The 57671-nt window shown below is 65.8% G+C and carries 43 protein-coding genes and 1 tRNA gene (1 of these 44 running past the window's edge); 20 read left to right on the forward strand and 24 right to left on the reverse strand.

Annotation, left to right across the window (positions count from 1 at the left end; translation table 11 throughout):
- Both DK847_RS14695 and DK847_RS14700 read right to left on the reverse strand, forming a co-directional pair.
- A partial coding sequence (locus DK847_RS14695) for a toxin TcdB middle/N-terminal domain-containing protein (protein WP_146256145.1) occupies nt 1–4911 on the reverse strand: 4911 nt, incomplete at its 3' end.
- 131 nt (nt 4912–5042) lie between these two features.
- Nucleotides 5043–6962, reverse strand: a complete 1920-nt coding sequence (locus tag DK847_RS14700) for a potassium transporter Kup (protein WP_111199288.1) — start codon at nt 6960–6962, stop codon at nt 5043–5045.
- Nucleotides 6963–7106: 144 nt separating this feature from the next.
- On the opposite strand from DK847_RS14700, the gene DK847_RS14705 reads away from it, so the two are divergent.
- On the forward strand, nt 7107–7583 hold the full coding sequence (locus tag DK847_RS14705; RefSeq protein WP_111199502.1) for a GFA family protein: 477 nt from the start codon (nt 7107–7109) through the stop codon (nt 7581–7583).
- Between the two features lie 130 nt (nt 7584–7713).
- Here DK847_RS14705 and alaS read toward each other — a convergent pair whose 3' ends face one another.
- The 3 genes from alaS to DK847_RS14720 all read right to left on the reverse strand — a co-directional run bounded on the left by alaS (nt 7714) and on the right by DK847_RS14720 (nt 13274).
- Entirely contained in the window at nt 7714–10371 is a 2658-nt protein-coding gene (alaS, locus tag DK847_RS14710; protein WP_111199289.1) for an alanine--tRNA ligase, read from the reverse strand.
- Nucleotides 10372–10625: 254 nt separating this feature from the next.
- A complete protein-coding gene (recA, locus tag DK847_RS14715; protein WP_111199290.1) occupies nt 10626–11696 on the reverse strand; it encodes a recombinase RecA in 1071 nt (356 codons plus the stop codon).
- A gap of 234 nt (nt 11697–11930) precedes the next feature.
- Complete coding sequence (locus DK847_RS14720; RefSeq protein ID WP_111199291.1) at nt 11931–13274, reverse strand: amidase; 1344 nt, start codon at nt 13272–13274, stop codon at nt 11931–11933.
- 78 nt (nt 13275–13352) lie between these two features.
- On the opposite strand from DK847_RS14720, the gene DK847_RS14725 reads away from it, so the two are divergent.
- Nucleotides 13353–14192, forward strand: a complete 840-nt coding sequence (locus tag DK847_RS14725; protein ID WP_111199292.1) for a GNAT family N-acetyltransferase — start codon at nt 13353–13355, stop codon at nt 14190–14192.
- 130 nt (nt 14193–14322) lie between these two features.
- Here the strand turns inward: DK847_RS14725 and DK847_RS14730 are convergent, their stop codons facing one another.
- Nucleotides 14323–16851 carry a response regulator gene (locus DK847_RS14730; protein ID WP_111199293.1) on the reverse strand — a complete coding sequence of 843 codons (2529 nt, stop codon included), beginning with the start codon at nt 16849–16851 and terminating at the stop codon, nt 14323–14325.
- Between the two features lie 189 nt (nt 16852–17040).
- Here DK847_RS14730 and DK847_RS14735 point away from each other — a divergent pair, with 189 nt between their 5' ends.
- The gene (locus DK847_RS14735) at nt 17041–17457 is read left to right on the forward strand and encodes a flagellar biosynthetic protein FliO (RefSeq protein WP_111199294.1); all 417 of its coding nucleotides are present in this window, start codon (nt 17041–17043) and stop codon (nt 17455–17457) included.
- Nucleotides 17458–17515: 58 nt separating this feature from the next.
- Here DK847_RS14735 and DK847_RS14740 read toward each other — a convergent pair whose 3' ends face one another.
- The gene (locus DK847_RS14740; RefSeq protein ID WP_111199295.1) at nt 17516–17920 is read right to left on the reverse strand and encodes a DUF2852 domain-containing protein; all 405 of its coding nucleotides are present in this window, start codon (nt 17918–17920) and stop codon (nt 17516–17518) included.
- 231 nt (nt 17921–18151) lie between these two features.
- On the opposite strand from DK847_RS14740, the gene DK847_RS14745 reads away from it, so the two are divergent.
- The 4 genes from DK847_RS14745 (at nt 18152) to modC (ending at nt 21746) form a co-directional block, all read left to right on the forward strand.
- Entirely contained in the window at nt 18152–19360 is a 1209-nt protein-coding gene (locus tag DK847_RS14745; protein WP_111199296.1) for a pyrophosphate--fructose-6-phosphate 1-phosphotransferase, read from the forward strand.
- The gene (locus tag DK847_RS14750) at nt 19357–19773 is read left to right on the forward strand and encodes a c-type cytochrome (RefSeq protein ID WP_111199297.1); all 417 of its coding nucleotides are present in this window, start codon (nt 19357–19359) and stop codon (nt 19771–19773) included. The genes DK847_RS14745 and DK847_RS14750 overlap by 4 nt, the downstream gene beginning before the upstream one ends.
- A 189-nt stretch (nt 19774–19962) precedes the next feature.
- Entirely contained in the window at nt 19963–20658 is a 696-nt protein-coding gene (gene modB / locus DK847_RS14755) for a molybdate ABC transporter permease subunit (protein WP_111199298.1), read from the forward strand.
- A complete protein-coding gene (modC, locus tag DK847_RS14760; protein WP_111199299.1) occupies nt 20655–21746 on the forward strand; it encodes a molybdenum ABC transporter ATP-binding protein in 1092 nt (363 codons plus the stop codon). The genes modB and modC overlap by 4 nt, the downstream gene beginning before the upstream one ends.
- A 27-nt stretch (nt 21747–21773) precedes the next feature.
- Here modC and DK847_RS14765 read toward each other — a convergent pair whose 3' ends face one another.
- The gene (locus DK847_RS14765; protein ID WP_111199300.1) at nt 21774–22115 is read right to left on the reverse strand and encodes a winged helix-turn-helix domain-containing protein; all 342 of its coding nucleotides are present in this window, start codon (nt 22113–22115) and stop codon (nt 21774–21776) included.
- A 73-nt stretch (nt 22116–22188) separates the two neighbouring features.
- Here DK847_RS14765 and DK847_RS14770 point away from each other — a divergent pair, with 73 nt between their 5' ends.
- The gene (locus DK847_RS14770; protein WP_111199301.1) at nt 22189–23124 is read left to right on the forward strand and encodes a 1-phosphofructokinase family hexose kinase; all 936 of its coding nucleotides are present in this window, start codon (nt 22189–22191) and stop codon (nt 23122–23124) included.
- 150 nt (nt 23125–23274) lie between these two features.
- Here DK847_RS14770 and DK847_RS14775 read toward each other — a convergent pair whose 3' ends face one another.
- From DK847_RS14775 to DK847_RS14790, 4 genes are all read right to left on the reverse strand, one after another.
- Nucleotides 23275–23793, reverse strand: coding sequence for a hypothetical protein (locus tag DK847_RS14775; RefSeq protein ID WP_111199302.1), 519 nt, complete (start codon nt 23791–23793; stop codon nt 23275–23277).
- A 162-nt stretch (nt 23794–23955) separates the two neighbouring features.
- Entirely contained in the window at nt 23956–24891 is a 936-nt protein-coding gene (locus DK847_RS14780; protein ID WP_111199303.1) for a glutathione S-transferase family protein, read from the reverse strand.
- Between the two features lie 64 nt (nt 24892–24955).
- Complete coding sequence (locus tag DK847_RS14785; RefSeq protein WP_111199304.1) at nt 24956–25378, reverse strand: DoxX family protein; 423 nt, start codon at nt 25376–25378, stop codon at nt 24956–24958.
- A 142-nt stretch (nt 25379–25520) separates the two neighbouring features.
- A complete protein-coding gene (locus DK847_RS14790; RefSeq protein WP_111199305.1) occupies nt 25521–26429 on the reverse strand; it encodes a LysR family transcriptional regulator in 909 nt (302 codons plus the stop codon).
- A gap of 215 nt (nt 26430–26644) precedes the next feature.
- Between DK847_RS14790 and DK847_RS14795 the strand changes: the two genes are divergently transcribed.
- On the forward strand, nt 26645–27130 hold the full coding sequence (locus DK847_RS14795) for an HdeA/HdeB family chaperone (protein ID WP_161957296.1): 486 nt from the start codon (nt 26645–26647) through the stop codon (nt 27128–27130).
- A gap of 4 nt (nt 27131–27134) precedes the next feature.
- Here the strand turns inward: DK847_RS14795 and DK847_RS14800 are convergent, their stop codons facing one another.
- Nucleotides 27135–27749, reverse strand: coding sequence for a transglutaminase-like cysteine peptidase (locus tag DK847_RS14800; RefSeq protein WP_161957297.1), 615 nt, complete (start codon nt 27747–27749; stop codon nt 27135–27137).
- 170 nt (nt 27750–27919) lie between these two features.
- Nucleotides 27920–28288 carry a hypothetical protein gene (locus DK847_RS14805; protein ID WP_146256146.1) on the reverse strand — a complete coding sequence of 123 codons (369 nt, stop codon included), beginning with the start codon at nt 28286–28288 and terminating at the stop codon, nt 27920–27922.
- Between the two features lie 160 nt (nt 28289–28448).
- On the opposite strand from DK847_RS14805, the gene DK847_RS20800 reads away from it, so the two are divergent.
- From DK847_RS20800 to DK847_RS14820, 3 genes are all read left to right on the forward strand, one after another.
- A complete protein-coding gene (locus tag DK847_RS20800) occupies nt 28449–28796 on the forward strand; it encodes a hypothetical protein (protein WP_111199309.1) in 348 nt (115 codons plus the stop codon).
- A gap of 259 nt (nt 28797–29055) precedes the next feature.
- Entirely contained in the window at nt 29056–31119 is a 2064-nt protein-coding gene (locus DK847_RS14815; RefSeq protein ID WP_161957298.1) for a S8 family serine peptidase, read from the forward strand.
- 500 nt (nt 31120–31619) lie between these two features.
- Nucleotides 31620–32939: a lipase family protein gene (locus DK847_RS14820; protein ID WP_245414627.1), complete on the forward strand. Its 1320-nt coding sequence runs from the start codon at nt 31620–31622 to the stop codon at nt 32937–32939.
- A gap of 79 nt (nt 32940–33018) precedes the next feature.
- Here the strand turns inward: DK847_RS14820 and DK847_RS14825 are convergent, their stop codons facing one another.
- The gene (locus DK847_RS14825; RefSeq protein ID WP_111199312.1) at nt 33019–34488 is read right to left on the reverse strand and encodes a pyridoxal phosphate-dependent decarboxylase family protein; all 1470 of its coding nucleotides are present in this window, start codon (nt 34486–34488) and stop codon (nt 33019–33021) included.
- Between the two features lie 264 nt (nt 34489–34752).
- Between DK847_RS14825 and DK847_RS14830 the strand changes: the two genes are divergently transcribed.
- Complete coding sequence (locus tag DK847_RS14830) at nt 34753–34941, forward strand: hypothetical protein (protein WP_146256147.1); 189 nt, start codon at nt 34753–34755, stop codon at nt 34939–34941.
- 18 nt (nt 34942–34959) lie between these two features.
- Nucleotides 34960–35277, forward strand: a complete 318-nt coding sequence (locus DK847_RS20425) for a hypothetical protein (protein WP_146256148.1) — start codon at nt 34960–34962, stop codon at nt 35275–35277.
- A 306-nt stretch (nt 35278–35583) separates the two neighbouring features.
- On the opposite strand, the gene DK847_RS14835 is transcribed toward DK847_RS20425, so the two are convergent.
- A complete protein-coding gene (locus DK847_RS14835; protein WP_111199314.1) occupies nt 35584–36870 on the reverse strand; it encodes an SCP2 sterol-binding domain-containing protein in 1287 nt (428 codons plus the stop codon).
- A 77-nt stretch (nt 36871–36947) separates the two neighbouring features.
- Between DK847_RS14835 and DK847_RS14840 the strand changes: the two genes are divergently transcribed.
- Nucleotides 36948–37520, forward strand: a complete 573-nt coding sequence (locus DK847_RS14840) for a TetR/AcrR family transcriptional regulator (RefSeq protein WP_111199315.1) — start codon at nt 36948–36950, stop codon at nt 37518–37520.
- A gap of 300 nt (nt 37521–37820) precedes the next feature.
- On the opposite strand, the gene DK847_RS14845 is transcribed toward DK847_RS14840, so the two are convergent.
- From DK847_RS14845 to leuA, 3 genes are all read right to left on the reverse strand, one after another.
- Nucleotides 37821–39542, reverse strand: a complete 1722-nt coding sequence (locus DK847_RS14845; protein WP_111199316.1) for an amidohydrolase — start codon at nt 39540–39542, stop codon at nt 37821–37823.
- A 141-nt stretch (nt 39543–39683) separates the two neighbouring features.
- Nucleotides 39684–39759, reverse strand: a tRNA-Lys gene (locus DK847_RS14850).
- 73 nt (nt 39760–39832) lie between these two features.
- Complete coding sequence (leuA, locus tag DK847_RS14855; protein ID WP_111199317.1) at nt 39833–41503, reverse strand: 2-isopropylmalate synthase; 1671 nt, start codon at nt 41501–41503, stop codon at nt 39833–39835.
- Nucleotides 41504–41841: 338 nt separating this feature from the next.
- On the opposite strand from leuA, the gene DK847_RS14860 reads away from it, so the two are divergent.
- Genes DK847_RS14860 through DK847_RS14875 form a run of 4 tightly spaced genes read left to right on the forward strand, consistent with a single transcriptional unit; the run spans nt 41842 to nt 46151 of the window.
- A complete protein-coding gene (locus tag DK847_RS14860; RefSeq protein ID WP_111199318.1) occupies nt 41842–42852 on the forward strand; it encodes an ABC transporter substrate-binding protein in 1011 nt (336 codons plus the stop codon).
- 4 nt (nt 42853–42856) lie between these two features.
- Nucleotides 42857–44293: a sugar ABC transporter ATP-binding protein gene (locus DK847_RS14865; protein WP_111199319.1), complete on the forward strand. Its 1437-nt coding sequence runs from the start codon at nt 42857–42859 to the stop codon at nt 44291–44293.
- Nucleotides 44290–45216: an ABC transporter permease gene (locus tag DK847_RS14870; protein WP_111199320.1), complete on the forward strand. Its 927-nt coding sequence runs from the start codon at nt 44290–44292 to the stop codon at nt 45214–45216. The genes DK847_RS14865 and DK847_RS14870 overlap by 4 nt, the downstream gene beginning before the upstream one ends.
- Nucleotides 45213–46151, forward strand: a complete 939-nt coding sequence (locus tag DK847_RS14875) for an ABC transporter permease (RefSeq protein WP_111199321.1) — start codon at nt 45213–45215, stop codon at nt 46149–46151. Before DK847_RS14870 ends, DK847_RS14875 begins: the two co-directional genes overlap by 4 nt.
- On the opposite strand, the gene DK847_RS14880 is transcribed toward DK847_RS14875, so the two are convergent.
- The 3 genes from DK847_RS14880 to DK847_RS14890 form a co-directional block, all read right to left on the reverse strand.
- On the reverse strand, nt 46148–47221 hold the full coding sequence (locus DK847_RS14880) for a phospholipase D-like domain-containing protein (RefSeq protein ID WP_111199322.1): 1074 nt from the start codon (nt 47219–47221) through the stop codon (nt 46148–46150). The two genes, DK847_RS14875 and DK847_RS14880, sit on opposite strands and share 4 nt — an antisense overlap.
- 98 nt (nt 47222–47319) lie before the next feature.
- Complete coding sequence (locus tag DK847_RS14885; RefSeq protein ID WP_111199323.1) at nt 47320–50829, reverse strand: TonB-dependent receptor; 3510 nt, start codon at nt 50827–50829, stop codon at nt 47320–47322.
- Nucleotides 50826–56366, reverse strand: a complete 5541-nt coding sequence (locus DK847_RS14890; protein ID WP_161957299.1) for a DUF7507 domain-containing protein — start codon at nt 56364–56366, stop codon at nt 50826–50828. The genes DK847_RS14885 and DK847_RS14890 overlap by 4 nt, the downstream gene beginning before the upstream one ends.
- Before the next feature lie 294 nt (nt 56367–56660).
- Here DK847_RS14890 and DK847_RS14895 point away from each other — a divergent pair, with 294 nt between their 5' ends.
- Entirely contained in the window at nt 56661–56903 is a 243-nt protein-coding gene (locus tag DK847_RS14895; protein WP_111199325.1) for a hypothetical protein, read from the forward strand.
- A gap of 4 nt (nt 56904–56907) precedes the next feature.
- Here the strand turns inward: DK847_RS14895 and DK847_RS14900 are convergent, their stop codons facing one another.
- Together DK847_RS14900 and DK847_RS14905 are read right to left on the reverse strand one after the other, a co-directional pair.
- On the reverse strand, nt 56908–57330 hold the full coding sequence (locus tag DK847_RS14900) for a hypothetical protein (protein WP_111199326.1): 423 nt from the start codon (nt 57328–57330) through the stop codon (nt 56908–56910).
- A gap of 49 nt (nt 57331–57379) precedes the next feature.
- On the reverse strand, nt 57380–57671 hold the final stretch of the coding sequence (locus tag DK847_RS14905) for a PhzF family phenazine biosynthesis protein (RefSeq protein ID WP_111199503.1). It continues 617 nt past the right edge of the window; 292 of the gene's 909 nt are visible here — the last part of the coding sequence; its start codon lies beyond the right edge, outside the window — the gene reads right to left on this strand; it ends in the stop codon at nt 57380–57382.

Raw genomic sequence — 57671 nt, forward strand, 5'->3', positions numbered from 1 at the left:
ATCATAGCTGACGGGCGCGCCGCAGATCGAGACCGGCGCATGCGGCCGCGCACTGCCCGACGGCGGATAGACCAGCCCTGCCCCGCCGCACAGGCCGGAGTTGGCCGTCAGGTTGCCGGCATCGTCATAGGCATAGCTCCGATCCTCCGCCGCGCCGTCCTGATTGTCCGCCGAGACGAGCCGGCCCAACTCGTCATAGGAAAAGGCCCAGGCGCGGGACGGATCGGGCGAGGAGATTGCGGTGACCTGGCCCACGGCATTGCGGGCATAGTTGAGGTCCAGCAGCGTCTCGCCATTCTTCTGCGTCAGCACCCTGGTGAGGAAGCCGCGCGCATCGTTGTAGCTGAAGCTGGTGGCGACGCCGCCGCCATAGGCAATGGCCGTGGTCTGGCCGCGGGCATTGTAGAGGATCGAGGAGATGAACTGCCCCGGCTCGCTGGCAGACGGCGCATTGGCATTGCCGATGCTGAAGAGCCGGCCGGCCGGATCATAGAGATAGGTGCCGGTCCATGAGCCATCCGCCAGGCGCTTGCGCTTCAGCGTGCCGTCCGGCCAGTACTCGAAGCCCTGGGAAAAGTCCCGGCCTTCGACGCCGAGATCGCTGCGCTGGGCGAGACGGCCCGCGGCATCATAGTCGAAGGCCTGGGCGAAGCGCTTGCCGCCCGCCTCCCGGACGGCACTGGTGATCTGCCCGAGGTTGAAGAAGCCGGCACGCGCCTCGTCATAGGCATTGGTCGTCCGCTCCTCGCCGGAGGTGCCGCGCACCAGCTTTGTCGTGACGCGGGACAGCGCATCGTAGCTCAGTTCCGTGCGCTGGCCCTTGGCATCCGTCTGGGCGATGAGGCGGGAAGCACTGTCATAGTCATAGCTCCAGCTGCCGAGGTCCGGGTCATTCACGCGGGTACGGCGGCCCAGCCCGTCAAAGGCATAGGACCAGGTATTGCCAGCAGGATCGACCACCCAGGTGATGCGGCCGAGACCATCCCGGTAGTACCCCCTTGGCAAGGCCACCTCACCCTTGAAGGGGATGTGCTTCATCTGCTTGCCGTTGGCATAGAAGGTGTCGATCGTCCTGCGTCCGGCCTCGTCGGTGATCACCATTCCATGGTGTTCGGTGGAGTTTGGCCAACCCAGCCCATGCCAGATGGAGGACGACGTGCCGTCGGGATTGGTGGTGCGAACCAGCCGGTCCAGCTTGTCATAGGTGAAGGTCTTCCAGGCCTGAGGCTCGTCGTAGTAGAAAGGCTCCGTCTGGCTGGCGAGGTTACCTCGCTGATTGTAAGTCTTGAAGATCGAGACGTGCTTCGTGGCACCCGGACCCATCGATGCGTCGAAGTAGTCGCGCCCGAAGCCGTCGAAGTAGACCGAACTCCAGCGACCGGAGGTTTGACCGCCAGGTGCTGACCGCGACATCCAGCTGAACTGGGCGTTCGGCTGGCCGAGTGCGCCGAAGCCGCGCCATTCCTCGTACCCGCCCGGCTGGCTCCGGTAGCTCTCGCGGCACAGGGCATCATAGGCGAAGCTGGTCACCTGCCCGTTGAGGTCCGTTTGGGATGCGGGAAGGCCACAGGTGAGATTCCAGGCGGTCAGCGTGCGGAACCGCTGGTCTGCCGCATAGTTGGGAAGACGCGTTTCAACGGTATAAAGTCGCAGGGCTCCATCATAAAGCGTGGTGGTGGTATTGCCCACGCCATCCGTTTCCGTCACCCGGTTGCCCACATCGTCATAGCTCCAGCGGGCGGTGGTGATCCAACTGCCCCCCGACACCCAGTCATCCTGCTGCGTCTTCTCGCAACGCGCGGGTGGTTGTGCGAAGGCCGCGCCGTCATAGGACTGGCGCGTTCCCTTGAGCAGCCGTCCAGAACTGGATGTGCCCTCGAACACATAGGTTTCCGCCGGACAGGAGACGAGATAGTCCCCCGTATTTGGCGCGAAGGCCGTGGTGGTCAGGGTCTCGTCGCCGGGCGCATCGAGAACGCCATGGTCGATCACCTGCGTGGTGTTGCCGAAGAGGTCATGGGCGAACTCCTGCCGCACCACCTTCTCCCGCCCGTCACCGAAGAGCCGGCTCTCGGTGCTGGTGGCAAGGCAGGTGAAGGGCAACTGGCCATCCTCGGCAAAGCTGGCGTTGGTCTGCGCCAGCACGGCGCCGCCCGGACCATCCAGCGTCTGCTCCTGCAGCACCTGGCCGAGGCAGGCGGGAACCTGCGAAAAGGTCCGCACCTGCTGCGGACAGGCTGCCTCGCCAGGGAGGCACGGCAGGCTGGCGATGACCTTCTGGAACCCGAGGAACTGCCGCTCGCTCCGCGACCATGCCCCGCCTTCATAGGCAAATGAGAGCGTCGACACCACGCCCCGCCCGTCGTCCAGCGTCAGCGACTTCACCACCTGCATGTTGAACGGCATCCGGCTGCCGGGGGTCCCCGCCGAGGGCCCATAAGTTACGCTGGTCCGGCCACCGAGAGGCTCCTGGAACGAGGTCATCAAGTCCGCCTGTCCGGAGCGGGAAAGCCAGACATAGTTGTCGGTCAGGCGCGGATCGCCGATCATCGGGGGCAAATTGGCGCGGGCGATGTCGTCCGCACCGTCGCCATTATAATCGGTGATGTAGGTTACCATGCGCGACCCTGGAATCACGCTTGGCTGACTCTCGAACCCCTGGCCGGTGGAGCGCGCGATGCCGGTTCCGGGGCCCGTGCCCTTGTTCCGGCTTCCCGCGAGGTCGACCCGTCCGTCACCGTTGAAATCACCCATCTTGAACTGGGTGAACCCGAACAGGTCGACCTTTTCCGGTGTGTATTGCGAAGACGATGCAAGGGATCCGGTACCGAACCGGTCGCCACTCCCGACTCCGGTGATTTCGCGCGATCCATCGGGACCGTTTTCCCACTCTTCATCATCTGCAGAGCGGAACCCCGATGCGCCGGTTATACTCTGCACGGCTGCTCCACCGACGCTCGTTCCGTTGGAGAACAGGACAACGATGGAACCTGATGCGCTGTAGATCATGTCGCTCAGTCCATCGCCGTTGACGTCGCCGAGTGTCTGCCGGGTGGCGTCCTTTGGCAGGTTGAAGGGCGTCTGTGCGGCCAGCCCCGCGCCGGTCGACAGATAGATCCGGTAACTCGTCGTCTTTTCCTTGTGGATCAGCGCATCGGACCTGCCGTCGCCATTGAAGTCCGCAATTAGACTGCGATACTTCTTTCTGAAGTCCTTGATGCCCCGAAGCCCCCAGTCGACAACGTGCTTCCCATCCCTATCTCCATTCCTATCCGACAGGGCAATCCGTCCGTCATCAAGCAGGTAGTCGTCCTTGCCGTCGCCGTCGAAGTCTCCGGCTTGGCCTGCCGCGGTTTTGAGGTCCAACTCCCACTTGGACAGAAAACCGAAGCCGCGTTCGCTGTCGGAATTCAACCGCTTTACCCCGATGCCATCAAACGACCATGAGCGGGGACAGGTGTCGCTGTTACAGGACTCAACGGCTGTGCTGACGACCCGGGCAAAGTCCATTGCCGAGTCACCGTTGAAATCTCCCAAAGCAACGATATTGTTGGAATCCGGCAGCTTTCCAGCTATTTTGGAGTACTTCCACCGCGGCATGGGATAAGTGAGTGCTGCCGGAGATCCGTTCGCATAGTGCTCCCTGGGGCCAATGCATTCATAGGCCGGCAACGGTCTTCCCCTCCCGTCCTTTGGATTTGAGGGCGACGGCAGCTCGGCGTAAAAGCAGGTCTTTGGCATGTAATAATCGCCTGCCCAACCATCGCCATTGAAGTCACCGGCCAGATCCATCGCTTGAGGAAAGGTATTTGGAAAACCAAATCGGTCGATGACGTTTTCGAGTTCTATTGCTGCAACACCCGGCCCCGTCCAATCCTCGCGCTTGTCAAAGATCGGATGGCCGGCGGAGTCCCCGTTGTCGGAATAGGTCATGACATAGGATGGCATCCTCGTGCCGGTGTCAGGCACAACGATGCCGTTCACGATCGCCGCGTCCGAGCCGAACTTCTGAACTTCGACCAGCCGTGAGAGACCAGTCGATACGGAGGTCTGGTAGGCAAGCCGGTAAACCACAGCACTGGTCCCCGCGCTCTTCACCTGGATTGCGGTGATGCGCTTCGTCATGGCGCGCATACCCCGGCCGTCGCCATAGCTGATCAGATCCGGCCGCGCTTCCGTGTGGAAGATGACTTCGCTGGCGGGTGTGCTGGTGCCTGCCGTGAACGCGCGGATGCTGGCGATGGTGCAGTGGCCGGTGGCGCAGGACCAGCCATAGTCGACGTGGTTGCCGCGCCGGTCGGTGACCGAGGCCAGGTGCCAGCGGAAGGTGGCATCGAAGCCTGCGCCCTCGAGCGAGGTGTAGAGGGATTTCACCCCGTCCCGGCCTGTCACCTCCCAGAGGTTCGCGGCCGGGTTGCTGCGGATGCGCAGGAAACTCTCGAAGCGGCTGGTGAAGGCGCCACCGGCGGCGGTGGCGCAGGAGGGTGTCGAGGAGGGATTGGTGACCTCCGCACAGGAGACGAGTTCCGTGCCGTCGAGCATGAAGCTGTCGGCGGGAAAGCCCTGGGCGCCATAGGCCGGCACGCCACGCCCGCTTGGGGGCTTGTCCTGCCCCGGTGTCTTCCAGGTTCCCGAGATGCGCTGAATGGCAGAGACGCCCTGCAGCGACCAGCCGACACCCAGTTCTCCGCCGGCGGAGGGCAGCGTCCTGATGCTGGCGGATGAGTCATAGACCAGCCGGAGTTCGGGCGCGATGCCGCGGAAGGCCGGCACCTCGATCGGGATGGACCGGCTGAAGCTGCCGTTGCGCCCCTGCACGGGAAGCTTCGGGTCCTTCGATTCGTCCGTGTCCACCGCATGCGCGGCGCCTGACAGGGACACCAGGATTGCGACGGCCAACCATATCCGCATGTCGGCTTCCCCCAGGATTTGACCCAGGGGAAGATATCGCCACGTGGTTCATTGGCAATGCCAAAATCACATTTCTTACAAATTTTTTTGATGTAATCCTTTTCTCGATTATATGAGCGCGTCCTGCCCCGCTACACCGTCACCTGGCTTCCCACCTCGATGACCCTTCCCGGCGGCAGGCGGAAATAGCGGCTCGCGTCATTGGCGTTCCTTGCCATCATGATGAAGAGCTTGTCCTGCCACACCGGCATGCCCTGGTATTTCGAGGCGCGCACGCTGCGGCGGGAGAGGAAGAAGGAGGTATCCATCATCGAGAAGCTCATCTCGTCCTTCGGGATGGCGAGAAGCGTGGCCGGCACATTGGGGTTCTCCATGAAGCCGAAGCTCGCCTCGATGCGCCAGAAGCGCTCGGAGAGCTGCGCGATCTTCAGCCGCTGTGCGGCCTCCACCACCGGCACGGTAGCGCTCTTCACGGTGAAGATCACGTTGCGCTCATGCAGCACCTTGTAGTGCTTCAGGCTGTGCAGGAGCGCGGTGGGCGCGCTCTCGGAATCGCTGGTGAGGAAGACCGCCGTGCCCGGCACGCTGGGTGGCGGCCGCCGGGAGAGCGAGGCGACGAGCTCCTTCAGCGGCACTTCCGACAGCCTGGTCTTCTCGGCCAGCAGCCGCGAGCCCTCGCGCCACGTCCACATGAGAAGGAAGATCGCGGCACCCAGCACCAGCGGCATCCAGCCGCCTTCCAGGATCTTCAGCGAATTGGCGCCGAAGAACACGAGGTCGAGCGCCAGCAGCGGCAGCATGATGGGGAGCACCAGCCACAGGGGCCAGCGCCAGTCCTTCCACATCACGGCAATCGCCATCATCGCCGTGACCACCATGGTGCCGGTCACCGCGATGCCATAGGCATGGGCCAGCGCGCCCGATGACTTGAAGGTCAGCACCAGGATGACGACGCCGGCGAGCAGCAGCCAGTTGACCTGCGGCAGGTAGGTCTGCCCGGCATGCGACTCCGAGGTGAAGCGGATTTCCATGCGCGGCAGCAGGCCCAGCTGGATCGCCTGCTGGGTGAGCGAATAGGCGCCGGTGATGACCGCCTGCGATGCGATGATGGTGGCCGCCGTGGCCAGCGCCACCATGGGCACGAGGCCCCAGTCCGGCACCATGCGGAAGAAGGGATTGTCGATCGCCGAGGGATCCGCCAGCAGCAGTGCCCCCTGCCCCAGGTAGTTCAGCACCAGCGCGGGCAGCACGACGACGAGCCAGGCGGACTGGATCGGCCGCTTGCCGAAATGCCCGAGATCGGCATAGAGCGCCTCGGCGCCGGTGACGGCGAGGAACACCGCCCCCAGCACGGCAAGCCCGATCAGGCCATGATTGGCGAGGAAGTGCACCGCCTTGAGCGGGCTGAAGGCGATGAGCACCGAGGGCGTATCGAAAATGTGCCAGAGCCCGACGGCGGCGAGTGCCGCGAACCACACCAGCGTGATCGGTCCGAAGAAGGCCGCCACCCGCCCCGTGCCCTGCGACTGCACCATGAACAGGCCGAGGATGATGGCGAGCGTGAGCGGCAGGATATAGGGCTCGAATTGGGGCGTCACCACCTTGAGGCCCTCGACGGCTGAGAGCACCGAAATGGCGGGGGTGATGATCGCATCGCCATAGAACAGCGCCGCGCCCACCATGCCGAGCACCGCAATCCAGGTGACGGAGCGGCCGAAGGCCCTTTGGGCGAGCGCCATGAGGGAGAGCGTGCCGCCTTCGCCCTTGTTGTCGGCGTTGAGCAGGATCAGCACGTACTTGACGGTGACGACGAGGATCAGCGACCAGATGATGAGCGACAGGACGCCATGGACCAGCGCGTCCGATATGTGCCCGTCCTGGCGCATGCCGGCCAGCACGGCCTCGCGCAGCGCATAGAGCGGGCTCGTTCCGATGTCGCCATAGACGACGCCGATGGAGCCCAGCGCGAGAATGAGAAAAGGCGGGCGGCGCCCGTGTCCCTCAATTGCGGCTTCGTCGGAAGCCTCCCCCTGGTCCTGCACTGTGGTCATGGTTGCTCTCCTTTTGATGCTGCAATGCAGCAGGAGCGGCGATATGCGCCTGCGCGCCGAAGTTTACCTGCGGCATTCCCTCAGGCCAGACTTGCATTTTCGGAAGCGTAAGACTTACTTCCCCAAGCCGTGAAGGAGATGCATATGACCGAAGTTCACACCGGGGGCTGCCAGTGCGGCGCCCTTCGCTACCGCATCGAGGGACCGCTGGGGACTGCGGGCTTCTGCCACTGCCGCATGTGCCAGAAGGCCTTCGGCTCCTTCGGTGCGCCGCTGGTCAGCGTCGATCCGCAGCGGTTCCGCTGGACGCGGGGGGAGCCCGCCACATTCCGCTCTTCCCCCGTGGTCGCCCGCGGCTTCTGCCGCGACTGCGGCACGCCGCTGTTCATGCTGGAGGACGACTATGGCCCGATCGAACTCTCGATCGGCTCGCTGGATGATCCCGATGCAGCAGCGCCCGACCATGTGGTGGGGGTGGAGAGCAAGCTCCGCTGGGCGGATGCCCTGCCCGACCTGCCCTCGAAGCGCACCGAGGACGACCGCACGCCGGAGGACCTCACCAAACTCCGCTCGCTGCAGCACCCGGACCATGACACGGCAGAGTGGCCGGCGAAGGGGTAGCGCTTCGGCCGCGCACTCCGCTCGTCCATCATGGCCGGGCTCGTCCCGGCCATCCTTTTCGATGGTTGAAAAAAGATCGCCGGGACAAGCCCGGCGATGATGCGTCGAGAGTGGTGCGGCCTGCGTCCCGTCAGCCCAGCGCGGCCTTCACCGCCGCCAGCGCCTCATCCGCCTTCGCACCGTCGGGACCACCAGCCTGGGCCATGTCGGGGCGGCCGCCGCCACCCTTGCCGCCCAGTGCGGCTGCACCGGCGCGGACGAGGTCGATCGCGCTGAAGCGCGAGACGAGGTCATTGGTGACACCGACGACGAGGCCGGCGCGGCCTTCGTCATTGAGCCCCACCAGCGCCACGACGCCGGAGCCGAGCTTGGCCTTGCCGTCGTCGACCATGCCCTTCATGTCGTTGGGCGAGATGCCCTTCACGACGCGGGCCATCAGCTTGATGCCGTTGACCTCCGAGATGCCCTCGTCACCGCCGGCCTTGCCGCCGCCCATGGCGAGCTGCTTCTTGGCTTCGGCCAGCTCGCGCTCGAGCTTGCGGCGCTCGTCGAGGAGTGACTCGATGCGCGTCACGATTTCGCCCGCCGGCGCCTTCAGCGCGGCGGCCGCGGCCTGCACGCGGCGGTCCTGCTCCTCGAGATAGGCGCGCGCGGCGGGGCCGGCCAGCGCCTCGATGCGGCGCACGCCGGCGGCCGAGGCGCTCTCGCCCACCACCTTGATGAGGCCGATGTCGCCGGTGCGGCCGACATGCGTGCCGCCGCAGAGTTCGAGCGAATAGATGGGCCGGCCTGCGCCATGCTCGTTGCGGCCCATGGAGACGACGCGGACTTCATCGCCGTATTTCTCGCCGAACAGCGCCATGGCACCCTCGGCGATCGCGGCATCCACCGTCATCAGGCGGGTCGTCACCTTGTCGTTCTGCAGCACGATGGCGTTGGCGATCTGCTCGACCTGGGCGATCTCGTCCGGGCTCATCGCCTTGTTGTGCGAGATGTCGAAGCGGAGCCGATTGGGTTCGACCAGCGAGCCCTTCTGGGCGACGTGGGAACCGAGCGTCAGGCGCAGCGCCTCGTGCAGCAGGTGGGTGGCGGAATGGTGGATGCGGTTGCCCGAGCGGCGCGTGTGGTCGACGGTGAGTTCCACCGCATTGCCGGGCTTCATCTGCCCGCGCACCAGCTCGCCGATGTGCACGAAGACATCGCCCACGCGCTTCTGCGTGTCCGTCACCAGGAAGGAGGCGCCTTCGGCCGTGCGGATCACGCCCTTGTCGCCGGTCTGGCCGCCGGACTCGCCGTAGAAGGGCGTCTGGTTGACGACGATCGCCGCCTTCTGGCCCTCGGCGAGGCCCTGGACTTCCTTGCCATCGACGACGATGGCGCGCACGACGCCCTCCGCCATCTCGGTGTCGTAGCCGAGGAACTCGGTGGCGCCGAAGCGCTCCTTCAGCTCGAACCAGATGGTCTCGGTCTTGGCGTCCCCCGAGCCCTTCCAGGCGCGGCGGGCCTCCTCGCGCTGGGCCTCCATCGAGGCTTCGAAAGCGCTGGTGTCGACGGTGATGCCGCGCGACTTCAGCGCATCCTGCGTGAGGTCGAGCGGGAAGCCATAGGTGTCATAGAGCTTGAAGGCCGTCTCGCCGGAGAAGGTGTCGCCCTGCTTGAGGCCGGCGGAACCGTCGTCGAGCAGGCGCAACCCGCGTTCCAGCGTCTTCTTGAAGCGGTTCTCCTCGAGATAGAGCGTCTCGGTGATGAGCGCCTCGGCGCGGACGAGTTCGTTGTAGGCAGCGCCCATCTCGCGCACCAGGGCGGGCACGAGGCGGTGCATCAGCGGCTCCTTGGCTCCGAGCAGTTCGGCATGGCGCATGGCGCGGCGCATGATGCGGCGGAGCACGTAGCCGCGGCCCTCGTTCGACGGCAGCACGCCATCGGCGATGAGGAAGGAGGAGGCGCGCAGATGATCGGCGATGACGCGGTTCGAGGCCTTGGCGTCGCCCTCCGCCGGAACGCCGGTCTTCTCGACGATCGACTGGATCAGGGCGCGGAACAGGTCGGTCTCGTAATTGTCATGTGTGCCCTGCAGCACCGCGGCGATGCGCTCGAGGCCCATGCCGGTGTCGATCGAGGGCTTGGGCAGGCTGATGCGCTCGTCCTTCGAGACCTGCTCGTACTGCATGAAGACGAGGTTCCAGATCTCGATGAAGCGGTCGCCGTCGGCCTCGGCCGAGCCGGGAGGGCCGCCCCAGATCTTGTCGCCATGGTCGTAGAAGATTTCGGAGCACGGACCGCAGGGACCGGTGTCGCCCATCGACCAGAAATTGTCAGACGTCGAGATGCGGATGATGCGGCTGTCGGGAATTCCCGCGATCTTCCTCCACAGCGCATGGGCCTCGTCATCCTCCGAGAAGACGGTGACGGTGAGCTTGTCCTTCGGCAGGCCGAACTCCTTGGTGACCAGCGTCCAGGCCCACTCGATCGCATCCGGCTTGAAATAGTCGCCGAAGGAGAAATTGCCCAGCATCTCGAAGAAGGTGTGGTGGCGGGCGGTGTAGCCCACATTGTCGAGGTCGTTGTGCTTGCCGCCGGCGCGCACGCATTTCTGCGCCGTGGTGGCGCGGCTGTAGGGCCGCTTCTCCATGCCGGTGAAGACGTTCTTGAACTGCACCATGCCCGAGTTGGCGAACATCAGGGTGGGGTCGTTGCGCGGCACCAGCGGCGAGGAAGCGACGACCTCGTGGCCCTGGCGCTTGTAGAAGTCGAGGAAGGTCGAACGGATCTGTGCAAGCCCTGTCATGTGACGCCCGGCAAATGAGTGTTGGAGTTTGGGGCGGTCTTAATGGCGCGGGGCCGCCCTGTCCAGAATAACCAAGCCAGAACGGGACCTTTGCTGGGGCCAGCCAGCCGGGCCTCGCCCCATGCAGAACGGCGCCCTCCGCGGGGTGACGGAGGGCGCCGGCTCAGGCGGTGTGGGGCAAACACCGTGGGCAGCCGGACGCCCCTTGGGCAAGGCGTCCGGGTTCTGTGGATGGGATGGGGCGGGCGGGACGATCAGTCGTCCGCGGCGTCGTCCTTTTCGGTGCCATTGCTGAGCGCAGCGGCGACGATGCCGGCATTGCCGCGGATCGTGGCCTCGATGGCGTTCGCCATGTCCGGGTTCTGGCGCAGGAAGGTCTTGGCGTTCTCACGCCCCTGCCCGATGCGCTCGCCATTGTAGGAGAACCAGGAGCCGGACTTTTCCACCACGCCGGCGGTGACGCCGAGGTCGATCAGCTCGCCGACCTTGGAAATGCCCTCGCCATACATGATGTCGAACTCGACCTGCTTGAAGGGCGGCGCCACCTTGTTCTTGACCACCTTCACGCGGGTCTGGTTGCCCACCACCTCATCACGGTCCTTGATGGCGCCGATGCGACGGATGTCGAGGCGCACCGAGGCATAGAACTTCAGCGCGTTGCCGCCCGTCGTCGTCTCGGGCGAGCCGAACATGACGCCGATCTTCATGCGGATCTGGTTGATGAAGATGACCATGCAGTTGGTCTTGGAGATCGAGCCCGTGAGCTTCCGCAGCGCCTGGCTCATCAGGCGGGCCTGGAGGCCCGGCAGCTGGTCGCCCATCTCGCCCTCGAGTTCGGCGCGCGGGGTGAGTGCCGCGACCGAGTCGATCACCAGCACCTCGACCGCACCGGAGCGCACCAGCGTGTCGGCGATTTCCAGCGCCTGCTCGCCGGTGTCCGGCTGGGAAATGAGAAGGTCATCGACCTTGACGCCGAGCTTGCGCGCATAGACCGGGTCCAGCGCATGTTCGGCGTCGACGAAGGCGCAGATGCCGCCGCGCTTCTGGGCCTCCGCGATGGTCTGCAGCGCCAGCGTGGTCTTGCCGGAGGATTCTGGCCCGTAGATCTCGATGATGCGGCCCTTGGGCAACCCGCCGATGCCGAGCGCGATGTCGAGGCCGAGCGAGCCCGTGGAGATCGCCTCGATCTCCAGCGCCGAATTGGCGCCGAGCTTCATGATGGAGCCCTTGCCGAAGGCGCGCTCGATCTGGCTCAGCGCGGCGTCCAGTGCCTTGTTCTTGTCCATGGAATTCTCAACGACCCGCAGATTCGATGCCTGTGCCATTCGGTTTACTCCTTGCTTTTCAGTGGGTCCACCGGAGGCCCGTTCCAGCGCCGCCGCGTTACCGTTGTTCGAACTATGTTCTATTTCCGTTCATGACGCAAGGGGAAAATGGAGTGGGCTTAAGCTATTGATATATAGGTTAATGAGCCGCACGAAAACGGAACATACCGGAACAACATGACGTGTACGGACAAATACTCTTTTTGGCGATGTTTTCGCGCAATGCGGGTCTCTTCAACCTGCCTTCAGTACCCGCTCCAGGGCTCCGGCGACCCCGAAAAGATCCCGGTCGTGGCCCCAGGGCGCCATCGCCATCAGGCCGCAGGGCGCCTCGCCCGGGGCCTGCATCGGCAGCGAGATGGCGCAGCCGTTGAGGAAGTTGCCGACATAGGTGTTGCGCAGGCTCATGGCGTTGAAGCGGATGTAGTCCTTGTCCTCGGCAAGCTCGGCGATGGCGGGGGCCACGTTGAGCGTGGTCGGCAGCACCACCGCATCGAAACCGGCAAAGCGCCCGGCGAAGAGCGCGATCATCTCGCGGCGGCGCGCCACGTAGCCGAGGTAGTCGGCGGCCGAAATCGCCTCCGCCGCCTCGATGCGGAAGCGCACGCGCGGGTCATATTCGCCGCCGCGCGCCGCCATGCGGGCGCGGTGGTTGTAGAGCGCCTCCGCCGCGACGATGCCACCCTTGGCATTGATCGTCGGGATCTCGCGCAGTTCCGGGAAGCTCATGTCGGAGAGCACGGCACCCGCCGCTTCGAGCCGCTTGAGCGTGCGGGCGAAGTCGCGCTCCACCTGGGGGCCGAGGCCGTCGAGCACGAAATCCCTCAGCACCGCGAGGCGCAGTCCGCGAATATCCCGCGCCGGCACCACGCCATCCCAGTCGCCCGCCATGATCGCGTCCGCCGTGGCGCAGCAGGCGACCGAATTCGCCAGCGGCCCGATGGTATCGAAGCTGGAGGACAGCGGGTTGCAGCCGGTCAAGGGCACGCGGCCATGGCTCGACTTGTAGCCGACGATGCCGCAATAGGAGGCGGGAACGCGGCAGGAGCCACCGGTATCCGTGCCGATGCCGAGCGCCACCATGCCATCGGCCACCGAGACGGCGGCCCCCGAGGACGAGCCGCCGGGAATGCGGCCCGTGGCGCGGTCGAAGGGCGCGCGCGGCGTGCCGTAATGCGGGTTGAGGCCCACACCCGAATAGGCGAACTCGGTCATGTTGGTGCGGCCGATGACGATCATGCCCTTGTCCTTCAGCCGCGCGATGGCAACGGCATCGGCACGGGCCGGTGGATCGTTCTTCAGCACCCTGGATCCGGCGGTCGTCACCTCGCCCGCGAGGTCGAAGATGTCCTTCGACGAGAAGGGAATGCCGGCGAGGGCCGAGACCTCGCGGCCGCGCCTGCGCTGGCTGTCGACGAAATCGGCCGCGGCCCGCGCGCCCTCGGCATCGACCGCGGTGAAGGTGCGAGCCCCCTCGCCCGCCGGATCGGCGATGAGGCCGAGCGAACGCTCCACGAGTTCGCGGGACGTGACGGCGCGGTCGGCAAGCTGGCGGGAGAGTTCGGCGAGTGTCGGCATGATGACATCCTGAAGGCTTGCAGCATGGCTTAAGATGATTCAAAGACCCGTGCATCCGAAAACACATCAGGGGCGGCCATGGCTTACGACATTGGATTTCTCGACCGGGAGGGCATCCGCACCGCCTGCGACTGGGCCCGGCAGGAAGGCTGGAACCCGGGGCTGAAGGACCAGGAGGCCTTCGCCGCGCAGGACCCGGAGGGCTTCCTCGGCCTGCAGGTCGACGGCGAACTCGCCGCCACCATCTCGCTGGTCAGCTATGGGCCCAGCTTCGGCTTCCTCGGTTTCTACATCTGCCGGCCGGACCTGCGCGGCAGGGGCCTCGGCCTCGCATTGTGGAACGAGGCACTCCGGCTCAAGCCTGCGCGCAGCATCGGCCTCGACGGCGTCAAGGCGCAGCAGGCGAACTACGCCAGGTCGGGCTTCGTGCTGGCGCATGAGAACATCCGCCATGGCGGTCTGAAGCCATCGGGCTATTCGCAGGGCAACCCCGCACTCACCGCGCTCGCCGCCGCCGATGCCGAGGCCATCGACCACTTCGAGCAGAAGCACCGCCTGTTCCCCGCCCCGCGCACGCGCTTCCTGGCGGAATGGCTGCGCCACGACGCGATGGCGCTGAGGCGCGACGGCGAGATCGTCGGCTACGGCGTGATCCGCCAGTGCCACGAGGGCTGGAAGGTGGGGCCGCTCTTCGCTGACAACCTGGGTGACGCCGAGACCATCCTGCGCGGGCTGCTGACGAGAATGCCGGAGGGCACCTTCTATCTCGACACGCCGGCGACGAACCGGGCGGCAGTGGACCTCGCGGTCTCGCTCGGGCTGAAGCCGATGTTCGAGACGGCACGCATGTATCGCGGGCCCGCGCCCGCGATCGACACGGCGAAGGTGTTCGGGATCACGAGCTTCGAACTGGGGTGACAACCCCGCATTCGCCCTCCATGATTTTCATCATGGTGCCCGCGAAAAGGATGGCCGGGACTCCCCGGCCATGATGACGTGAGTGGGAATGCGGAACGGGCGAGAATGATGGACGCTCAGGTGAGGCAGCTCACCCCTCCATCGCCTCCTTCACCTTCTCGACCAGCTGCTTCAGCGAGAAGGGCTTGGGCATGAAGCTGTAGCCGGAGTGCCCCTCGAGATCCTGCTCGAACTGCTCGCCGGGGTAACCCGAGACGAAGACGAACTTGGTCTCGTTGCCGCGCTTCCTCAGTTCACGGAGCAGTGTGGGCCCGTCCATTTCCGGCATGACGACGTCGGAGATGATGAGGTCGAAGCCCCTGTCGTCCATGTCGATCTTCTCGATGGCGCTCTCGCCCGAGTCGGCCTCGACCACGGTGTAGCCACGCGATGTGAGTGCGCGCAGCGCGAAGGCGCGCACCGCGTCCTCGTCCTCGACCAGCAGGATGCGCTCCTTGCCGGTATAGTCGCGCTTGGGCGCCTCCGCGGGCTTCTCCTCGACGGCCGCTTCCTCCGCCTTCTTCGGATAGTAGCGCGGCAGGTAGATGCGGAACGTGGTGCCCTTGCCCACCTCGCTGTCGCAGAAGATGAAGCCACCCGTCTGCTTGACGATGCCATAGACGGTGGAGAGGCCGAGCCCGGTGCCCTTGCCCACGTCCTTGGTGGAGAAGAAGGGCTCCCAGATCTTGTCGCGGATCTCGGGCGGAATGCCACTCCCTGTGTCCTGCACCTCGCAGGCGACATATTCGCCGGGCGGCATGAGGGACGGCATGATGGAGCGCGACTCCTCCACCCCCACATTATAGGTGCGCACGGTGAGCGCACCGCCATTGGGCATCGCGTCGCGCGCATTGACGGCGAGGTTGATGATCACCTGCTCGAACTGGTGGATGTCCACCATGACGAGGCCCAGCTCGCGGTCATGGTTGATCTTGAGCGACACCTTCTCGCCCAGCACGCGGCCGAGCAGGTTGCCGAGGTCGGAGAGCGCCTCGGTGAGCACATGCACCTTGGGCTGCAGCGTCTGCTTGCGCGAGAAGGCGAGGAGCTGGCGCACCAGGTTCGCCGCGCGGTTGGCGTTCTGCTTGATGTTCATGACGTCCGCGAAGGCGGGGTCGGTCGGCCGCATCTTGGCCAGCAGAAGGTCGGCGAAGCCGATGATCGGGGTCAGCACGTTGTTGAAGTCATGCGCGATCCCCGAGGCGAGCTGGCCCACCGCCATCAGCTTCTGGCTCTGCGCCAGCTGCACTTCGAGCGACTTGTTCTCGGTCTTGTCCACCGCGAAGACCACCGCCGTGTCGTCCTCCGGTGCCAGCCTGGTGAAGGTGAAGAGCACGTTCCTCGGGCTGGTGCCTTCGACATTGGCCTCGATCTGGTGCAGGCTTCCCTCGTTGCGCAGCGCCGTCGACAGCGCCTGCAGCAGCGAGGCACGCTCCGATGCAACGACGGCGGCGGAAAGTTCCGAGCCGCGCCGCGCCTTGGGCGAGAGCTCGATGAAGGCGCCGTTCGCCATGCGCACGATGCCGTCCTTGTCGATCTCGGCAATGCCGATGGGCGCATTGTTGATGAAGCGGGAAAGACGCGGCGCCGAGATCTCGCCACCCGCCGCCGAGGTGCCCGCCAGGTGGCGCGGCACCACGATGGTGCGCGACGGCGAGGGCTGGCCCTCGGCATCGAACTCGACATGGTGGATCAGCTGCACCGGGATCAGCTTGCCGGTGCTGTTGTTGCGGAGATCGATGCCGAAGCTTTCGGTCACCGCCGTGCCGGGCTTGGGCGCCACGCCGGACACGAGGCGCGCCGCCTGCTCGCCCAGCAGGTCCGGCAGCTTCATGCCGGCGTTCTGGGCTTCCGTGAGGTCGATCCCCAGCCACTGCGCAAGGGTGGCGTTGATGTAGTCGACCTGCCCGTCGCTCAAGGTCGAGAAGAATCCGGCGGGCGCATTGTCGAGATAGGTGATGATGAACTGCAGGCGCGCAAAGGCCTGTTCCTGCCGGGCCCGGTCCTCGCTGATGTCCTCGAGCTGCCACAGGCGAAGCGGGGTCTTGCCGCCTGCGACGGGCGTGGCCGTGAGCTTCACCCATACCGGCCGGTCAGGCCTTGCACAGGGTGCCGCGGCGCCCTGCGCCACGCGCAGTTCCCGCGAGTCGCTGCGGCCCTCGTTCACGGCCTGCGCCAGCTGGTAGACGGGTGCCGAGAACTCGGCATAGGGCGCGAACAGCACGTCCATGCCCACGAGGCGTCCCGCCCTGGCCGTCAGCGCCTCATAGGCGGCATTGGCATAGACGGCGCGGCCCGCGGCGTCGGTCACCACCAGGGGGTGACCGATCGCGGCGGTCAGCGCGTCGAGGAAGGCGCGGTCGTTGCGCTCGCCGCCGAGGCGGATGAAGCCGGCCACCAGCGACAGCAGCGCCAGCAGGCCAAGGCCGGCAAGCGCCGCGCCTGCCCACAGCAGCCAGCGCGGATGCCCCTCCGGCAGGTGGGCCAGCCCGGCCACCATGCTGGCCGCCACGGCCATTGCCAGCAGCAGCGCCAGCACGGCGCGAGGTCCCCCGCCACCGCCAGCCCCTGCCGCCGGTGCCGCGATGCCGCCTGTCACCGGTGCCTTCCTGTCCGTCATCCAACCCCACCCCGAATCATGACCAGTATAGGCCAATCGGGATGATGCGGAATCGTTCACGCCCCCCGGGGAGCCGATCTCCGCTTTACAAATGGCGGGCCTGCCGCCACAGTCCCGGCCGGGGTTGACCGGTTGCCGAAGCAGGCGCCGGGAAGTTTGGTCACGGCTCGTTTGCGGAAGGACGTGGGGATGGAATTCCTGAACCAGAACATCCAGGTCATCGTCACGGCGGCAATCGTTCTGGCGGTGCTGTTCATCCTGCTCGCCGTGTGGCGCGCCTTCAGCCCGCGCGTGTCGGGCGGGCGCCGCGGCCAGCGCCTCGGCATCAGCGAATACTACGAGGTGGACAAGGAGCGCCGGCTGGTGATCGTGCGGCGCGACAATGTCGAGCACCTGCTGCTGATCGGCGGCCCGCAGGACCTGGTGATCGAGGCCGCCATCGGCACGCCGGCCGCTTCGCCCTATGCCCGCGAGGCACTGCAGCCCGGCATGGCCCGCCCCGCCCCGCGCGCCCCGGTGTTCAAGACCGAGCCGATGGTGGGCAAGGCCGCCGATCCGGGTGCCGCCCCGCCGCCGATCCGCACCCGCGAGGAACCGGAGCTCTGAAACGCCAGAAGCCCGGCCAATGGCCGGGCTTCCGCATGACGGGTCGATGCGACGGGGCTTACTCGTTCACCGCGGGCGGCGAAGACCGGCGCTCGGCCATGAAGCGGTCGAACTCGTCCTGGTCCTTGGCGCGGCGCAGGCGCTCCACGAAGTCGCGGAAGGCCTTCTGCTCGTCCTCCAGCCTGCGGCGCTCCTCGTCGAGGCGCTTCAGCTGTTCACGCTTGTAGGCATCGAAGGCGGCATTGCCGGAGCCGGCAAAGCCATAGGACTGGCTCTTCCAGCTGGAATTCCAGCCCGACAGGTCAGGCGCCTTGAAACCTGCCCAGGGTGCGGCGGTGTCCGCCGAACCCTTCCACATCTCGCCGTTCTTCCATTTCAGGAACAGGGCGATCAGCCCCAACGGCCAGAACACGACGAAGCCGGCGACCATCGCGCCGATCTCCCAGGCCGACCAACGGCCCATTGAGCCCCAACCGCAGCCACGCCTCTGCGTGCTGCCGCTCTGCTCGAAACCAGCCGAAGCCGAATGTGTCATCTCCGATCCTCTCTCCAAAGTTGACGAAAAATCAGATGGGAACCCTCTCGTCCGGCTTCAATGAAAATCGGACGGCGGCTCAGCCGTTTTGCCGGGTTTCGCCGCGGGCCCGCCGGTGCTAACCCTATAAGTCCTGATTTCCCGAGGAGTTACGTGACGATGTCCCACACCCACCACAAGATCGCGATGCTCACCGCGGGCGGCCTCGCCCCCTGCCTTTCCTCCGCGGTGGGCGGCCTGATCGAACGCTATTCCGAGGTTGCGCCCGACGCGCCGATGATCGGCTATCTCGCCGGCTACAAGGGGCTGCTGCAGGGCAAGTCCATTCCCGTGACGCCCGAGGTGCGCCGCCGCGCCCATGTGCTGCACAGCCACGGCGGCTCGCCGCTCGGCAACAGCCGCGTCAAGCTCACCAATGTCGCCGACTGCGTCAAGCGCGGCCTGGTGAAGGAAGGCGAAGACCCGCTCAAGGTCGCCGCCAACCAGCTGGTGAAGGACGGCATCACCATCCTCCACACCATCGGGGGTGACGACACCAACACCACCGCCGCCGACCTCGCGGCCTATCTGCATGGCAATGGCTATGAGCTGACCGTCGTCGGCCTGCCCAAGACCATCGACAACGACGTGGTGCCGATCCGCCAGACGCTGGGCGCCTGGACGGCGGCCGAGCACGGCGCGATGTTCTTCGAGAACGTGGTCAACGAGCAGTCGACCTCGTCGCGCCAGCTGGTGATCCATGAAGTCATGGGCCGCCACTGCGGCTGGCTCACCGCCGCCACCGCCAAAGCCTGGCGCGACCGGCTCGACCACCTCGAGTTCCTCCCCGAGTTCAACCTCGACCGCAAGCACAAGGACATCGACGCCGTCTACATCCCCGAGATGCACATCGACATGGAGAAGGAGGCGGAGCGCCTGCGCCAGCTGATGGACCAGTATGACTCGGTGTCGATCTTCGTCAGCGAGGGCGCCTGCGTGCCGGAGATCGTGGCCGAGATGGAGGCACGGGGCGAGCATGTGGAGCGCGACGCCTTCGGCCATGTGCGCCTCGACAATGTCAAGGTGGGCGACTGGTTCGGCAAGCAGTTCGCCAGGAAGATCGGCGCCGACAAGACGCTGGTGCAGAAGTCAGGCTATTTCGGCCGCTCGGCGGCCGCCAACCAGGCCGACCTCGACCTGATCCGCGCCATGGTGCATGTCGCGGTGGACAGCGCCCTCGATGGCATTTCCGGCGTCATCGGCCATGACGAGGAACGCGACGACGAGCTGCGCGCCATCGAATTCCCGCGCATCAAGGGCGGCAAGCATTTCGACGTTCACACGCCGTGGTTCACCGAAATGCTGAAGGACATCGGGCAGGCCCGATGATGGCGCTGCTGCGTTCGCTCCCGGCCCTGCTGCTGCTGGCGTCTCCCGCCCTTTCTGCCGCTGCGCCGGAACAGGGCAGGAAGGACTTCGTGCAGCTCTGCGCGCCCTGCCACGGGCCGGGCGGCAAGGGCGACGGCCCGCAAGCCGCCCATCTCGCCAGGAAGCCCTCCGACCTGACCGAGGTGACACGCAAATACGGCCAGTTCCCGGAGCAGAAGGTCTTCGAGACCATTGCCGGGCTGGACATGCCGGACGGCCACGGCAGCCGCGAGATGCCGATCTGGGGAGACGTCTTCGTCACCGAGGAGGTTGGCAAGAGCACGAAGGTCGAGGACGCGATGAAGGCCTCGGACGACGCCTCGCGGCGGATTGCCGGGCTGGTGACATACGTCCGGTCGATCCAGGCGCCGTGACGGGTTGCCCGGCATGGCAATCTGCTATAGCCAGTCGGGTATGACGCTTTCCCTCCTAATCGGCCGCCGCCCCGCCCGTCGCACAAGGATGCCCGGGACGAGCCTGGGCATGATGAGAGGAGGGACGCACCCGATTTCTCATCATCGCCGGGCCCGTCCCGGCGATCCTGTGTTGCCGAGCCTTGAGCGATGACCCTGCTCTCCCTCACCCCGGAGGAATGGCAGGCGGTCCGCCTCAGCCTCAAGGTGGCGAGCGTGGCGATGATCGCCAGCCTGCCGGTGGCGCTGGCCGTGGCCTGGCTGCTGGCGCGGCGGGATTTCTGGGGCAAGTCGCTGGTGAACGGCATCGTGCATCTTCCACTGGTGATGCCGCCCGTCGTGACGGGCTACCTCCTGCTCCTCAGCTTCGGCACCAAGGGTCCGGTGGGCGCCTTCCTCGCGCAGTTCGGCATCGTCTTCGCCTTCCGCTGGACGGGGGCCGCCCTGGCCTGCGCGGTGATGGGTTTCCCGCTGATGGTGCGCGCCATCAGGCTGTCGATCGAGGCGGTGGACATGCGCCTGGAAGCTGCCTCCGCCACGCTCGGCGCAAGTGCCGTCTGGGTATTCCTCACCATCACCCTGCCGCTCACGCTCCCCGGCATCATCGCCGGCATGATCCTGTGCTTCGCCAAGGCCATGGGCGAGTTCGGCGCCACCATCACCTTCGTGTCCAACATCCCGGGCGAAACGCAGACCCTGCCCACGGCCATCTACACGCTGACGCAGGTGCCCGGCGGCGATGCGGGCGCGCTGAAGCTCACCGCCATCTCGATCGCCATCTCGCTGGGCGCACTCATGGTCTCGGAATTCCTGGCCCGCCGGGCGGGCGCGAGGATCGCCGCATGAGCCTCACGGTCGATGTGCGCCACAGGCTCGGCAGCCTCGACCTCGCGGCGGCCTTCGACAGTGAGGGCGGCATCACCGCCGTGTTCGGCGCCTCCGGCTGTGGCAAGACCACGCTGGTCAACGTGATCGCCGGCCTGATCCGGCCCGATCATGCGCGGATCACCGTCGGCGGCACCGTGCTGACCGACACCACCCAGGGCATCGAACTGGCGCCGCACCGGCGGCGCATCGGCTATGTGTTCCAGGAGGCGCGGCTGTTCCCCCACCTCACGGTGGAAGGAAACCTCGCCTATGGCGAATGGTTCACGCCGCGGGCGGAGCGCTATGCCGCGAAGCCGCAGATCCTCGATCTGCTCGGCATCGCGCCCCTGCTCAAGCGCCGCCCGCGCGACCTCTCGGGCGGCGAGAAGCAGCGCGTGGCCATCGGCCGCGCCCTGCTCGCCTCGCCGCGCCTGCTGCTGATGGACGAACCCCTCGCCTCGCTCGACCAGGCCCGCAAGGCGGAGATCCTGCCCTACATCGAGCGCCTGCGGGACGAGGTGAGGATTCCCATCGTCTATGTCAGCCATTCGGTGGCAGAGGTGATGCGGCTGGCCTCCGACGTGGCGGTGCTGGCGGCAGGGCGGCTCGCCGCCTTCGGCCCGGCAGCGGAGATCGCCCAGCGCCTCGACCTTATCCCCGACGAGGAGCGCGACGAAGGCGGCGCCATCATCGACATGGCCGTGGCGGCGCATGACGAGGCCTTCGGCCTGACGCGGCTGTCCTCGTCCGCCGGCGACATCTTCGTCCCCGGGCGCATCGGGCCGGCCGGGACCCCGGCGCGGGTGCGCATCCGGGCGCGCGACGTGATGCTGGCACTGGAGGAGCCGGTGAAGATCAGTGCACTGAACATCCTGCGCGGCACCGTGGCGGAGATGTCGCCTGCCGGCCCCTCCTCGGTCAATGTCCGGCTCGACTGCGGCGGCGCGGCGGTGGTGGCAAGGATCACGCGGCACTCGGCCACGGCCCTTTGCCTTGCCCCCGGCACGCCGGCCTATGCGGTGGTGAAGGCCGTGTCGGTGAGCGGGCCCGACGCCGAGGCGCGCTGACCGGATCGAGCCACCGCTATGATCCGTTCACGCGTTCGCGATTTCGCCGGCCAGCGCCTTGAGGTGTGGCTCGGTGGCCGCCGCGGCCGCCCGCTCCATGGCGCGGTAGCGCGAGATGAGCGCCAGCCCGAGCGGCGTGAGCGTTGCCCCGCCCCCCTTCCTGCCGCCGCTGCGCGATTCCACCACCGGCTTGCCGAAAATGGTGTTGAGCTCCTCGATCAGTTCCCAGGCGCGGCGGTAGGACATGTCCATGGCGCGGCCACCCGCCGAGATCGAACCCAGCGCCGCGATCTGCTCGAGCAGCGCGATCTTGCCCGGGCCCACCCTCAGCTCTGGACCAAAATCGATGCGGATGCTCAGTTCAGCCATGGGATTCGCTCTTTCGTCACACCGGGATGATCGAACAAACTCACCCCCGAATCCAGTGCCACAAGGATCCTGAATGGCCGCCATCCTCACCATCACCCTGAACCCGACGATCGACGTCTTCGGCGAGGCCGAAAAAGTGCGCCCCACCCACAAGGTGCGGCTGAAGGACACCAGCTTCGAACCCGGCGGCGGCGGCATCAACGTTGCCCGTGTCATCGCGGCGCTGGGCGGCGAAGTGGAGGCGCTGGCACTCTCCGGCTGGGAGATGGGCGCCTTCCTCGGCCGGCTGCTGAAGGACGAGGGCATTCCCTGGACACCCATTGCCATGGAGGGCGAGACACGGGTGGCCCTCATGGTGCATGACCAGTCCACCGGCCTTGAATACCGCTTCCTGCCCGAGGGGCCGGAGGTGCACGCCCACGAGATCGACGCCTGCGCCGAAGCCATCCTGCGCAAGAAGGAAGGTTACGTGGTGGCCAGCGGAAGCCTGCCGCGCGGGGCGCCTGCCGACAGCTATGTGCGGCTGGCGAAGGCTGCCGCGGCGAACGGCCTGCCCTTCGTGCTCGATTCCTCCGGCGCCGCGCTCAAGGCGGCACTCCAGCATGGCGGCATCCACCTCGTGAAGCCGAGCCTCAGCGAACTCGAAAGCCTCGCGGGCCATGAACTGGATGCCCCCGGCATCGAGGCGGCGGCGCGCGCCATCATCACTGCCGGCCAGGCGCGCATGGTTGCGGTGACGCTGGGCGCCGACGGCGCGGTGCTGGCGACGCCCGACCGCGTGCTGCGGCTGCCGGCAATGGCGGTCGAGGTGCGCTCGGCCGTGGGCGCCGGCGACAGCTTCCTCGGCGCCATGGTGTGGGCGCTGTCACAGGGCTGGGACATCGAGCAGGCCTTCCTCCTCGGCATGGCCGCGGGCGCCGCGGCGACCGGCAACCCCGGCACCTCGCTCTGCCGCAAGGAAGATGTTTTCAGCCTGTTCGAAAGGGCGGGCGGCAGGAGGCCCGGATGAACACCTTATCGAATGCCATAAATCATTGTTCGCAACGACCCAGACGAATTGCGATTTACATTCGGCTCGCATGTCGTACAGGCCTGCGACATAGCCCTTGCATCGGGCTATGCATTACGCCGTGAAAAATTATACGGCCCCAGCCGGGCTTTATTGCTGCTGAGGCGGCTTCCGCGGAGGCTGTTCGGGCGCTGAAGGATCGCGTGGGCCAGTTTCAGTGGTTGTACTTGTCCGACTAACAGGATCATAGGTCGTTTTGGTCGTCCGGCTGTTATCCTCACGTGTCTGCTCGCTCCCGAGGCTATTCGCCTCCTTCATCGTTCCAGACATGGTGTTGGGAAGGAGCATATCCGCGAACAATGCTCCGGCCGGATTGCAGTAAATGAGAATTCGATCGCCATCCATAACCTCAAATACAGCGATCTCTTCCGTCAATATCCGCGTTCTGACTTTCCTGCCCTGGGAAATGAACTGCGCGGCTAACTTCTTCGCTTCTGAGGTACATACTTGGTGCTTACTGACGCCTTGATAGATCATTCCCTTGAAGTCATTCATGTGGATGCGAACCCAGTCGCCACCAGTCTTGTAGGCGTCTGCGGTTTGCGCTGAAGCAGTCACAGCTGAGCAGGAGTAAAAAAGAAAGCACCACTTCAGTGCGCTGCGTAGCATGCTATCTATTCCAAGCTATCCTCTGCATATTTTATATTATCTGCTTGTGAAGAAATTGAAATAGATCAAGTTCGCTTCCCTGCTCTATATTTGGCAACTTTTGATTGCTACACTCGCCCTTTGCGAAATTACCTGATTGCAACTCCTGCCGTCTCACTTTCGCTAGACCCCGGTTCCCTCCAGCGCGATGCCCTCGGGCCCCAGCGGCACGATGCCCGTGGGGTTCAGCGATTTCACGGAGTAGTAGCCGCGCTTGATGTGGCTGATGTTGACGGTGTCGCGGAAGGCATCGACCTGCAGCAGGCGGTGGAGATAGGCGTTGAGGTTTAGATAGTCGACGATGCGGCGCTTGTTGGCCTTGAACAGGCCGTGATAGGCGGCATCGAAACGCACCAGGGTGACGAAGAGCCGGATATCCGCCTCGGTCAGTTCGGCGCCGAACAGGAAGGGGCCCGAGGACAAGCGCTCCTCCAGCTGGTCCAGCATCTCGAAGACGCCGTGATAGGCCTCTTCATAGGCCACCTGGGTGGTGGCGAAGCCGCAGCGATAGACGCCGTTGTTGAGCTTCGCATAGATCACGCCGTTCAGCGCATCGATGGCATTGCGCAGATGTTCCGGGTACAGATCGATGGTGTTCCCCGCCAGGGCGCCGAAGCCCATGTTGAACATGCGGAGGATGTCGGACGACTCGTTGTTGACGATGCTGCCCGTCTGCTTGTCCCACAGCACCGGCACGGTAGCGCGGCCGGTGTAGTGCCCGTCGGCAGCGGTATAGATCTCGTGCATGTAGCGGGCGTTGTTGATGGGATCGGCCCCTTCGGCGAAGCGCCAGCCCTGTGCGTCCAGTTCCGGTTCGACGACCGAAACCGAGATCACGTCCTCCAGTCCCTTCAGCTTGCGCGCCACCAGCGTGCGCGAGGCCCAGGGGCAGATCAGCGCCACATAGAGGTGGTAGCGCCCGGCATCGGCGCGGAAGCCCCCGTCGCCGTCCGGCGTCACGACATGGCGGAACTGCGAGTCCTGGCGCAGGAAGCCGCCCTTCTGGTCCTTGGCCTGGACCGGGTGCCAGTCAGCCGACCACTTGCCATCAACGAGCATCGGGGATCCTTTCGAAATGAGGGGAGCCGGCCACCACGGCCGGCTCCTGCGAATGCCAAGCCTGTCAGCGCTTCAGCGCGAAGGCGCCGCCGCCGATGAGCGCCTGCACGGCAAGCGCCACGGCCCAGAAGGCAGGGAATTCCCAGCCGCCATTGGCCGCCGTGAAGAAGAAGCCATTGCCGGCATGAGCGAAGATGGCGCCCAGCATGATGGGCAGCAGGGCGAGGGACACCCAGCGCGTCCACAGGCCAAGCACCAGCGCGATGCCGCCGAAGAACTCAGCCGCCATGACCACATAGGCCAGCGGGCCGGGAAGGCCGAGGCTCTGGAAATACTGCACCGTGCCGGCGGGGGTGAAGATCGCGTACTTGAGGTAGGCATGGGCGATGAAGCCCACTCCCATGCTCACGCGCAGCAGCAGCGCGGCATAGTCGACAGAGGCAGCGGAAGCGGCGAGCGGGGCGCGCTCGGTGGCAGCATAGGTCATGGGATCGTTCCTTTCGGTTGGCCGGCGGAAGTGCCGGTCGCGATGGGACGAAACGTAACGAGATCCGTTACCGTTGATAATCCGGAAATCCGGCAGGAGATTGCTTCCGGTTCGGAAGTGATCCAGACAATCCGGCCAGTCCCTACCAGCCCTTGTCCCACTCCGGCTCGCCGTGGAAGCGCTCCGCCAGGAAATCGACGAGCGCACGCACCTTGAGGGCAAGGTGGCGCCCCGGTGGGTAGACCACCTGCACGGGCACGGAGGGCGGCTCCATGCCCCGCAGCAGCGGCACCAGGCGGCCGGCGTGGATGGCGTCCCCCGCCACGAAGCTGGGCACCTGGGTGATGCCGAGGCCGGCTTCCGCCGCGGCCACGCAGGCATCGGCATTCGACAGGTGGATGCGGCTGCGCACGCTCACCGTGACCGCCTCGCCGCCGGCGCGAAAGTGCCACGTGTCGCGGTCCTTGAAGTTGGTGTCGATCACGCAGTCATGCGCCGCGAGGTCCTGCGGTCGGGCGGGCGTTCCATGTGTTGCGAGATAGGCTGGCGCTGCCACGGCGACGATGCGCGACAGGCACAGCTTGCGCACCACCGTGCTGGCATCCGCCTGGTGGCCGATGCGCACGGCGGCGTCGAAGCCCTCGTCCACGAGGTTCACCACGCGGTCGGAAAAGCCGACATCGAGGCTCACCTCCGGATAGCGCGTGGCGAAGGCGACCAGCGCGGGGGCGAGCTGCTTGGTGCCGAAGGACAGCGGCGCACTGAGCTTCAGCCGCCCGCTGACCGAACCCGAGCGGTTCTTCACCGCTTCGCCCAGGGCATCGAGCTCCTCGATCACGGCGCGGATGCGCTCGTAATAGGCCTGCCCCACTTCGGTGGCCGAGAGCGCCCGCGTCGTGCGGTTCAGAAGTCTCACGCCGAGATCGGCCTCGAGACGCGACACCAGCTTCGATGCCTGTCCGGAACTGGTGCCGAGCCGGCGCGCCGCTTCGGCGAAGCTCCCTGTCTCCATCACCGCTGCAAACATGCGTTCGCATTCCAGCCGCTGCATTCCCGCCCCTGTCCACTGTCAATCCGTGAGCATTGCCGCGATTGCGGGGCGCGCGCAACTGTGAAGCAAAGCAACGGAACCTGCCTTCGAATCCGCACATTTGCCGGCGCCCGCCCAATTCATCCGTCGGCGGAATTGATGCGGAACGATGGAAGTGATGCGGCGTTGACGCCGGCATGCTGTGCACACTCGCCCAGCGCAAGGAGGACTTCACCATGACCAAGCTTCTGATCGCCGCCTCTGCGGCGGCCCTGCTCACGGCAGCAGGCAGTCTGCCTGCCCTCGCCCAGTCTTCATCGTCGTCCGGTGCCGGCACCATGACGATGCCGTCGATCACCTGCCGCGATCTCTCCGGCATGGACCAGCAGACCGCCCGCAACGTGGTGTTCTATCTCGGCGGCCTCAACGCCGCGGCCCATGGCTCCACCGCGATGAACGCCACCACGGGCTCGTCCGGCGCGTCCGCGACCACGGCGGATGGCAGTGCATCGGGCAGCAGCAGCGATGCCACCGGCTCCACCACCGCCGCCGGCAGCTCCGGCACGACGGCGTCGTCAGGCGGCAGCAGCGCCTCCGGCGCCGTTATGGCCCAGCTTCCCGGATTTGCGATGATCAATGCCGACCAGATCATCTCGACCTGCCAGGGCCAGCCGGACATGCAGCTCTCGACCCTGCTCGGCAGCGGGTCTGCGGCTCAATAGGACATCACGGAAGCCCAGGCCCGGACGCGATGTTCGTGGCCTGGAGCTTGTCGCTGCCGAGCGCCACCCAGGCGGCGGGGTTGGCCTCGGACTGCCGCTTGATGAAGCTGTAACCGGTCTGCCACCAGTGCAGCACCTCGTCACGCCGGTTGTCGAGCACCAGGTCGCCCTGGTCGCTCGGCACCGTCAGCACCGCATGGGCTTCGCCATTCTCGTCATGCACCACGGTGATCAGCAGCTGGCCCGGGCCGAAGCCCGACTGCAGGAGGATCTGGCGCTTCAGCAACACATAGTCCTCGCAGTCACCCGCCGTCGTCGGAATGGTCCAGTACTCGTCACGGCCATAGAGCTGGCGGTCGGTCGACGAGGAGATACGGTGATTGACACCGTCATTGACGCTGCGCAGCAGCTGCCAGCGCTGCGTCGACAGGGCGAGCACCTGGACCGGCGCTGCCGCAGGGGCACAGAAGGAAGCGTCGCGACCGCACAGCTCAACAAGACCGCTCGGCATCTTCGCAGGCTCGAACTCCACCAGTGCCAGGGGTCCCGCTGCCTGGCCGGCTTGGCCCTGTCCCGGCTCCGCCGCCGCCCACTGGCCCACGCAACAGCCAACCAACATCACCACTGCGCGTGTTGCGTGTGCCCCCCGCATCACGACCCCTCCCGGTTATCGGAAGGATGTAAATAGCGTGCGAACCTGTGGCGTGTCAAAAGGCTTTCGCCCTGCCGGGCAATGCTCCAGCCGGGTTACTTGTGTCCACTACTGCACTTACTTATCAGTCCGGTCCGCTATCCGGCGCGGGCGGCAACCCCTTCCTTGTGGCCGTTGCGCTCGGGCGGTGCCTCGGTCCAGTGCCACTGCACCGGTCCTTCCTGCGAAAGCGCCCAGCCGAGCCAGCTGTCGAACGAGTGGCGAAGCTGCAGCTTGGCATCCGCCAGCGTCAGCGCTTCGCCGCACATGCGGAGTTCCCGCGGCAGCGAACTGCAGGACGGGCCGGTCAGCGACCATAGCCACGAGGTCTTGCCCTCGCCGTTCACGGCGTGGCTGACGCGCCCGATGCGAAGACCGCCGAGGACCACTGCCGACTGGCCACGGGCCAGCGGCGAAAGTGAAATTTCCTGTGCCTGAAAACGCTGCGGATTGACCGTGGTGTTCAAGGTCCGTCTCTCCTTCTTCGGGATGTGCCGCTTGCCGCCTGCCGGAGCCTTCAACGGGTGACGGGCGGGAATGTTCCCCGGCCGATAGCGCAGGACTGCGCACTTGCCGGGCCCGACCCCGTGTGAGACAGTGCCGCATCGCCACAGCGGAGTTCACACCATGAAGAAAGCAGCCTTGTTCTGCCTCACCCTGCTCATCATGCCGGCCTTCATGGCCGATGCCGGCCACGCCGCGCTGACCCAGAGCGAGAAGAACTACTGCCGCCGAAAGGCCGAGAAATACGCCGATGAGAAATCGCTCGGCACCACCGCGGGCGGCGCCATCGCGGGGGCGCTCGCCGGTGGCATCATCGGAGGCGTGGTCACCGGCGGCAAGGGCAGCGGTGTCGGCACTGGCGCAGCGATCGGCGCTGGCGTGGGCGGCGTCGGCGGCGCCGTGCGCGGCTCCCAGAAGTGGAACAACTATTACTGGAAGAAATACAACACCTGCATCCAGAAGTATTATTAGAGATTCCTTAATCAAGGGTGGGCCGCCTCTCCGGGCGGCCCTTTTTGTTTGGCCAGTCCGCCATGTACAACTTTTAATGGTTTTTATAGCCATTTATCTTTTCTATAATGGATGCATGCCCTAATCTGCGGGTCACTCAACTCCCGGGGGCATCATGCGTCGCATCCTTACTCTCGCGCTTTCCACCTTCATGCTCGCTGCCGCATGGCTTGCACCATCCGCCACCGCCGCAGAACGTGTCCTGCTCGCTCCCGGGGGAATGAAGGCCACACTCAGTGCCACGCCTTCAGCGGCCGCTGGCCTGCGGCAACTGCGCCAGAAGGCCGTGTCGCAGGGCAAGGTTCGTGTCATCGTCGGGCTGCGGGTGCCCTTCGCGGCGGAGGGGCTTCTGGGAGGGGCCGCCAAGGCCGCCCAGCGGCGCGACATTGCGAGTGCCGGGTCCGTCCTGCGCAAGCGCTTCGCGTCCACTGTCGGGCGCGATCCCGATGCGGTGCAGGGCTACTCCGCCCTGCCCTTCATGGCGATGGAAGTCAGCCAGGCAGAACTCGACCGTCTGGCCAGCGACCCGCTGGTTCTGAGCCTGGTGGAGGACAAGCCCCGCAGGCCAAGGCTTGCCCAGTCGACGGCGCTGGTCAACGCCCCGCAGGCCTGGCAGGCGGGATTTAGCGGCGCCGGCCAGACCGTCGCCATCATCGATACCGGGGTCGACGGCAAGCATCCTTTCCTCGCCGGCAAGGTCGTCTCCGAGGCCTGCTACACCAAGGGCGCCTGCCCGCGCCGCGCCTCGGTGTCCACCGCGGCCGGTTCCGCCGTGCCCTGCGCCGTGAGGGCCGAGTGCTGGCACGGCACGCACGTGGCAGGCGTCGCCGCCGGCAAGGGGCCGAACTTCTCCGGTGTGGCGAAGGACGCCAACATCATCGCCATCCAGGTGTTCAGCCGCTATGGCAGGGGCATCACCGCCTGGGACAGCGACATTCTCGCCGGCCTGAACCGCGTGTTCGAACTCCGCAACAGCTTCCGCATCGCGGCGGTGAACCTGAGCCTGGGCGGGGACTCCCTCTTCCATGATCATTGTGATGGCTATGACCCGGCCTATGTTGCGGCAATCGCCACCCTGCGGAGTGCGGGCATTGCAACCGTCGTATCCAGTGGCAACGACGCATCCACCTCCGGCATCGCCTCCCCCGCCTGCATCACCGGGGCGGTGAGCGTCGGCGCGGTGTGGGACGCCGACGGCTGGAACTGTGACGACAGTGCCAGCGCGGTGGACAAGGTCGCCTGCTATTCCAATGCTGCCCCGATCCTGTCGCTGCTGGCGCCGGGCTCCGCCATCACCTCTTCAGTGCCCGGCAAGGGCTATCGCGAGTCGCACGGCACGTCCTTCGCGGCCCCGCACGTCACCGGCGCCTGGGCCGTGCTGCGGCAGATGGCCCCCCAGTCCGACGGCGACCAGATCCTCAAGGCGCTGCAGGATGGCGGCAAGCCGGTGACCGACTATCGCAGCCCCTTCATGACCAAGCCCCGGCTTGACCTTGCGGGTGCGATCAGCCGCTTCACCACCCTCACCATCACCCGCTCGGGCTCCGGCCTCGGCACGATCTCGATCAATACCGCGACGGGCGTCTATGGCGACCGGGCCTCGGGCCCCGCCGACTGCAGCAGCGGCTGCACCGTCGCCGTCCCGCTGGGACTGGACCTGACGATCAATTCGGCGGCAGCGCCGGAATCGGAATTCACCGGCTGGGCGGGTGCCTGCACCGGCCCCTCTCCCTGCCAGATCACCGTCACGCCGAACCTGCTTGTAAACGCGGTGTTCACCGGCGTGTCGCACCCGATCGACCTGCACATTGCCGGCGGCGGCTCGGTCGGCATCACCACCACCACCGGCGGCAAGACATGCACGGGGGACTGCAGCATCAATGCCGCGCCCGGCACCACGGCCTCGCTCGCCGCAACGGCGGGGAACGGCTTCATGTTCAGCGGCTGGTCTGGCGAGGCCTGCGCGGGAAGCGGCAGCTGCGCGTTGGTGATGACGGGCGCCAAGTCGGTGACCGCGAACTTCACGCCAGCCTATCCGCTGTCCTTCACCAAGACGGGCACGGGCACCGGACGGGTCGTCTTTTCTCCGGCCGGCACGGCGGGCCCGGAGTGCGGCCAGTCCTGCACGCAGAACTTCACGCCGGGAACCGTGGTGACACTCACTGCCATCGCGGCCAGCGGCGCCAAGTTCAGGTCCTGGTCCGGCGCCTGCCGCGGCAAGAGAAGCTGCGTGGTGACGATGTCGGAAGCCCGCGCGGTGACGGCAAACTTCTCCGGGCGCTGAGGGCCTTGTGGTGCCCGTCATCGAGTCGAGTCCACGTGGCGCTGGCGGGCGCCCACTCCCTGATGCGCTCCCTGCTCAGTCCTGGAGCGTGCTGATATGAGCGGACACCACCATCACGACCGATCCGAAACCCGTGATGATCAGCATGGCCAGGGGCATGGTGTCTCTCCTCAGTGTCGAAGGCTGGCCGGTTGAAAGGTCCGGCCCTGCTGCCTTCACTTCGCGTGATCTGAGCCTAGCATCCTTCCGCGATTTCATCTTGCACACCTCAGTGCAACCACGGATTTCACCGCGCGATCTCCAGCCCACAACCCCGGAGAAATCGCGACTTCTACTGATTGCAACTGCTCCGTTTCAAACTTATTGAAACCTCGCCCAATGGCGCGCCGGCCCCCGCCGAAACGCCGGAAACTGCCCTTCCCCACCAGCAGGAAGCGGCGGCACTCCGGAGCGGCAGCTAGCGCCGGGGCAGAGCCAATTCCGTCATGAAAAGGACCGTCATGTCCCTCCCGTCCCGAATCGCAATGGCCGCCCTGCTGGCCGCCGTCTCGCTTGCCCCCGCTGCCGCCATGGCCGGCGAGGCAACCTCCACCGTCGCCGTTCCGCCCTTCTACCAGGACGTCCTGAACATGAAGCCCGAGGGCAAGCTCGGCCAGATCATCAAGCAGGAGAAGGTCGACACGCCCATTGCCGGCGCGCAGGCCTGGCGCATCGCCTACGTCTCGTCCGACCTCAACGACAAGCCGACCATCGCCACCGGCCTCGTGGTTGCACCGCTGGGCGAAGCGCCGGCCGGCGGCCGCCCGATCATCTCCTGGTCGCACGGCACCACGGGCAACGCGCAGAACTGCGGTCCCTCGCAGGTCGAGAACCCGGCACGTCCGCTCAACCAGTATTTCCTCGTCAACGGCAATTCCTGGACCGACTACGGCCTGCCGAGCCTCGCGGAATTCATCAAGGACGGCTACGTGGTCGTCGGCACTGACTATCAGGGCCTCGGCGGCGGCGGACGCCACCAGTATGCCGTGGCCAAGACCAATGGCCGGGACGCGATCAACGCCGCGCGCGCCGCGGGCTCCATGGCGGAAACCGGTGCCGGCAAGAAGACGCTGATGATCGGCTGGTCACAGGGTGCGGGCTCGACGCTGGGCGCCTCGCAGGCCGACTACATCGCAAAGACCGGCACGGCCTATGACGGCATCGATGTCGTCGGCTTCGTTGCAATGTCGGTGCCCGACCTCGCCATGTATGCGCCCGACAAGCTTGACGAGGCCGGCGCCACGAAAATGGTCAACGACTTCGCCACGGCATGGTCGGTCGACAGCTTCGCCTTCGCGCACATGTCGATGAACCTGTGGGGCACGCAGGCCGCCTTCCCGGACAAGCTGCAGCTCAGCGACATCTTCACCGATGAAGGCGCACAGGTCCTCGACCAGATCTACGCCAACAAGTGCGTGCACGTCGCCACCGACACGATCAACTTCAACTATGGCCAGAACTACAAGTCGCTGCTGCGGCCGCAGCCGCAGAACACGCTGGCCTGGGCCCAGGCCATCGTGGCCGGTTCGGTCGACAACACGGTGAAGCCGATCGCGCCGGTGCTCATCCTCTATGGCAACAAGGACACCACGCTGCCGCCGGTGATGGGCGAATACTACCGCAGCAAGGTCTGTCCGCTGGGCGGCAACGTCACGCGCATCCAGCTGCCGGGCGACCAGAACCACTTCACCACGCCGCCGGAGTCGGTGCCCTACTACCTGCCCTGGATCAAGGACCGCATTGACGGCAAGCCCGCGCCGGATGGCTGCGCCGGCAACTGACACCAAAGCCGGCTCCCAAGTCGGCTCTCAAGTCGGCTGGCCAGTCCCGCGAGGGGCTGGCCTTTTTGCCAGGCGCAGCTCACGCAGCACCGCTCTCGATCTCCTGCCCGAGGCGCAACACTTCGCGGATGAACAGGTCGAGGTCTTCCCGCCTGGTGCGGTGGTTGGTGATGGCGACACGGATGCAGTGCCGGCCGTGGATCGTGGTGTCCGATGGCGCGGCGATGCCCTGCTCCTGCAACCGCAGCATGATCTCGGTGTTGAGCGCCGCGAGGCGCGCTTCGTCGGCACCGGGCACCACGTGGCGGAAGCACACGACATTGATCGTGGTGGGCGCCATCAGCGCGAGCCGCGGCTCGGCTTCAACCAGCGCCGTCAGGTATTGTGCCTGGGCGATGTTCTGGTCGATCAGGCGGCCGAACTTGGCCACGCCATTCTCCTTCAGCGCCATCCACACCTTGAGGGCCTTGAGGCTGCGTGACAGTTCGAAGCTGTAGTCGGCCAGGAATTCGCCGGCCCCGATGCCGCGCGGCTTCTCCTCGAGATAGGCGTGATGCAGCGCCAGGCAGTCGCGGTGCAGCCCTGCATCCTTCACCAGCGCGCAGCCGACCTCGAAGGGCACATGCATCCACTTGTGCGGATCGAGTGACAGGGAATCCGCCTGCTCGATGCCGTCCACCCTCGCATGGTTGGCGGGTGCGATCTTCAGCAGCGCGCCGATGCAGCCGTCGACATGAAGCCAGAGATCCTGGGCGCGGCAAATTCCGGCGATGGCCGGAACGTCGTCGATGGCGCCGGTGTTGGTGGTGCCCGCGGTGGCGACGACACAGACGGGCTTCCAGCCGCTGGCGCGGTCCTCGGCGATGGCCGCCTCCAGTGCCGCGACATCCATGGTGAAGTCGCCGCGTGACGGGATGAGCCGCAGCGACCGCGCGCCCAGCCCCAGGATCTCCATGCCCTTCTGGATGCAGCTGTGCGCCTGGTCGGAGGCATAGAAACGCAGCGGCTTCGGCAGGGCGGTGATGCCCTCGGCACGCACATCCACCCCTGCCCCGGCATTGCGGGCCACCGTCAGGCAGACGAGATTCGCCATGGATCCGCCGCTGGTGAGCGTTCCCGAGGCCGTGGCGGGGAAACCCATCATCGACTTGATCCAGGTCACCACCTGCCGGTCGAGCTCGCAGGCGGCGGTATTGCCGCCGCCGAGATTCGAGCCGTCGACGGCGGCCAGGAAGTCACCCAGCGCCCCGGTGAAACTGCCCGCGCCCATGTACCAGGCCCAGAATCGCGGGTGAATGTTGCCCATGGAATAGGGCAGCAGGTGCTGGCGGAGTTCGGCATAGGCCTGCGCGAGATCGCCCGGCTGCTCCGGCACGGGAGTCCGGAAGAAGGCGCGAACCTCCTCCGGCATGGGTTGCCAGACGCCGCGTTCCCGAAGGCCCGAGATATGCGCAACGGCATCGTCGACCATCCGGTGCGCGAGGGCTGCCATCTGCGGCCAGTCCGGCGGATCCAGCGTTTCCTCGGTGTCAAACGGATGCAACGTCATGACGCGCTCCCCTCCTCCGGCGATGCCGGGACGCTATTTTCAATTCCAATGCGAGTCGAGCACTATCCCGGACCCTAACCGCAGGGTCAGGACGTGCCGAACGCCGGGCTTCGCCCACGCCTATCGCTGCGGCGGCACCTAGACCATTGGTGTCATCCATGAGTGGCCACGCTCCGTCGCCACTCTTGACCATGCACGCTTTGGTCGAACATTATTACCGCGCCCCGCGTACTCGTAGCTGAGGTGGTGGTTGGAGATCCCAACGTGCGAATTTTCTATCTGCTTGGCTGGCTTCTCTTTGTTTCAGCGTGGACGGATTGGGGTCTGGCGACCTTCCTTGGCTTCGACGTGTGGAGGGAATTTTTCGGCTTCATCCTTCCCGGAACGCTGTGGAACATGACACCCGTCATCGTAGGAAGCTTTGGCATAGTGCTGATCGCGACCTGCCGATGAGACCATGAGGAGGTCTGAATGAAAGGCGAATCCTTCATGCAAGTATTCGACGCCAATGGGGTCCTCCGTGGTTTGCTTGGGTATATGGATCAGCCGAAGGTGGCCCTAACGGCGTTTATCGTTTGCGTCGGCATTGCCTGTGCTGCGCTGCTCGGCGTCTGGGTTCTCAATAGGCGCGACACAGGACTCAAATGTCACTGGCAGAAAGATGCTGTCGAGGGTGATGGTGGCATGACCAGATGGATCTGCTCGGCCTGCAGCGGAATTTCATTCAGCAACGGGGAGCAGCCACCAATCGCCTGCCGTGCCCATGACCCCCGGTCGAAGAAAAACTAGCCAAGCTCACCTACCTCGGCGAGAGCAGAGGGATCCACCGCTTCTCGTTCATTGAATTTGACATCCCCACATGGCGCTGGGCTGCAGATCGGCGGTCCATGAAGGACATACGAAAGTATGGCTTTGCGCGTCCCATTCGGAGCTAGCATTGAGACTCCAATGGTGGTCGATGCAGGACTCGATCCTTCGATCCGCTGATGAAGGGTTAGCCGATATCTGTTGATGTTGGCGGATCGCTTCTCGAAGAGACATCAATTGGGATCGCTTTGGGCCAATTGACTACGACCCATCTGCGAAACGCCTGCATCAGGATGGGAAGCATTTGCCGAATGCGGCGAGAAGGCTGGGCTTGCCTCTTATTCGCAGTCCACCGGTCGCGATGAAGCGAACCAGCGAGATCTCCTTCGCCAGGAACCGGACCCAGCCACGAGCATCGGCGCGTATGGTGATATCCGGCAGCCCCGACAGGCCGTCATCAACGGTGAGCCGTCCGTTCGAGATGCTGACCGTGGCCGACCGCGTTTCGGAACCGGTGAAGATGAAGTGGTACACAGCGTTCAGCCCTTTGGCCTTGCCCGGCTGGAACACGTGGCGCATGCCACCGAGGAAGCCGTTGACCGAAGTCACCTTCAGGCTCGAACGGACAAATCTCTGCCGCTTGTGCGGAAAGCGCTTCGCGACGTAGTCGGCCGCATCGCTGCCCTTCACGACATAGACCGGCTCCTCCTTCTTCTGCAGCGGATCGACAATGCTCTTGAGGTACTGAGCCTTGCTCGCCTGATAGGGGCCGATCACGTCGGTTCCCGCGGGGCAGACCGCCATGCAGTAGGCGGCGTTATAGTTGGGGCCGTATGAGAGGCTCTGCCAGCGGCTCACGGTTTCGGAATAGCTGTTCTTCTGTCGAAAGGCGGCGGCGCTGCCGCTGTCGGCGATGTCCTCCACGAAATTGGCGAAGCCGCCCATGAACTGCTGATAGTTGTGGTTCATGCAGGCGGAGAAGTCGAAGTATCCGTCCGACTTGATGGCGCCGACCGGACAAGCCGCAACGCACAGCTTGCACTCCATGCAGGGATTGAAGTCGATCGGCGTTGCATGCTCCGCGACGTCCTCCGCCACCAGCACGCCGCCCAGGAGTACGAAGTTACCGAACGTGGGATGGATCAGGTTGCGGTGGATCCCCATCCGCCCGAGGCCCGCCGCCTCCGCTGCGCGCTTGTAGGAGACGATCCAGCCGCGCTCGGGAAAGCTGTCGAGCTCCATCGGAAAGGCCATGGCAGGATTGAGCGCGCGGATGCCCCTGTCCTCCAGGTGGCGCACCACCGCGCGTGCCGTTTCATCGATGGCATGGCCGGCGCTGTGGAATTCAAGATTGGCCACGGATCGCGCCGGCGAGCGCACAGGCTCCCGGTGCATGCGCCCGAGCAGCACGATCAGCGTGCGGGCCGCCGGGAAAGCCCGCAGGATGAATGGCCGATCCTCCTCCAGCAGAGGGTCATCGATCGAGACAACGCCACTGTCATCGGCACCAAGGCTGCGCGCGAGGTCGTTCAGCGACTGCGCCGTCAGCTTCTGCTCGATCACTGCCATATCCATCGCCCGCTTCCTTTAGATTATGATCGCTATCTAATCGAATAGATGCTAGTCATGCTCTAAAGTCAAGGGAGACATTGATGCGCGTGTCGCGGGAAGAGGCACAGGCCAGCCGTAAGCGGATCATTCAGGAAGCAGCACGGTTGATGCGGGAAAGAGGCATCGCCGCCACCAGCGTCGCGGACGTGATGACGGCTGCCGGCATGACCACGGGCGGCTTCTACAAGCACTTCAAGTCGAAGGACGACCTCACGGCCGCAGCCCTCGCTGCCGCCTTCGACGGCGTGCTCGCCCCCCTGCAGTTAAACGCAGAGAAATCCGGCCTCGCCCCGGCCCGCGCAGCCTATCTCCGGCAATATCTGTCGCAAGGACATGTTGCCAACCCTGGAAAGGGTTGCCCGGTTGCCGCGATGGGCGCTGATTGCGGGCGCGAAAGCAGCCTGCTGGGGCCGGAGTTCACGCGCGGGGTCGAGGCCACCCTCGCCTTTCTCGGCGCCGATGAGTGCACCAAGCCTGATCGAGCGGCACTGATCCGCCAGATGGCCACCCTCGTCGGCAGCGTGGTGCTGGCTCGGGCCGTGGGCGAAGGCCCGATGCGCGAAGAGATTCTGTCGGCGGCAGCAAGTGCGGCCAAACCCTTGCCGAGGACCTGACGAGCTAGGTGGCGCACAACGCGCGGCAGCTCTCCGGCCCGGTTTGAGATCAACGGCGGGCGATGAGGACTCGAACCTTTTGGACCCGCTGATGAAGAGTCAGTATCCGGCCATTGAAATCACGCGGCATTGTTTCAAAGCGAGTCCGGAAGAAGGCATTTACCCTCAACGGGATTAGTAAGCCTCTCAAGGCAGGCGCAAATGCTGGCCAGCTGGTGATCTCGCTCCGGTTCCACCAGTCTTGGATTACCGGCCGCTTCGCCGAAAGGCGGACCCGAACGTTGTCGCCGGAAACTGACCTCAAGCGCGCCGAAATACCGTTTTTCCGCGCTTGACGGTCTCCACCACCTTGATATTCCCGATCGCATCGGGTGCGACGGTGAGCGGGTTCTGATCGAGGATCACAAGGTCTGCGAACTTGCCGGCCGTGATGGTGCCGCGGACGGCCTCCTCACGATAGACATATGCTGCCCCGCGGGTGAAGCCGACGAGCGCATCGTAAGGCGCCACGGCTTCTTCCGGGCCCAGCACCTGGCCCGAGAACGTCCGGCGGGTAACAGCGCCGCCGATGGCCTCCATCACGCTGGGCGAGGCGGAGGGGCAGTCGCAATGAAGGGTCGTGCGCACGCCTGCCTTGAGCGCCGAGGCGACGGGCGACTCCCTGTTGGCGCGCTCCGGGCCGAGGACCCTGACCATCTCTTCGCCATAGACCATCATGTGCGGCAGCATCATCGAGGCTCCGATATCCAGGTCGCGATAGGTCTCGAGCTGATCCTGCCTGACGTAATAGGAATGGGCGATGATGGTGCGGCGGTCATTGCCCTTGCCCGAAGCGGCGATCGCCTTCCTGATGGCAGCCAGGCTGAGGTCGATGCCCGCGTCACCGTTGCTGTAGCCGAACAGCTGGATGTTCTTGGCATAGGCATAGCCGATCCAGTGCTCCACCATCTCCTGGGGCAACAGCAGGCCCTTCCAGCCGTCGGGAAAGCCGGTCGTGTCGGCATAGGGCTGGGTGAAGGCTGCCAGGCGAAGCTGGGGTGCCGCGTCAGTCGAAACCATGAAGCCGGGGACCTTGAACCCGCGGTCGCCATGGCTGTAGCTGCCCCATGCCCAATCGCCGCTTGCAATGGCATTGCCGGAGGCCTCGTCGGTGATTGAAGGCAGTCCGATCACGTCGATCGACAACACACCCTGATCGAAGGCAGTGCGGAAGTTGGCGACATCGGACGCCTGCACCTGGTAGCTCTGCACAGTCGTGTAGCCCTGCGCGGCGAGCAGCGCCTCGGCCGCCTTGAAGGTCTTGAGCACCTCCGCCTGGGGAAGCTTGCCGATCGCCACGGCCTGCGCATCGAGGAAGGGCGTGAACAGCAAGTCGCCGGTCAGCTTTCCGGTCTTGGGGTCCTTCACGATGATGCCGGGCGAAGCTGCCTTGGTGTCCGGCGTGATGCCGAGCTTTGCCAGCCCCGCGCTGTTCACCTGTCCTGTCAGCGTGGCGAGCGTGGCGATCATCACCGGCACGTCGGGGAACGCGGCATCGAGGTCGGCCAGCGTCAGCCCGCCGTCGGTGAGCTGGGGCGCATTGTAGCTGTTGCCCATGATCCAGCCATTGAGGGGTGTGCCTGCCTTGAGCAGTGCGATCGCCTCTGCCTTGCTGCGCGGCGGCCTGGCGGCGAAGTAGCCGAGGTTCACGCCGAGCGTCTGCTGCGCGAAGAGCGTGAAGTGGCCCCAGGTATCGATGAAGCCAGGCAGCAGCGTCCTGCCCTTGAGGTCCACCCCGGCGGCACCGGGGACGGCGGCCTGCGCCGCAGCCCTGCTGCCGACGAAGGCGATCCGGCCGTCCTTCACGGCCACCGCCTCCGCATACTGCGGGGCATCGCCCTCCATGGTGAGGATGGTGCCGTTGAAGTAAAGTGCAGATGAGCTGTCTTCGGCGCGCGCCGCACTCTGGCTGAAGGTCGCCGCGGCGCCAATCGCAGCCACCCCGGATTTCATGAAATCACGACGGCCCAGGCGGCGGCTCATGTCAGATATCTCGCTATGGTTTTGGATTGGGGCGAGAGGTGCCACGCGACATTGCTGGGCGCAATTCGTAGTTTCGACACGCGAGACCAGCGCCCTCTCGCGGTGTCTCTTCCTGCCTCGATTTTTCCATTGAGATTTCAATGGTGGGCGATGAAGGACTCGAACCTTCGACCCGCTGATTAAGAGTCAGCTGCTCTACCACCTGAGCTAATCGCCCGCCCTTGAAGGACGTTCGGCCCCGCACATCCGGGGCCGATGGCGGGCTTACTACATCGCCCGCCGCCCCCCGTCTAGTGCTTTTTTAGCGCCCTGTTGACGCCCGAGATCACCGCCTTGAGCGACGCCACGACGATGTTCTTGTCGATGCCGACGCCAAACAGGCTGGACCCGTCGGGGAGCCTCAGTTCGACATAGGCGATGGCCGCCGCATTGGCACCCATGCCGATGGCGTGTTCGCGGTAATCCGCCACGTCGAAGTTGAGCCCCGATTCCTTGCGGATGGCATCGACGAAGCCGTCGACCGGGCCATTGCCGTGACCGAGGATGGTCTTGAGGTTGCCATCGACCGTGATCTTGGCGACGACGTCCTGCTCCGTCTGGTCGGCACTGGCCGAATGCGACACGAAGCCATAGCGGCCATTCCCCTCGAGATATTCCTGCTCGAAGGAGCTCCACAGCCGGTCGGCGGCGAGTTCCACGCCCTCGCCGTCGGCGATGGCCTGGACGACCTTGGAGAACTCGATCTGCAGCCGGCGCGGCAGCTCGATGCCGTGTTCCTTCTCGAGGATATAGGCGATGCCGCCCTTGCCCGATTGCGAGTTGATGCGGATCACCGCCTCGTAGGAGCGGCCGAGGTCCATCGGATCGATCGGCAGATAGGGCACCTCCCACAGCGGCGCGTTCGATGCCGCCATGGCCTTGAAGCCCTTGTTGATCGCATCCTGGTGCGAGCCCGAGAAGGCGGTGAACACCAGTTCGCCCGCGTAAGGATGGCGCGGATGGATGGGCAGCTGGTTGCAGTATTCCGCCATGCGCACGAGCTCGTTGATGTTCGAGCAGTCGAGGCCAGGATCCACGCCCTGGCTGTACATGTTCATGGCGAGGGTAATGATGTCGACGTTGCCGGTGCGCTCGCCATTGCCGAACAGCGTGCCCTCGACACGGTCGGCGCCTGCCAGCAGGCCCAGCTCGGTGGCCGCCACGGCACAGCCGCGGTCATTGTGCGGGTGGAGCGAGATCAGCACCGAGTCACGCTTCTTGATGTTGCGGCAGAACCACTCGATCTGGTCGGCGTGGACGTTGGGCGTCGACATCTCCACCGTTGCGGGCAGGTTGAGGATCAGCTTCTTCTGCGGCGTCGGTTCGTAGCAGTCGATCACCGCCTCGCAGATCTCCTTGGCGAAGTCGAGTTCGGTGCCGGTGAAGCTCTCGGGGGAATATTCATGGCGGATCACCTCCTCCATGCCGAATTCCTTCTCGAGCTTGCGGATCAAGGTGGCGCCCTTCACCGCGATGTCGACGATCCCTGGCTTGTCGAGCTTGAACACGACGCGCCGCTGCAATTCCGAGGTCGAGTTGTAGAGATGCACGATGGCGCTCTTCACACCCTTCAGGCTCTCGAAGGTGCGGCGGATCAGCTCCTCGCGCGACTGGGTGAGCACCTGGATGGTGACGCCATCGGGGATCTTGTTGCCCTCGATCAGGTGGCGCACGAAGTCGAAATCAGTCTGGGAGGCGGAGGGGAAGCCCACCTCGATCTCCTTGAAGCCCATCTTCAGCAGCGCATCGAACATGCGCATCTTGCGATCGAGGCCCATCGGCTCGATCAACGACTGGTTGCCGTCGCGGAGGTCGACCGAGCACCAGACGGGCGGCGCGGTGATGGTCTTGTTCGGCCACTGCCTGTCGGCCAGCTGGACCTGCGGAAACGGGCGGTACTTCTCGCGGGGGGAAATCATCATGGCGGGGTATCTTTCGGAAATGCCTGGCTTAGCTGGTTTGGTTCGTCAGCCCCCCGAGAGCCAAGGCAGATGCCCGGCCGGCCCTCAGGGGCAGCTAAGAAGGAGGCGGCCAAGCGCGAGCGGCAGCGGCGAAGCTGCTGGGGAGAACGGGATGTTCCGCGCGTTGGACATGAGGGTCCTATAAAGGAGGACCGAAAAAGGTGCAACCGGTCCGGTTTTCGCACCGTCCGGGCAGCTGGCATGCCGCCCCGGCATTGCCCCCGCCAACTGATATGTTAGCATGCTGGCATGAGCCCCGGGACCAGAGGGCTCGAAATCCGGTCTGGGAGGACCCAAACATGCTCAAGAAGACACTCTGCTGCACCATCGCGCTTGCTGCCCTGATGGCGGCCGGGTCGGCCATGGCCGACACCAAGGACAAGAAGATCGCGCTGTCCAACAACTATGCCGGCAATTCCTGGCGCCAGGCCATGCTGAAGAGCTGGGACAAGGTGACCAAGCAGGCCGTCGCCGACGGTGTCGTCGCCGCCGCCGATCCCTTCACCACCTCGGAAAACCAGGTGACGGAGCAGGCGGCCCAGATCCAGAACCTGATCCTGCAGGGCTACAACGCCATCGTCATCAACGCCGCCTCGCCCGACGCGCTGAACGGCGTGGTGAAGCAGGCCTGCGACGCGGGCATCACGGTCGTCTCCTTCGACGGCATCGTGACCGAGCCCTGCGCCTGGCGGATCGCCGTCGACTTCGAGAAGATGGGCGCTTCGGAGGTCGAATACCTCGCCAAGAAGATGCCGGAAGGCGGCAACCTGCTCGAGATCCGCGGCCTCGCGGGCGTCTTTGTCGATGACGCCATCTCCAAGGGCATCAACAGCGAAGTGGCCAAGAACCCGCAGTTCAAGATCGTCGGCTCCGTCCATGGCGACTGGGCGCAGGAAGTGGCGCAGAAGGCCGTGGCCGGCATCCTGCCCTCGCTCCCCGAGATCAAGGCCGTGGTGACCCAGGGCGGTGACGGCTATGGCGCCGCCCAGGCCTTCGCCGCCGCCGGACGCCCCACCCCCACCATCATCATGGGCAACCGCCAGGATGAACTGCAGTGGTGGAAGGAGCAGAAGGACAAGAACGGCTATGAGACCATGTCGGTCTCGATCGCGCCGGGCGTGTCCACGCTGGCCTTCTGGGTGGCGCAGCAGATTCTCGACGGCAAGGAAGTCCCGAAGGACCTGACCGTGCCCTTCCTGCGCATCGACCAGGACAATCTCGAGAAGGCGCTGGAGACCACCGAGAAGGGTGGCGTGGCGAATGTCGAGTATTCGCTCGAGGATGCCCAGAAGGTGATCGCGGGCAAGTAAGGGCTTGTCCTCTCACGCAATCAGACTGGACGGCGTCGAAAAATCCTTCGGCGCCGTCCGTGCCTTGGCGGGCGTCGACCTGACGGTTGCTGCCGGCGAATGCCTGGGGCTTGTCGGCCACAATGGTGCGGGCAAGTCCACCCTCATGCATGTGCTGAGCGGCAACCTGACACCTTCGGCCGGCACCCTGTCGATCGGCGGCGCCCCCTATTCCGGCAGCTGGACCGCCGCAGCGGCACAGGCGGAAGGCGTGCGCTGCGTGTTCCAGGAACTTTCCCTCTGCCCCAACCTCACGGTGGCGGAGAACGTGCGCATCGTGCACCGCTCGCTGAAGGGCCTTGGCTGGAAGAACCGGGCGCGCGCGCTGATCCGCCAGAAGCTCGACGAGATATTCCCCAACCACGGCATCTCGCCCGATGACGAGATCGCCGATCTCGCCATCGGCCAGCGCCAGATGGCGGAGATTGCCCGCGCCTTCACGGTGACGGACGGCGCGCTGCGCCTCGTCATCCTCGACGAGCCCACCTCCTCGCTCGATGCCGTCACCGCGCAGCAGCTCCTTGCCTATGTGAAGACCGAGACGGCGCGCGGCACCTCGATCATTCTCATCTCGCATTTGCTGGGCGAGATCCTGTCCACCGCCGACCGCATCGTGGTGATGAAGGACGGCAAGACGGTGGCCGACCGCAAGGCCGCCGACTTCACCCGCAACTCGCTCGTCGCCGCCATGGGCTCGGAAGCGCGCGAGCACAGGCGCGGCGAAGCGCGCAAGGCCTCGGAAGAGGTCATGGTCCGTGCCCAGCCGCGCAGCGGCGGCACGGCATCGCTCGAAGCCCGCAAGGGCGAGATCATCGGCCTCACCGGGCTCGCAGGCCATGGCCAGACGCGCATGCTGCTGCAGATCTATGAGCGCCGCCAGGCGGAGGTGACAGGCAAGCTCGCCTTCATCGCCGGTGACCGGCAGTCGGACGGCGTGTTCAATCTCTGGTCCATAGGCCGCAACATCACCACGCGCTCGCTCTCGGCACTCCGCAAGGGCGGCTTCATCGACCTCGCCGCCGAGGAGCGGCTGGCGGAGGAGTGGAAGGTGCGGATGGCGATCCGCACGCCGGACGTCGACAACAACATCCTCACGCTGTCCGGCGGCAACCAGCAGAAGGCGCTCTTCGCCCGGGCACTCGCGTCGGATGCCGCGATCATCCTGATGGATGACCCGATGCGCGGCGTGGACATCGGCACCAAGCAGGAAGTCTATGCCATGATCCGGGCCGAGGCCGAAAAGGGCCGCACCTTCATCTGGTACACGACCGAGATCGAGGAATTGACCCACTGCGACCGCGCCTATGTGTTCCGCAACGGCGCCATCGTGGCATCCCTCGGCTCTGACGAACTCACGGAGGAAAAGGTGCTGCAGGCGAGCTTCGCGGAGCACGCGGCATGAACCGTCGCCTCCTGCGCCAGGCCCTGCCCTTCCTCACCCTCGCGGTGGTGCTGGCCGCCACCTTCTATGTGCAGCCGCGCACGATGAGCTATTTCGGGCTCAACCTGATGCTGCAATATGCTGTGCCTATCGCGCTGGCGACCATCGCGCAGATGTTCATCATCACGGTGAATGATCTCGACCTCTCCATCGGCCCCTTCGTGGGCCTGGTGAGCTGCGTGGGGGCGACACTGCTGCTGGACAATCCGCTGCTGGGCATTCTCGCCTTGCTGGCGCTGATCGCGGCCTATGGCGCCATCGGCGCGCTGATCCACATCCGCAACCTGCCCTCGATCGTGGTGACGCTGGGCCTCTCATTCGTCTGGCTCGGCATCGCAGTGATGATCCTGCCATCCCCCGGCGGCAAGGCGCCCGACTGGCTGAAGGCGCTGATGACGGTGCAGACGCCCTGGGTGCCCTTCCCCATCATCGCCGCCATCGTCATCGGCGTCGTGGTGCAGCTGGCGCTGATGTATTCCTCCTGGGGCGTCATCGCGCGCGGTGCGGGCGGCAACCCCAAGGCGCTGAGCCGCGCCGGCTGGTCCATGCTGAAGACCAAGGTCGTCATGTACATGCTGGCGGGCTTCTTTGGCGTGCTGTCGGGTCTGGCGCTGCTCGGCCTCACCACTTCGGGCGATGCGCATGTGGCCGACCGCTACACGCTCTATTCCATCGCCGGCGTCATCCTCGGCGGGGGTGAATTCATCGGCGGGCGGGTGTCGCCCCTGGGTGCGGTCGTCGGCGCGCTGACGCTTGCGCTGGCGGGATCCTTCCTCATCTTCCTCCGGATCTCGCCCGACTGGCAGATCGGCGCGCAGGGGGCGATCCTGATCATCGTTTTGGCGCTCCGGGCACTCGTCACCTATGGGGAGCAGAAGCGATGATGGCGAAACTCCTGCGCCAGCCCTGGGTCTTCTCCTTCGGTGCGGCCATCGCCGTGTGGCTTACCACCATCGCCTATACGGGTGGCCAGGGTGCCGGCGCCATTCTCACGGCGGCCCTGTCCTTCGCCACCTTCACCATCATCGTGGGGCTGGGCCAGATGATGGTGATTACCACCGGTCCCGGCAATGTGGACCTCTCGATCCCCGCCACCATCACGCTCGCGGGCGTCGTCGCCATGAAGGTGATGGACGAGGATACGGGGCGCATGGCCATCGGCATCGTGGCGGCATTGGGGGCGGCCACCCTCGTCGGCATCTTCAACTACGGCCTGATCCGCCTGCTGCGCATCCCGCCGATCATCGCCACGCTGTCGTCGAGCTTCCTCGTCCTCTCGACCGCCATTTCCTATGGCCGCGGCATCCGCATCAAGCCGCCGGAGCCGCTCGCCGAATTTGCGACCACGCGGCTCTTCGGCATTCCCATCATGGCCTTCGCGGTGCTCGCCATTTCGGTCGGCATGGCCATCGTGCTGAGCCGCACCGTCTATGGCCGCAGCGTGCTGGCGGTGGGGCAGAACAGCCGCGCGGCCTGGCTGGCGGGGCTCAACGTCGGCCGCACCCGCTTCCTCACCTATGTGCTGAGCGCCTTCCTTGCCGGCATCTGCGGCATCCTTCTCTCCGGCTTCTCGCGCGGCGCGGCGCTCAACATGGGCGAGGAATTCCTGCTCGCCTCCATCGCCACCGTGGTGATCGGCGGCACGTCGGTCGCCGGCGGCCGGGCCAACGTGCCGGGCATCTGGGGTGCCGCACTGTTCATGTATCTGCTCGTCACCATGCTCAACACCTTCGGTGCGAGCGCCGGCATCCGGCTCATCCTCACGGGGCTGATGATCATCGGCGTGATCGTCGCCGCCGGCGGCGAGGAGCAGCGTTAGGGCATGACCGGGCAGTTGGTGGTGTAGGGCGTGCTGAGGGCGGCGAAGTCCTGGTCGAAGCGCGCCCTGTAGGTCTTCACCGGCATGGCCTCGGTCAGGAACAGGCCCACCTCACGGTTGAAGGTGGTCGAGTCGGGCGAGAAGCTGATCGAGCCGATATAGAGGCGCGCGCCGTCCGCCAGCATGGTGCGGGCATGCATGTAGGGCTTCTGGAAGGTCTGCACGGGGCCGGTCACGCGCACGTTCACGCCCCACTGCTGCAGCTTCTTCAGGGACTCGTTCTGCAGCGTCTGGATTTCCTTCGTGGCACCGTTGACGCAGAGCGGCGAGATGAGCCGCACGCTGACGCCGCGGCCCACCGCCGCGATGAGCTCGCTCTCGAGTGCCGCATTGCCCAGCAACTCGCTCGTCACATCGAGCCTGCTGCGTGCGGACTGGATGAGCGTGGTGAGCCGGTTGGCGGCATTCACCGGCCCGATCGCCAGCCCGGGGCTGTTGAACTTTGGCGTGGGATTGAAGGGCGGCGCCTGCGTGTTGGCGGGGGCGGAGAAGGCCCAGTCATTCTCGAACAGGTTGGAGAGGTCCCTGATCAGCCCCCGGCTGGTACTGATCAGGAAATAGTCGCGGTATTGCAGAAACGTCGTCGTGTCGAGGCAGGCGGAACCCACCAGCACCTTCCGGTCGTCGATGAGGATGACCTTGGGAAAGCTGCGCGGGAAGATCGGGTTGCTGAGGTGCAGTTCGCCGCCCGACGCCACGATGTATTTCGCGAGGTTGGTGCGCTCCTCGGGAATGGCCTGGTATTTCCCGTTGTCGACGATCACCTGCACCCGAACTCCGCGCCCCAGCGCCTGCTGCAGCCCGGCAAGGATCTGCGGATCTTCGAGCACGCAGATCTCGACGCGGATGCGGGAACGCGCCTCGGCGAAGGCCTGCAGGAAATCGGTGCGTCCTGCCTCCGGCAGGATGCGCAGCGTGTCGGCCAGGGCGGCCGCCGTGAGGGATAGGAACAGCGCCACGGCCAGCAGCGCGGTGCGCCGGGCCTGCTTGAACAAGCGTCTGAAACTCATCGATGCCCCCACCCTGACCGCCCATGCCCCGGGCGGGCCTGCATATCGCAGCCTCTGGCTATCGAAAGTAACAGCAAACCGGCCGGCGGGACAAGGCGCTAGAGCTTGCCGATGGCGTTGACGAAGAAGCCCTGGTCATTGGCGGTGAGGTCGGCCAGATCATCGGAATAGCGGCCGAAGTTATAGCCGACACCCACGTCGAAATTGTCGTTGATCTGGCGATAGAGGGCGGCCACCGCACCCCAGTTGGCGGATTCGCTGGCGCTCTCCCACAGGCAGCGCCCCTCGACCAGCACGTCCCACTTCTTGACCACATGCAGATCGGCCCGAAGCACCGCGAGCTGGGCGTTGGAACTCTCCCAGTCGCCGTCGTTCCCGTCCTCGTCCTGCGGCTTCCATTGCCCGAAGCGCAGGCCATATTTGCCGCCGATGGAGATCATCTGCGTCAGGTCATAGGTGGCATCGACGCTGAGGATGTGGCTCTGCTGCGACGGCCCGCCGATCTCGCCGTCGATATTCACCTGGTCGGGCCCCGGCGCATCATAGACATAGACATATTTGGCCAGCGCATTGAGCCTGTCGTTCAGCACCGGGCGATAGGCATAGCCGAGCGAGGCCTCGACGAAATTGCCGCCGATGGATGAGTCGGTCGCGTCCGACACCACGGCATCGAGTGCTGCCAGCACGCGCCAGTTCTCGTTCAGCGCATTGGACAGGCGCGCCGCAAGGTAATAGGCCGTCTGGTCGCCGCCATCCGCGCCGTTGTTGTCATCGAAGCGCACCTCGCCCTTGACCGAGGCCGTCATCCTGTCATTCGGGTTGTAGACGGCAGTGGCGGAGACGGCGTTGCGGTTGACGTTGCTGTCGGCGAAGCCCAGATCCGCCGTGTCGCCCCATACCCGGCCGGACTCGATGGCGCCGCCCAGATTCCATTCCGGCGTGGGCGTGTAGGTGACGCCATAGACCTGGGTGAGGCTCGGCTGGTCCGACCAGAAATTATACTTGTCTTCGGCATAGACCGAGAGCCGCTCGCTGAAGCCATGGCTGACGCCGGCGATGATGCCGCCGAGATCGTCCGTCTGGTTTCCCGACAGCAGGTCATTGGCAACGTAATTGCCCGGCGCCAGCGCATAGCCGATGTAATAGCGGTCGGATGCCACGGGCTGGTAGCTCAGCAACGCCCTGCCCCCGATGCCGCCATCGCCATAGGAGATTTCGGCGGAGCCATCGATGGTGTCGGTGAACTGCCGCGTGCCGCCCACGCCGCCGCGGTTGTTGAGGTCGACATTGCCGGTGCGGGCCAGCGTTGCCTGGCCGAAGGCATAGACGGACGAGGTGTCGCTCAGGATGCGGGTGAGCTTCAACGCCGTGTCGGTGCGGGTGCCGTCGGTGTTGTCGTCGGGGTTGTCGACGTCTAGCTGCTGTATGCCGGCGGACAGGAGCAGCCCCTCGCGCAGCAGATAGGTGAGGTCCGCCCCAGCCTGGTTCTGGGTCACGTCGCCGCCGCTTTCCAGCCGGTCGCCGTAGAAGTTCAGCGTCAGCCGCTCGGTGAGTTCCAGGTCGCCCTTGAGGCCATATTCGTAGCGGTCCTGTGTCACCTGCTCGTCGAGGGTGGAGAAGCCCGCCTGCTTGTAGGCGAAGCTCGCCTCGAGATCGCCCTTGGCGCCGGGGACGATCTCGCCGGGGTCGAGCCGGCCCAGCACGCGATAGGCCATGGCCGGGTCGCCCGCGCTGCCCGCAATGCCCGGCTCGGTGATGGTGAGACCACCGTTGAGTGATTCCGAGAAGCCGAAGCCGGGGCCGTCGGTTACCGCCACTTCGCCTTCGAGGAAGGTCTTCTCCGACTTGTAGAACTGGATGTCGGCGCCGCCCAGCTTCTGGTCTGCTGCGCCCGTCTTCTCCAGTGCGCCGGTGACGCCGAGGCGCACATGGTCGCCCACCCATTGCTGGGCACGGCCGCCATAGACATAGCCGTCGACGTCGCCCGCCGTCGGCACATATTCATAGGCCGCGACCAGATATTGCTGGTTGCCGCCGATGGCCCCGTCGCGCACCAGGTTGCCATCATCCGCACTGGAGGAGAGCGGTTCATCGAGCAACACGACGCCCTGCAGATAGTCGATCGAATAGTCGCGGCCATAGACCAGCGTCTTGCGGCTGACCACGCGGCCCGTCACCGGGTTGCGCACCTCGACATAGAGCGTCTCGGAGCCGGTGGTCACGTCCTGGTGGGTCAGGAAATAGGCCGAACCGCCGGTGCCGCGGAACACGTCGCGCTGCGGCAGGGTTCCGGGCTGGGCGGCATAGGCATGGACTTCGCCCGAGCGCTCGCCCGAGGGCACCATCCTGTCGGTCTTCAGCACGACATTGCCGCCATAAAGCGCCCGGTCATTCCGCAGGAACTCGGTGCCGCGGATGTCGGTCTTGAAGTTGCCCCACACCACGCGGCTGTCGCCGCGTTCGAGGCGGACATAGAACTTGCCGCTGGTCGGCGCATCCTCGATGGCCACCGAGTCATCGCCATAGACCGGATAATAGTCCTCAGGGTCGATGCGCTTCAGGAAGCTCCTCGGGTCGCGGTCGTCGAGGCCCGTCAGCATGTTCTCGATGCTGCCGTCGCCGGTGTCGGCAGCGGCGGTGAGGAGCCACGAGCCCTTGATCTTGCCCTTCAGGTAGAAGGCGGCCCGGCCCTTGTCGTAGACGCCGTCATATTCGCCCGGCGCCACGTCCTCGATGTGCTTCGAGCCGGTCCTGGAACCGAGCGTCAGATCTGCGAGGCCGACATAGAACCACTCGTTCGAGGGGATGTTGATGCTGCGGTCGAAGGTGAGGCTGCCCGCCTTCCCCGCCTTCAGCGCCACGTCCACGTCATGCTCGCCGATGGGCAGGATGCGCTGCACCACGAAGGCGCCCTCGCCATCGACGGGGATCGTCTCGCCCAGCACCTGCACCGCTGCCCCCGGTGGCACGTTGCGCCCCGCCACGGTGACCGCACCGCCATCGACACGGATATTGCGGAACGCCGTGTTGTCGTCGCTGAAGCCCGGTGCCGTGGGCCCTGCCTCCTCCGGCGCCGTTTCGAGCGCGGAGCGGCGCACCAGCGTCAGCGGCCGCGTTTCATCGAAGCGGCCCTTGGCATCATAGACGCGCAGCACATAGGCGAAGTCGTCGAAGCCCTGGGTCGCCGCGACCTCCGGCATGGTCCAGCGCGCCAGGTTGCCCTTGCCAACCTTGACCACCGCAACGGGTGCTGCCGGTGCATGGCGGCCGGTGGCGAAGATGCGAATCTCCTGCCGCGTGACATAGGCCGGGTAGTTGCTGGAGGCGAGGAACTCCACCACCTCGCCCACCGCGAAGGACCGGCGCGAAGAGGTGGTGGCGGCGTTGAGGAAGGGCTTGGCGTTGAGCCCGTCATACTTCACCTGGATGTCGGCGCCTTCCAGCGCCATGTCGGCCTTGCGGTTCGGGTCCGGCGTGCCGGGCGTGCCCGCCACGTGCTGGCCATCGACGCTGATCGAGAACAAAGCCTCGCCCGCCTCATCCGCCTGGGCGAGCGCCGTGCCGCACAGCAGCATGGCGGTGACAAGCGCGAGGCGGCCCGGCCTCATGGCACACCCCCGTCCAGCATGCGGGTGTCGATGGCAAGGTCGTAGCGATGCGAAGCGGACTGCCAGCGCCGCGAGATCTCATCCTTCACGGCGCGCAGCCGCGCCTTGCCCAGGGCGCCGTCGCTGCCGCGATAGGTGATCTCGAGAACGGAGGTCTCCGCCTCGAGCGCGGCGACCAGCTTGTCGAGTCCGCCCTCCCACTTGGGGAGCAGCTCCGTGGAGCCCGGCGCGAAGACCTTCCCGTTGAGCTCCAGCTTCACCAGCCGCGAGATCGAGGCGCCGAAATTGAGCTTCACCACCTTGCCGCGGGTGAGGCGCACGCGGCGCGGGTTCTCGGTGGTCACGTGATAGCCCGTGGGCAGCGTGCGCGTGTCGAGCTTCAGGATGAAGTTGGAGCCGATGGCGGCATCCGGGATGTCGGCGCAGGGAATGTTGAAGCGGCCATTGGAATCGGTGGTCACCAGCAGGCCGTTGACGGTGGCCACCCGCACCGCCGGAAGACCCGGCTCGCCCTCGTCCTGGTAGCCGTTGCGGTTCTGGTCATCAAACACCTTGCCGATGATGTCGCCGCAGTCGAACACCGCCTCGGCGAGAATGGTCACGCGGGCCTTGGCGGTTGCCACCACCTCGCCCGTATCGGGGTCCACCAGCTGGGCCTGGTTGACCGCCACGCCGGGATTGACCGAGGCCGACACCACCAGCGTCAGTTCCAGCTTGATGTCGCCCCCGGCATCGGGCACCAGCCCGTCGAAGGTCAGGCGGCGGCCGTCGATGGCGGGTGCGACCTTCTTGCCATTGGCCACCGCGCTGCCCTCGATGAAGGCGAAGCCGGGCGGCATCACGTCGACGATGCGCGCCGGGTTGAAGGGCACGTCCTGCGCCACGATGACGTAGGGCACCTTCTCGCCGCGCTTGGCGGTGCTGATCAGCGCCCGCTTGGTCAAGGTGTTGCCGTCGATCACGGCGACCACCGGCGTGGTGACGGTGTCGGTGACTGGCCCGGTCACCGGATTGGTTTCGGTGCTGTCGGCCGTGGCGGTGTTCACCACCTTGCCTGCCTGCACGTCCTCGATGGTCACCGTGTAGCTGCCGGTCAGCACGCAGGTCTGGTCCGGCTGCAGCACCGCGCAGGTGGTGCTGTCCGGGGTGATCATGTCGTCGCTCACCACCACGTCGCTGAGTGGCACGCTGCCGCTGTTGGTGGCGGTGATGCGGAAGGTCAGGCTGTCGCCGAGCGTGATGCTGCCGCTCTTGTCGGCATCGGTGTAGCCGGTCATCACCTTGGTGATGGTCAGTTGCGGCAGATTGGGCGACAGCGGCACCAGATTGGACTCGCCGTTGACCGCCGTGCCCGACTGTTCGCCGAGGCCGCTGACGCTGGCCTGGTTGAAATAGCGCCCGCCATTGGCAAGCGGCGGCAGCGGCACCGTGGGCATCACGCGGATGGCGAAGTCCACCGTGCAGCTGGCGCCGACGGCGAGGCTGGCCCCCTGTGCCGCCACTGCGTCCGTGCTGCCGTTGAAGCCGGTGTTCAGCCCGCCGCAGCTGCCGCTTGGCGCCGCGATGACGGTGTAGGTGCCGGGCGCCGTGGCCGTGGCGGCGAAGCTGCCGAACAGCGGCGCGGCACCGGCCAGCTGATCGCTGACCGTGATGGTCTGCAGGGGCTCGAGGCTGGGGTTGCTGACAGTGAGCCGGAAGCTTGCATCGAAGCTGCCATCGGCATTGGGCGTGGGGCCGGAGAGCAGCGCCTTGGTGATGGCGATGCCGGAATTGGGCACCAGGGTGAAATCATATCCGGTCGCCGCCTGGGTCACGAGCGTAATGCCGCCGATCACCGTGGCGCTGAGGGCGCTGCCCCCGGCGGTGCCGGGCTTCGCCATGCCGTTGGCAAGGGCCGCATCGCCCACCGGCCCGCGGGTGAGCGTATAGCTGCCGGGCGGCACGGCAGCGAAGACATAGCGCCCGTCGGACCCCGTGGTGACGGTGAGGCTGACCGGCACGCCGCCCGGCCCGGCCCCGCTGACCTGCATCGGAACCCCGCTGATGCCGGTGTCGCCCGGATCCTGGACGCCATTGTTGTTGAAGTCGCGGAACACCAGGCCCGCCAGCGAGGCGGCCTCCACCGTCACCTGTCCGGAATTCGAATTGTTGGCGAGGTTCTCCTCGAGCGAGGTGGTGGCGACGCTGGCGGTGTTGGTGAAGGTCTGCGGGCTCGATGCGGACTCGACCACCTGCACCGGCGCGGTGACGGTGACTTCGGCGCCTGAACTCATAGTGCCGAACTCGCAGGTGAAGGACGAGCCGCCCGCGCTGCCGCTGCACACATTGGCGGTGGTGGTGCCCGCCACCACCACGGCAGACGGCGAGCCGGTGAGCTTCATGCCCGGCGGCAGCGCGTCGGACAGCACGGTGGCATCGGCCTCGTTGAGGCCGGGGCCGATGTTGTTGCGCACGATGATCGCGAAGCTGAAGGGCTGGAGCAGCGTCACGCTGGGCTGCGAGGGAACCTTGCTCACCACCTCCACGTCGGCGCGGCTGCGCACCGTGGTGAGTTCAACATCGGTGTTGTTGTCAGGGTTTGTGTCATGGCTCGCGGTTTCGAGCGACGTGACGGTGGCGCTGTTCTCCGCCACGCCGCGCGCCTGGCCTGACATGGTGAGCCTGATGGTGGCGGTGTCGCCGGACAGCATCAGCCGCTTGGTGCAGGTGACGGTGCCCCCCACCGTGCCGGGCGCAGGTCCGCCGCAGGTGACGCCGGCGGGTGCACTCACCGACTGGAAGGCGAGGAAGGCGCTGGGCAGCGTGTCGGTGACCTCCACCTCCTCCGCCGCGGACGGCCCGTTGTTGGTGATGGTGAGGCCGTAGACCATGGTGGAGCCGATCCCCACCGGGTCGGGCCCATAGTCCGGCAGCGGCGTGTCGACCTTGTTGATCTGCAGGTCGAGGACCGGCGGCAGAATGCCGGCGGAAACGGAGGCGGAATTGTTTCCGCCATTGTCCCCCGGCGTCGTGGGCGAGGTGACCGTTGCCGTATTGGTGACGGTCGAGCCCGACAGCGCGCTCTGCGCCGCCACGGTCACCGTCACCGTCTGCTGCGCGCCATTGGCGATGGTGCCGAGATTGCACTCGATCAGGCCGTGGGTGGTGTCACTTCCCACCGGCGTGGCATCGGCGACGATGATCCGGCCTGCCGTGGGCAGGCTGGGGCAAGTGCCGGATGACGGGGTGGCGCCGAGGAAGATCAGCCCCGGCGGCAAGGTGTCGGTGACGGTGACGTTCTGCGCGGCGCTGCGGCCATCGGCCGTGGTGGTGGCGGCGAGGACATAGGTGAAGGCCTGCCCGGCCCGCGGGTTCGCCGGATTGACCGTCTTGCCGATGGTGACATCGGCCAGCGCCGTGACGTCGAAGGTGTCGGTGCCGGTATTGTTGCCGGTGTCCGGATCGAAGGTGACGCTCGATATGGCGCGCGCGCTGTTGCTGCGCTGGCCGGCATTGCCGCCGGGGCGCACCACCACATTGACTTGCGGGCAGTTCACGCCCTCGGTGCAGACGGGCAGCGTGGCGATGGTGCAGGTGAGCCGCACGGCCGTGCCCGTGGCGCCGCCCAGCGCCGCGGTCGCGCAGTTCATGCCCGAGGCGGAATTGGGCGCCCACACCACCTGCACGAGGCCTTTGTCCGAACCGCTGCGATTGTTGATCAGGCCCGTCAGGTCGTCGGTGAGGGTGATGCTAGATGAGGTGCCGCTTCCATCATTGACGATGTCGATCAGGAACTGCTCGGTGTCGCCCGACGCGATCGTCTTGTTGAGCGCCTGCTTGTTGACCCTGATGTCTGCCTGGTTGCCGCTGCCCGTCGAGTTCACGCCATAGGTGATGGTGTTGTTCTTGAGGTTGGGGTCGGGGAAGCTGGGGTTGACCGTCGTCACCGTCATGGAATTGGTGAAGCTGGTGGCGCCCGAGACGGTGGAGACGGTGCGCAGCACCACCGCCGGCGTGGTGGCGCCCACCGGCAGCGGCGTGACGTAGTCACGCGTGCAGGTGATCGGAGCGGGTCCGGTGACCGGCACGGCGGGCGAACAGCTCCAGCCGTTGAGCGCGGAATAGGAGTCCACCCGCAACCCGGCGGGCAGATTGTCGGTCATCACGATGGTGCCGCTGAAGGGCCGGTTGCCGAGGTTCGAGGTGCTGATCGAAAAGTTGAAGGGCGTGCCCTCGAGCACGGTGGGCGGATTGGCGGGGCCGGACTTGTTGGCGCGGAGGTCGGAGGTCTCCTCGTTGATCGCGGCGCCGCCATCGCTGGCTTCGTTGTTGCCGGGGTTCGGGTCGAGCGGGCTCGCCGCGTCGATCCGTGCCGTGTTGGTGGCGCTGCCGGCGCTGACCACCGTCGTTTCGATGGTGATCACCCCGAGCGGCACGTTGTGGCCCGGTGCCCCGCCGCTGGCCAGCGTGCAGGTGACGGTCTGCGAGGCGATGCCGCAGGTCCAGCCGCTGCCTGCCGCCGGGATGACCTCGTTGATCTGATAATTGCCCGGAATGTCGTCGACGATGGTGAGGTCCAGCGGCGTCTCGCCGGTGAAGCTCGGCGTCAGCGTGAAGGTCACGTCATTGCCGACGAGCAGCGTTCCCGCCGGCGCGCGGCTCTTGGTGATCTTCACGTCCGAGCCCACGGTGACGTCGGTCGTCACCGTGTCGCGGTTGTTGCCGGTGGTCCGGTCCGGCGGGTTGCTGCTGGTGATTTCGCCTGTCACCGTGATGGCGGAGGTGGAGGCAACCGCGATATCCCCCTTCAGCTGCAGGCTGGCGCTTGCCCCCACGGCGATGGGCCCGGGAATGGTGCAGAGGTAATTGCTGCCCGACAGCACGCAGCCCGCTGGCCACACGAGGCCCCCGAGCCCGGCGGGAACAGGCACCGAGACCACCACGCTGGAGGCGGGCATCGGCCCGAGGTTGCTGACGGTGAAGTCGTAGGTGACGGCGCTGCCCGCCGCCGAACTCGCGGGGCCGGCGATGTCCAGCGTCAGGTCGGTGCCGTCGATGACGGTGGTGGGCTGCTCGGCGATGTTGTTGGCGGTCTCGCTGTCGATACCGAGGGCCGGCACCTTGGCAACGACGGCAAAGGTGCCCTGGATGCTGGTCTTGACCAGCGCCTTGAGGGTGACGACGTCCCCCCCGGCAAGCGGCGGCAGGGTGCAGCTGACCGTGGCGAGGCCCACCGCCGGCTGCGGCGTGCAGCCGGTGATGGGGCTGCCCGCCTCAGTGCCGGTGAAGGTGAAGCTGCCCGGAATGGTCAGGTCGAGCGTGTTCTCAGGAGAGGTATTGGACGCGAGGTCGTCGTTCTCGACGGTGATGGTGTAGGTGATGGTGCCGCCGAGGGGGATCGGGTCCTCGTTGTCGATGATGTTGACCACCCAGTTGGTGGCCTGCGCCTCGGCGGCCAGCACCACCTGCGCCAGCAGCAACAGCAGCAGCAGCGCAAGGCGGCGCAACACTGGCCACGCGCTGCGTGCCGCTTCCCTCCTGCCGCCGAACCCCAGCATGCCCCTCCTGCAAACGCGCGCGGCCGGAGGACAAGCCATCCCGTTGCCGGGCAACGCGTGTTGCCGGCCTGCTCCTCAGCCTGATGTGCCGTGACCTGGGCCGCCTGCCCCTGGCAGTGCGACTTCAGCCCCCCTGTCGCGGGAGCCAGACTCAGGCCCTTCTCGCGACACCTGACGGTGGCGTTTTTGGGCGAATGAGTCAACGAAAGATTGTGCCTTGGGGCAAACGGAGGATTGGCCTCGGGCCGCGTGAGGGCTATAGGGTTACGGCACCGTCTGAAGAGGTTTTCCGAGATGAAGTCCGCACTGCTTGCGATCGGCCTCATGGCCGCCTTCACCGCTCCCGCACTCGCCGGGGCCTGCGACGCCGATCTCGCGCAGCTCAAGTCTCATCTGGCATCGGACGACATTCAGCCGGACGTGAAGGTGCAGATCCAGGACATGGTGGCCCAGGCGGAGAAATTCTGCGCGGCGGGCGACGAGCAGCAGGCGGCCGAGGTCATCGCCGACGCCTCATCGATGCTCACGGCGCAGTAGCGCCTCAGGGTTCGAAGGCCAGTACCGCCAAAATGATGGCGGCGAGTGCCGACATCCAGACGCCGGAGACCAGCAGTTCCATGCGCGGGTAGAGTGACTGGTCGCCGGTGCGCATCATCTTGCCGGCCGTCACCCGGGCCAGGCCGTGGCACAGGGTGAGCAGCACCACGAAGCCGATCTTGACGATGAACCAGCTGTTCGGCGCGTCCTGCGGCGGCAGGCTGAAGAACAGGCCGATGCCGGTGATCCAGATCGCCAGGATCACCACATCGGCGATCTTCGCCAGGATGCGGCGCAGGAAGGTCAGGGCCTCGCGCCGGTCGCCCTTTTCGCCCGCCGCGACGCGGATGTTGATGTAGTTCGCAATGCTCATGCCCGTTCCCGTGGCGATGGCGATCAGATGGGCGATGAGCAGTATCGTCTTCATGCTGGTGCGGCCCTCCCCTTGGCCGGCGTCGCGCTGCGCTTGTTCCCCGTCAGAGTTCTAGCACGCCCGAACTGATTTGCACCGCCTGACCTGCAACCCGGACGGCAAGCAGCTTCGCATCTGCAACATCGGCTTCCAGCCACAGGTCGGAAGGCCGGCCCATTTCATAGCCCTGCTCGAGTTTCCAGCGGTGGGTGCCGGCCGCCAGTCTTTCCGCCGCGAGCAGCTGGGCGGCGAGGATCGCCGTGGCGGAACCGGTGGCCGGGTCCTCGGGTATGCCGTCGAGCGGGGCATAGGCGCGCGACCGATAGGCCGTGTCCGCCCCGTCGCCGCCGCGCGTG

This window comes from Aestuariivirga litoralis (assembly GCF_003234965.1).
GTDB lineage: Bacteria > Pseudomonadota > Alphaproteobacteria > Rhizobiales > Aestuariivirgaceae > Aestuariivirga > Aestuariivirga litoralis.

Bases quoted from the DNA above. Each gene is read 5' to 3' on its own strand.
- DK847_RS14700 (WP_111199288.1), bottom strand. From the start codon at position 6,962: ATGACCACAGTGCAGGACCAGGGGGAGGCTTCCGACGAAGCCGCAATT.
- DK847_RS14705 (WP_111199502.1), top strand. From the start codon at position 7,107: ATGACCGAAGTTCACACCGGGGGCTGCCAGTGCGGCGCCCTTCGCTAC.
- alaS (WP_111199289.1), bottom strand. From the start codon at position 10,371: ATGACAGGGCTTGCACAGATCCGTTCGACCTTCCTCGACTTCTACAAG.
- recA (WP_111199290.1), bottom strand. From the start codon at position 11,696: ATGGCACAGGCATCGAATCTGCGGGTCGTTGAGAATTCCATGGACAAG.
- DK847_RS14720 (WP_111199291.1), bottom strand. From the start codon at position 13,274: ATGCCGACACTCGCCGAACTCTCCCGCCAGCTTGCCGACCGCGCCGTC.
- DK847_RS14725 (WP_111199292.1), top strand. From the start codon at position 13,353: ATGGCTTACGACATTGGATTTCTCGACCGGGAGGGCATCCGCACCGCC.
- DK847_RS14730 (WP_111199293.1), bottom strand. From the start codon at position 16,851: ATGACGGACAGGAAGGCACCGGTGACAGGCGGCATCGCGGCACCGGCG.
- DK847_RS14735 (WP_111199294.1), top strand. From the start codon at position 17,041: ATGGAATTCCTGAACCAGAACATCCAGGTCATCGTCACGGCGGCAATC.
- DK847_RS14740 (WP_111199295.1), bottom strand. From the start codon at position 17,920: ATGGGCCGTTGGTCGGCCTGGGAGATCGGCGCGATGGTCGCCGGCTTC.
- DK847_RS14745 (WP_111199296.1), top strand. From the start codon at position 18,152: ATGTCCCACACCCACCACAAGATCGCGATGCTCACCGCGGGCGGCCTC.
- DK847_RS14750 (WP_111199297.1), top strand. From the start codon at position 19,357: ATGATGGCGCTGCTGCGTTCGCTCCCGGCCCTGCTGCTGCTGGCGTCT.
- modB (WP_111199298.1), top strand. From the start codon at position 19,963: ATGACCCTGCTCTCCCTCACCCCGGAGGAATGGCAGGCGGTCCGCCTC.
- modC (WP_111199299.1), top strand. From the start codon at position 20,655: ATGAGCCTCACGGTCGATGTGCGCCACAGGCTCGGCAGCCTCGACCTC.
- DK847_RS14765 (WP_111199300.1), bottom strand. From the start codon at position 22,115: ATGGCTGAACTGAGCATCCGCATCGATTTTGGTCCAGAGCTGAGGGTG.
- DK847_RS14770 (WP_111199301.1), top strand. From the start codon at position 22,189: ATGGCCGCCATCCTCACCATCACCCTGAACCCGACGATCGACGTCTTC.
- DK847_RS14775 (WP_111199302.1), bottom strand. From the start codon at position 23,793: ATGCTACGCAGCGCACTGAAGTGGTGCTTTCTTTTTTACTCCTGCTCA.
- DK847_RS14780 (WP_111199303.1), bottom strand. From the start codon at position 24,891: ATGCTCGTTGATGGCAAGTGGTCGGCTGACTGGCACCCGGTCCAGGCC.
- DK847_RS14785 (WP_111199304.1), bottom strand. From the start codon at position 25,378: ATGACCTATGCTGCCACCGAGCGCGCCCCGCTCGCCGCTTCCGCTGCC.
- DK847_RS14790 (WP_111199305.1), bottom strand. From the start codon at position 26,429: ATGCAGCGGCTGGAATGCGAACGCATGTTTGCAGCGGTGATGGAGACA.
- DK847_RS14795 (WP_161957296.1), top strand. From the start codon at position 26,645: ATGACCAAGCTTCTGATCGCCGCCTCTGCGGCGGCCCTGCTCACGGCA.
- DK847_RS14800 (WP_161957297.1), bottom strand. From the start codon at position 27,749: ATGTTGGTTGGCTGTTGCGTGGGCCAGTGGGCGGCGGCGGAGCCGGGA.
- DK847_RS20800 (WP_111199309.1), top strand. From the start codon at position 28,449: ATGAAGAAAGCAGCCTTGTTCTGCCTCACCCTGCTCATCATGCCGGCC.
- DK847_RS14815 (WP_161957298.1), top strand. From the start codon at position 29,056: ATGAAGGCCACACTCAGTGCCACGCCTTCAGCGGCCGCTGGCCTGCGG.
- DK847_RS14820 (WP_245414627.1), top strand. From the start codon at position 31,620: ATGTCCCTCCCGTCCCGAATCGCAATGGCCGCCCTGCTGGCCGCCGTC.
- DK847_RS14825 (WP_111199312.1), bottom strand. From the start codon at position 34,488: ATGACGTTGCATCCGTTTGACACCGAGGAAACGCTGGATCCGCCGGAC.
- DK847_RS20425 (WP_146256148.1), top strand. From the start codon at position 34,960: ATGAAAGGCGAATCCTTCATGCAAGTATTCGACGCCAATGGGGTCCTC.
- DK847_RS14835 (WP_111199314.1), bottom strand. From the start codon at position 36,870: ATGGATATGGCAGTGATCGAGCAGAAGCTGACGGCGCAGTCGCTGAAC.
- DK847_RS14840 (WP_111199315.1), top strand. From the start codon at position 36,948: ATGCGCGTGTCGCGGGAAGAGGCACAGGCCAGCCGTAAGCGGATCATT.
- DK847_RS14845 (WP_111199316.1), bottom strand. From the start codon at position 39,542: ATGAGCCGCCGCCTGGGCCGTCGTGATTTCATGAAATCCGGGGTGGCT.
- leuA (WP_111199317.1), bottom strand. From the start codon at position 41,503: ATGATGATTTCCCCCCGCGAGAAGTACCGCCCGTTTCCGCAGGTCCAG.
- DK847_RS14860 (WP_111199318.1), top strand. From the start codon at position 41,842: ATGCTCAAGAAGACACTCTGCTGCACCATCGCGCTTGCTGCCCTGATG.
- DK847_RS14870 (WP_111199320.1), top strand. From the start codon at position 44,290: ATGAACCGTCGCCTCCTGCGCCAGGCCCTGCCCTTCCTCACCCTCGCG.
- DK847_RS14875 (WP_111199321.1), top strand. From the start codon at position 45,213: ATGATGGCGAAACTCCTGCGCCAGCCCTGGGTCTTCTCCTTCGGTGCG.
- DK847_RS14880 (WP_111199322.1), bottom strand. From the start codon at position 47,221: ATGAGTTTCAGACGCTTGTTCAAGCAGGCCCGGCGCACCGCGCTGCTG.
- DK847_RS14885 (WP_111199323.1), bottom strand. From the start codon at position 50,829: ATGAGGCCGGGCCGCCTCGCGCTTGTCACCGCCATGCTGCTGTGCGGC.
- DK847_RS14890 (WP_161957299.1), bottom strand. From the start codon at position 56,366: ATGCTGGGGTTCGGCGGCAGGAGGGAAGCGGCACGCAGCGCGTGGCCA.
- DK847_RS14895 (WP_111199325.1), top strand. From the start codon at position 56,661: ATGAAGTCCGCACTGCTTGCGATCGGCCTCATGGCCGCCTTCACCGCT.
- DK847_RS14900 (WP_111199326.1), bottom strand. From the start codon at position 57,330: ATGAAGACGATACTGCTCATCGCCCATCTGATCGCCATCGCCACGGGA.